At 57.4% G+C, this 46,743-nt stretch carries 39 protein-coding genes, 5 tRNA genes, 3 rRNA genes and 1 riboswitch (1 of these 48 only partly in view); of the genes, 33 read left to right on the top strand and 14 right to left on the bottom strand.

Going from position 1 to position 46,743, the window contains the following annotated elements:
- Positions 1 to 218 precede the first annotated feature (218 nt).
- From FJ404_00810 to FJ404_00730, 17 genes are all read left to right on the top strand, one after another.
- Complete coding sequence (locus tag FJ404_00810; GenBank protein ID MBM3821423.1) at positions 219 to 545, top strand: hypothetical protein; 327 nt, start codon at positions 219 to 221, stop codon at positions 543 to 545.
- A 254-nt stretch (positions 546 to 799) separates the two neighbouring features.
- Positions 800 to 1,888 (top strand): glycosyltransferase family 4 protein, encoded by a 1,089-nt coding sequence (locus FJ404_00805; GenBank protein ID MBM3821422.1) that lies wholly within the window; start codon positions 800 to 802, stop codon positions 1,886 to 1,888.
- An 848-nt stretch (positions 1,889 to 2,736) separates the two neighbouring features.
- Positions 2,737 to 3,060, top strand: a complete 324-nt coding sequence (locus FJ404_00800; GenBank protein ID MBM3821421.1) for a multidrug efflux SMR transporter — start codon at positions 2,737 to 2,739, stop codon at positions 3,058 to 3,060.
- 1,395 nt (positions 3,061 to 4,455) lie between these two features.
- Complete coding sequence (locus FJ404_00795) at positions 4,456 to 5,736, top strand: type II secretion system protein (protein ID MBM3821420.1); 1,281 nt, start codon at positions 4,456 to 4,458, stop codon at positions 5,734 to 5,736.
- 10 nt (positions 5,737 to 5,746) lie between these two features.
- Positions 5,747 to 6,343, top strand: a complete 597-nt coding sequence (locus FJ404_00790) for a prepilin-type N-terminal cleavage/methylation domain-containing protein (protein ID MBM3821419.1) — start codon at positions 5,747 to 5,749, stop codon at positions 6,341 to 6,343.
- On the top strand, positions 6,340 to 6,771 hold the full coding sequence (locus tag FJ404_00785) for a prepilin-type N-terminal cleavage/methylation domain-containing protein (GenBank protein MBM3821418.1): 432 nt from the start codon (positions 6,340 to 6,342) through the stop codon (positions 6,769 to 6,771). Before FJ404_00790 ends, FJ404_00785 begins: the two co-directional genes overlap by 4 nt.
- Positions 6,768 to 7,556: a prepilin-type N-terminal cleavage/methylation domain-containing protein gene (locus tag FJ404_00780; protein ID MBM3821417.1), complete on the top strand. Its 789-nt coding sequence runs from the start codon at positions 6,768 to 6,770 to the stop codon at positions 7,554 to 7,556. The genes FJ404_00785 and FJ404_00780 overlap by 4 nt, the downstream gene beginning before the upstream one ends.
- On the top strand, positions 7,556 to 8,773 hold the full coding sequence (locus tag FJ404_00775; protein MBM3821416.1) for a general secretion pathway protein GspK: 1,218 nt from the start codon (positions 7,556 to 7,558) through the stop codon (positions 8,771 to 8,773). Before FJ404_00780 ends, FJ404_00775 begins: the two co-directional genes overlap by 1 nt.
- On the top strand, positions 8,773 to 9,549 hold the full coding sequence (gene bioD / locus FJ404_00770) for a dethiobiotin synthase (protein ID MBM3821415.1): 777 nt from the start codon (positions 8,773 to 8,775) through the stop codon (positions 9,547 to 9,549). Before FJ404_00775 ends, bioD begins: the two co-directional genes overlap by 1 nt.
- 257 nt (positions 9,550 to 9,806) lie before the next feature.
- Positions 9,807 to 11,371 (top strand): 16S ribosomal RNA (locus FJ404_00765).
- A 150-nt stretch (positions 11,372 to 11,521) separates the two neighbouring features.
- Positions 11,522 to 11,597 (top strand) — tRNA-Ala (locus tag FJ404_00760).
- 40 nt (positions 11,598 to 11,637) lie between these two features.
- Positions 11,638 to 11,714 (top strand) — tRNA-Ile (locus FJ404_00755).
- Between the two features lie 137 nt (positions 11,715 to 11,851).
- Positions 11,852 to 14,724: ribosomal RNA gene (locus FJ404_00750) — 23S ribosomal RNA — on the top strand.
- A gap of 93 nt (positions 14,725 to 14,817) precedes the next feature.
- Positions 14,818 to 14,933, top strand: a 5S ribosomal RNA gene (gene rrf / locus FJ404_00745).
- Together the 16S, 23S and 5S rRNA genes with 2 tRNA genes alongside form the textbook arrangement of a ribosomal RNA operon.
- Positions 14,934 to 15,365: 432 nt before the next feature.
- Entirely contained in the window at positions 15,366 to 15,620 is a 255-nt protein-coding gene (locus tag FJ404_00740) for a hypothetical protein (GenBank protein MBM3821414.1), read from the top strand.
- A 124-nt stretch (positions 15,621 to 15,744) separates the two neighbouring features.
- Positions 15,745 to 15,863: riboswitch (cobalamin riboswitch) on the top strand.
- Between the two features lie 190 nt (positions 15,864 to 16,053).
- Positions 16,054 to 16,980 carry a hypothetical protein gene (locus FJ404_00735; protein MBM3821413.1) on the top strand — a complete coding sequence of 309 codons (927 nt, stop codon included), beginning with the start codon at positions 16,054 to 16,056 and terminating at the stop codon, positions 16,978 to 16,980.
- Between the two features lie 10 nt (positions 16,981 to 16,990).
- Positions 16,991 to 17,776 (top strand): hypothetical protein, encoded by a 786-nt coding sequence (locus FJ404_00730; protein ID MBM3821412.1) that lies wholly within the window; start codon positions 16,991 to 16,993, stop codon positions 17,774 to 17,776.
- On the opposite strand, the gene FJ404_00725 is transcribed toward FJ404_00730, so the two are convergent.
- The 14 genes from FJ404_00725 to FJ404_00660 all read right to left on the bottom strand — a co-directional run bounded on the left by FJ404_00725 (position 17,742) and on the right by FJ404_00660 (position 30,059).
- Positions 17,742 to 19,124 carry a phosphoglucosamine mutase gene (locus FJ404_00725; protein ID MBM3821411.1) on the bottom strand — a complete coding sequence of 461 codons (1,383 nt, stop codon included), beginning with the start codon at positions 19,122 to 19,124 and terminating at the stop codon, positions 17,742 to 17,744. The genes FJ404_00730 and FJ404_00725 overlap by 35 nt on opposite strands.
- 9 nt (positions 19,125 to 19,133) lie before the next feature.
- Positions 19,134 to 19,559 (bottom strand): hypothetical protein, encoded by a 426-nt coding sequence (locus FJ404_00720; protein ID MBM3821410.1) that lies wholly within the window; start codon positions 19,557 to 19,559, stop codon positions 19,134 to 19,136.
- Positions 19,560 to 19,571: 12 nt separating this feature from the next.
- On the bottom strand, positions 19,572 to 20,423 hold the full coding sequence (locus FJ404_00715; GenBank protein ID MBM3821409.1) for a TIGR00159 family protein: 852 nt from the start codon (positions 20,421 to 20,423) through the stop codon (positions 19,572 to 19,574).
- Positions 20,424 to 21,272: a dihydropteroate synthase gene (gene folP / locus FJ404_00710; GenBank protein MBM3821408.1), complete on the bottom strand. Its 849-nt coding sequence runs from the start codon at positions 21,270 to 21,272 to the stop codon at positions 20,424 to 20,426. It lies immediately after the preceding gene.
- A 51-nt stretch (positions 21,273 to 21,323) separates the two neighbouring features.
- The gene (locus FJ404_00705; protein ID MBM3821407.1) at positions 21,324 to 21,728 is read right to left on the bottom strand and encodes a VOC family protein; all 405 of its coding nucleotides are present in this window, start codon (positions 21,726 to 21,728) and stop codon (positions 21,324 to 21,326) included.
- Between the two features lie 870 nt (positions 21,729 to 22,598).
- Complete coding sequence (locus tag FJ404_00700) at positions 22,599 to 23,117, bottom strand: iron-sulfur cluster assembly scaffold protein (protein MBM3821406.1); 519 nt, start codon at positions 23,115 to 23,117, stop codon at positions 22,599 to 22,601.
- Positions 23,114 to 23,635, bottom strand: coding sequence for a rhodanese-like domain-containing protein (locus FJ404_00695; protein ID MBM3821405.1), 522 nt, complete (start codon positions 23,633 to 23,635; stop codon positions 23,114 to 23,116). The genes FJ404_00700 and FJ404_00695 overlap by 4 nt, the downstream gene beginning before the upstream one ends.
- 56 nt (positions 23,636 to 23,691) lie before the next feature.
- Positions 23,692 to 24,909 (bottom strand): SufS family cysteine desulfurase, encoded by a 1,218-nt coding sequence (gene sufS / locus FJ404_00690; GenBank protein ID MBM3821404.1) that lies wholly within the window; start codon positions 24,907 to 24,909, stop codon positions 23,692 to 23,694.
- A 31-nt stretch (positions 24,910 to 24,940) separates the two neighbouring features.
- Positions 24,941 to 25,501 (bottom strand): putative Fe-S cluster assembly protein SufT, encoded by a 561-nt coding sequence (gene sufT, locus FJ404_00685; GenBank protein ID MBM3821403.1) that lies wholly within the window; start codon positions 25,499 to 25,501, stop codon positions 24,941 to 24,943.
- Positions 25,498 to 25,938 (bottom strand): SufE family protein, encoded by a 441-nt coding sequence (locus FJ404_00680; protein ID MBM3821402.1) that lies wholly within the window; start codon positions 25,936 to 25,938, stop codon positions 25,498 to 25,500. The genes sufT and FJ404_00680 overlap by 4 nt, the downstream gene beginning before the upstream one ends.
- Positions 25,939 to 25,949: 11 nt before the next feature.
- A complete protein-coding gene (gene sufD / locus FJ404_00675; protein ID MBM3821401.1) occupies positions 25,950 to 27,311 on the bottom strand; it encodes a Fe-S cluster assembly protein SufD in 1,362 nt (453 codons plus the stop codon).
- 27 nt (positions 27,312 to 27,338) lie between these two features.
- Positions 27,339 to 28,103, bottom strand: a complete 765-nt coding sequence (sufC, locus tag FJ404_00670) for a Fe-S cluster assembly ATPase SufC (protein ID MBM3821400.1) — start codon at positions 28,101 to 28,103, stop codon at positions 27,339 to 27,341.
- A gap of 45 nt (positions 28,104 to 28,148) precedes the next feature.
- On the bottom strand, positions 28,149 to 29,594 hold the full coding sequence (gene sufB, locus FJ404_00665) for a Fe-S cluster assembly protein SufB (protein ID MBM3821399.1): 1,446 nt from the start codon (positions 29,592 to 29,594) through the stop codon (positions 28,149 to 28,151).
- A 12-nt stretch (positions 29,595 to 29,606) separates the two neighbouring features.
- Entirely contained in the window at positions 29,607 to 30,059 is a 453-nt protein-coding gene (locus tag FJ404_00660) for a transcriptional repressor (GenBank protein MBM3821398.1), read from the bottom strand.
- 107 nt (positions 30,060 to 30,166) lie between these two features.
- Here FJ404_00660 and FJ404_00655 point away from each other — a divergent pair, with 107 nt between their 5' ends.
- The 16 genes from FJ404_00655 to fusA all read left to right on the top strand — a co-directional run.
- The gene (locus tag FJ404_00655) at positions 30,167 to 31,465 is read left to right on the top strand and encodes an alcohol dehydrogenase (protein MBM3821397.1); all 1,299 of its coding nucleotides are present in this window, start codon (positions 30,167 to 30,169) and stop codon (positions 31,463 to 31,465) included.
- Positions 31,466 to 31,699: 234 nt separating this feature from the next.
- A tRNA-Thr gene (locus tag FJ404_00650) sits at positions 31,700 to 31,775 on the top strand.
- A gap of 54 nt (positions 31,776 to 31,829) precedes the next feature.
- Complete coding sequence (tuf, locus tag FJ404_00645; protein MBM3821396.1) at positions 31,830 to 33,020, top strand: elongation factor Tu; 1,191 nt, start codon at positions 31,830 to 31,832, stop codon at positions 33,018 to 33,020.
- A gap of 81 nt (positions 33,021 to 33,101) precedes the next feature.
- Positions 33,102 to 33,177 (top strand) — tRNA-Trp (locus tag FJ404_00640).
- Positions 33,178 to 33,185: 8 nt separating this feature from the next.
- Positions 33,186 to 33,273: transfer RNA gene (locus FJ404_00635), tRNA-Ser, on the top strand.
- A 111-nt stretch (positions 33,274 to 33,384) separates the two neighbouring features.
- Positions 33,385 to 33,561 carry a preprotein translocase subunit SecE gene (secE, locus tag FJ404_00630; protein MBM3821395.1) on the top strand — a complete coding sequence of 59 codons (177 nt, stop codon included), beginning with the start codon at positions 33,385 to 33,387 and terminating at the stop codon, positions 33,559 to 33,561.
- 22 nt (positions 33,562 to 33,583) lie between these two features.
- The gene (gene nusG, locus FJ404_00625) at positions 33,584 to 34,132 is read left to right on the top strand and encodes a transcription termination/antitermination factor NusG (protein ID MBM3821394.1); all 549 of its coding nucleotides are present in this window, start codon (positions 33,584 to 33,586) and stop codon (positions 34,130 to 34,132) included.
- A 33-nt stretch (positions 34,133 to 34,165) separates the two neighbouring features.
- The gene (gene rplK, locus FJ404_00620) at positions 34,166 to 34,591 is read left to right on the top strand and encodes a 50S ribosomal protein L11 (protein ID MBM3821393.1); all 426 of its coding nucleotides are present in this window, start codon (positions 34,166 to 34,168) and stop codon (positions 34,589 to 34,591) included.
- Positions 34,592 to 34,676: 85 nt separating this feature from the next.
- A complete protein-coding gene (locus FJ404_00615; GenBank protein ID MBM3821392.1) occupies positions 34,677 to 35,381 on the top strand; it encodes a 50S ribosomal protein L1 in 705 nt (234 codons plus the stop codon).
- 19 nt (positions 35,382 to 35,400) lie between these two features.
- The gene (locus tag FJ404_00610) at positions 35,401 to 35,913 is read left to right on the top strand and encodes a 50S ribosomal protein L10 (protein ID MBM3821391.1); all 513 of its coding nucleotides are present in this window, start codon (positions 35,401 to 35,403) and stop codon (positions 35,911 to 35,913) included.
- 161 nt (positions 35,914 to 36,074) lie between these two features.
- Complete coding sequence (locus FJ404_00605; GenBank protein MBM3821390.1) at positions 36,075 to 36,467, top strand: 50S ribosomal protein L7/L12; 393 nt, start codon at positions 36,075 to 36,077, stop codon at positions 36,465 to 36,467.
- A gap of 230 nt (positions 36,468 to 36,697) precedes the next feature.
- Entirely contained in the window at positions 36,698 to 40,519 is a 3,822-nt protein-coding gene (gene rpoB, locus FJ404_00600) for a DNA-directed RNA polymerase subunit beta (protein MBM3821389.1), read from the top strand.
- A 33-nt stretch (positions 40,520 to 40,552) separates the two neighbouring features.
- A complete protein-coding gene (gene rpoC, locus FJ404_00595) occupies positions 40,553 to 44,686 on the top strand; it encodes a DNA-directed RNA polymerase subunit beta' (GenBank protein MBM3821388.1) in 4,134 nt (1,377 codons plus the stop codon).
- Between the two features lie 104 nt (positions 44,687 to 44,790).
- A complete protein-coding gene (locus FJ404_00590; protein ID MBM3821387.1) occupies positions 44,791 to 45,186 on the top strand; it encodes a 30S ribosomal protein S12 in 396 nt (131 codons plus the stop codon).
- A 15-nt stretch (positions 45,187 to 45,201) separates the two neighbouring features.
- Positions 45,202 to 45,675, top strand: a complete 474-nt coding sequence (gene rpsG / locus FJ404_00585) for a 30S ribosomal protein S7 (protein ID MBM3821386.1) — start codon at positions 45,202 to 45,204, stop codon at positions 45,673 to 45,675.
- A gap of 67 nt (positions 45,676 to 45,742) precedes the next feature.
- On the top strand, positions 45,743 to 46,743 hold the start of the coding sequence (fusA, locus tag FJ404_00580) for an elongation factor G (protein ID MBM3821385.1). Its footprint extends 1,186 nt past the window's final position; the window shows 1,001 of its 2,187 coding nt (coding positions 1–1,001); it begins with the start codon at positions 45,743 to 45,745; its stop codon lies beyond the right edge, outside the window.

Raw genomic sequence — 46,743 nt, 5'->3', positions numbered from 1 at the left:
TAGACCACTTTGTCTCCTTCCGTTCGACACGCCAGATCGCGGTTGAGCTCCACAGACCCGGCAGGAAACATCGGTCATTGAACTTGCGGCATTCACCTATTCACCGCCACCACCCCCATCCTTGAAAGTCGAAAATGTCCCTCTTGGTCTCAATTCCATTCCACTCCACCCAATCTTTCCCCGCATGAGGTCAGGATGTCTGAGGCTGCTACGGCACCTTGATCGAAGTGGCGTTGCGCTTTGAGCCGTTTCTCATCTTCCTGAATCCTGGGCTTCAGAGCTGCATCGAAAACTGCCTGAACCGTCCCTGGGAACCGCACAAGTACCCCTCCAAGCCAATGCAGGACGCCAACCTCCAGTTTCTCCTGGCCTGGGCGACCGAGTACTACACGCGAGACGGGCCCATGTCGCTGAACGCTCATCAGGCGGTCTGCGCCCTGTATGCTGGTCGCAAAGTCGAATTCCAGCGTGTGCCTCAGCTCAATCCGCCCGAAGCCGAGGTGTTAGCGTGGTTGCGCTCAGGTCTAATCCCTCGTTCAACCTGAAGCGCCACGGCATCCGTGGTAACCTCGAGTTGCGGCACTTTGTAAAATGTCCCGATGAGGATGCTATTGGAACACGGCGGCGATAAGCTTTACCAGTTTTCGATTGTGAATCCCGGCGTTAACAGTTACCATGCCAGCCGCTTTCCTTCACGTTATACAATAGATCGGCAATCTATAGACAGGTATCAACGGATCAAAATGAAAATCGCTTAAAGAACCTTTGCTCTCTTCGGTCCGCAACAGAATGGTAGCGCATGTCCATGCATATTTTACACACTGAGAGCTCAAATGGCTGGGGCGGTCAGGAAATCCGCATTCTCAAGGAGTGTTTAGGGCTTAGAAAAGAAGGCTTCCAAATCACACTCGCTGTCGTGCAGGGCGGCAAACTCGTAGAGTATGCCCGCAAAGAAGGGTTCGAAGTGTTTGAAATCGATTTCAAACGATCCCAAGCGCTCAAGGCACTGTGGCAGCTATGCACTATCATCAAAAAGGGGAGGATCGATGTGGTTAACACGCATAGCTCGTTCGATGCCTGGTTGGGAGGCATCGCTGCAAGAATCATGGGACGATCCGTTGTGCGAACAAGGCATCTATCGACACCCATTCGAGGGGGGCTCAACGCTCGACTGCTTTATAATGGTTTGGCAGATTATGTTGTAACCACCTCATCGTGTATCATCCCGGAGATCGAGCAAAAAGCCCACCTTCCGCTCAGCCGAATCCAGTGCATTCCAACAGGGGTTGAACCTTTTGAAGTCCCTCAAGAAGAGGCGCGAGAATTCCGTAGTTCGATCCATGTAAAGCCAGATGAAATACTGATTGGGTCTGTCTGTGTCGTTCGATCCTGGAAAGGGATACAAGACCTCATCGCCGCGGCCAAAAGTCTTCGTCATGACCCCAGATTGAAGTGGGTTGTCGTGGGTGGCGGTTACATCGAACAGTATAGGCCTTTGGTTGACCCTGATCTTCCCTTCATCTTCACGGGGCATTTGGACAATCCAAGGGCCGCCCTCGCCGCCATCGACATGTTTGCACTTCTGAGCACGGCGCACGAAGGGATCTCTCAAGCCTCTCTTCAAGCCGCTTTCCTCAAGAAGCCGCTTATTACAACGAGCATCGGAGGCCTTCCGGAAGTGTGCCTGGATGGAAAAACCGGACTCGTTGTTCCTCCGTCATCCCCGGACAAAGTGGCTCAAGCAGTCCTGCGGCTGGCTGGCGACAGTACGCTGAGAGAGCAAATGGGGCAGGCAGCTCATCTACTTGTCATCGAAAGTTATACTTTGAGTCACACTTTGAGAAATATGGCTCGTGTCTTTAAGGGACTCTCCTCGATACGACCATAAACTCTGAATAGAAGCAGGACTCTTGTGATGTAATACCCTCAGTGCCAGCGGTCGAATCAAATTGACCCGTCCGGGGTCGAAATGATTGACCCGTCGCTCATTCTCGCAAAAAGAGACATGTTTTCTTTAAATCATTCCGCAACAACGTGATAAGGGAGTGATTTAAAGGAAACATGTCGGCCAGGGTGGGTCAGCCATTTCGACCAAAGGCGGGTCAATCAATTCGACCGCTGACACCCTCAGTTCCTCCGGGACAGAGGTTTCGAATTATTTCCAGGTGTGCCGATTGGAAAGTGCCTTGATTTCCTTTGCACACGTCGGGGACTTGGGGAGAGGCATCTTGCTTTCCCTCACGGAAAGGCCGCGAAGGACGCAGAAGGCGGAGGGGCGAGTTGCGTGGGCGCAGAGATCTCAGGCTTTGGGTGCCAAGACTCTGTGCTTGAAGCAGTCTCCGGCTTGGCCTAGCGTCCGTACATGGGCGTCGAGGGAATTCGTCAAGCATTGCAGACGCTACTGTTTGATCGCGGTTGGATTCGTCTGGCAGAGGGTCGGGCACTGCCAGTGCTGCATTCCGATTTTGTCGCGGTGTTGCCGCGTCGCATCATTTTCGTTGGAGAGGATGGTTCCTGGTCCGTTGGTCGAGCCCATCCTCATCATCTCCTTATCTGACCATGGCAATCGTTCTGGCCCGCCACGGGTTCGGCGGATCTCCCCGAACCAGGCACTCCAAGGGAACCGCCACGCCCGCCGCGATTTCGGAGTCGTTGGAGGCTTCGGACGTTGGATTTGCTGCAGTGGCCCGATTCCGGCGTCTGTCGGTGACCTGATGCTTTAGGCGGCTTTACGACATGCACTGGCTTTACCTCACACTCGCTATTCTCGCCGAAGTGGCAGGCACGACCTGCATGAAACTCTCGGCTGGTTTTACCAAGTTCACCCCTTCGGTGCTGATGTGGCTGTTCTACGGGGTTTGCTTTTATTTCCTCACTTTGACTCTCAAAAAGGTGGATGTCAGCGTTGCCTACGCCATCTGGAGCGGCGTTGGCACGGCGTTGATAGCGACGTTGGGAGTCCTCTACTTTCGAGAGCCGATCAGCGTCCTCAAGGTCGTAGGGCTGCTTGCCATCATCGGAGGAGTGGTTGCGTTAAACATCTCCGGAGGGACTCATTGAATGCGACCGCGGCTCAACCATGAAGGGTAAGCGGTTGCGGCGCAAAGCGGAGCCATTCACGATGCCGGCGAGTGAACGAGCTCGGAGTTCTTCAAGTGGGATCTCTCCCTTCCGCCACTTTAGGGCCAACGCCTGTAAGAATGGGATCGAGTTGCCGGGCTGATTTCGTTTTCGGTGGGGCCTGTTTGATAGGAATGATGGGCGAGTCGAGTCCTACTGCTCACCGGTTGGGGCCTCGCGCGCGGACAGGATCGTTGCCGATGCTCCGGGATCACCCCACCGCTCTTGCAGTTCGTTCGCCTCATCATCTCCTGGATCTCTGCCTGGCTCAGCATGCCTCGGCGGCACGAGGGAGCCATGAAGGCAGGCGTCTTGGCAAAACTGATCCTCAGCCGTGCCACCTGGTCTACCCGCGCCGCCTTCATCCTCGCCCGCACTGACCTCGCATCTCGTGACCATCTCCAGCGCCAGAGAAAGCGTGCCGCGGCCGTAGTGTACAGGTTCGGGACCACCATCGCCTGGACCACGTGGCGTGAGGTTACCAGAAGAGGCCACCGCTTGGCCGGAGCGCGAGCTTCTAAGATGGTTTCGTTCACTTCCTTGGGAATGACCTCGTCGAAAACAGTCTCGAATGAAACTTCGATTGGATACCCTTTTATCATCAATTCCCATCTTATTGATTCAGAGCAACTTATGGTGAAAGTCAAATTCTTCCGGATCCACCGACGTTCTCAGCGTGGAAATTCTTAAGAGCGTGTTTGGAAATTGGGTGGGGTCCTGTTTTCGCGGAAAAGGCCCGATGGCGAGGCACGAGGAGGGAGCATGGCCGCCAGCGCCCGGTGACCGACGAGCAACGAAGCCAGCGGGCCTTTTCCGCGAAAACCCTTCGGGCGGCGGATCTTTTGCCGGCGGCCTGCGTTGGCTTGGCCGTTACAGCCCGCTTTGCGGATGCTCCGGCCTCGCCGCCTTGGCCGCCGCCAAAATCTCTCGCCGCAGGACCCGCCCAATTTCCAAACAGGCTCTAAAGGCATTGGGGCCAGGCAAGGTGCAACACTTCACGCGGGGAGAGGAATTCTGGGGATGGCAAATAAAAAGGCCGCCTCCAGGGCCTCCTTTGAACCCCCCTGAAGACGGCGGTATCCCGTTAACAGCTTGGATGCGGAGCGTCACCTCCTTGGTCTGCTCATTGCGCACCCCGCGCTTCGCAAGCACTCATAACTGGGACGAACGCATTATCCTCGATCGAATGACTTTCGCAATCATCCCAGTTATTGATTTATTATGGAGACGGTTCATGGAAAATCGTGAGACACAATGTCTCGGATGGGGCGCTTCCGCTGTTGGGTTTTTCGCAACTTTTTGTCTAGGAAGGCGTTTAACAATGAGGATTTAGCCATGCCCGCCTTTTCTTACCGCGCCCGCAAACGAAATGGAGAAATTGTGACCGGAGTCCTCGATGTTCCGGATCGTGCTCTGGCATTGAGCCAGATCGAACGTTTGGGACTCTTTCCTGTTGCAGTTGAAGCTTCTAAGTCTGCCGCCTCGAAGTCGGATAAACCCAAGGAACGGGGGTCTCGAGGTTCTGGATCCGAGCTTCTTCCCCCGACTTTGAGGGCGTGGGTGAACAAGCCTCGGCGACCCAAGCTTCAGGAATTGGCCACCTTCACTCGTCAACTCGCCAATTTGCTTCACTCGGGCATGCCGTTGACGGTTGCCCTGAACAGCATGACGCATCTCGAGTCCAAGGGTATCCCCTCCGACGTGAGCAAGCAGTTGAAGCAGGATGTGATGGAAGGGCGGGGCTTGTCCGATGCCATGGCCAAGCAGCCCGTGATTTTCTCGGATATTTACGTCAACATGGTGCGGGCAGGGGAACAGAGCGGGGCACTTCAAGACGTGCTGCGTCGATTGGCTTCCCATTTCGAACGATTTGCGGAAGTTCAATCCAAATTTTCCTCCGCCATGATTTATCCAGCCGTCGTGGCCTGCGTCGGTCTGGCCATTGTCATCTTCTTCATGAGCTTCATGCTGCCTCGATTCCTTTCGATTTTCGAAGGCATGAAGGTGCCGTTGCCGGCATCGACTCAGGTGCTCATCTCCATCAGCCATGTCTTTGGCAACTACTGGTGGTTAATGCTGCTGGTCGGGATTTGCCTGTGGGTTCTCTTTATGCGCTTTCGTGGCACCGTGCGCGGTCGTCGAGCCCTTGATGCGTGGAAGCTGCAAGCTCCTGTAGTTGGCAAAGTGTTTCGGCTCAATCTCTTTGGGCAATTCGCCCGCACTCTTTCCACCCTCTTGCACAATGGCGTTCCCGTCCTCACGGCGCTTCGCATCACCGAGCAAATCATGCCCAACGTCCTCTTGAGAGAGGCCATCGCAAAGACACGCGAGCAGGTCACCGACGGCAAGACCATCGCCCAGCCCCTGGCCCAGAGTCGCTTGTTCCCCCAGCTCATGATCGACTTGTTGAAAATTGGCGAGGAGACAGGGGACGTCCCGGGTGCCCTTCAAAATGTGGCCGAAACGTACGAGAGCGAGCTGGATCGTGCCCTCGGCGTGATGACCAACCTGATTGAACCCGCCCTCATCATCGTCATGGCTTTGGGGGTGGGTGGATTGCTCTTGAGCGTCCTTTCGGCCATGTTTGCCATCACCTCCAGCATCCAATCGAAATAGGCAGAACCCCGTGAATGCCGGCGCTCATCAACCGTTCCTTTGGACCCGATCCCACGGTCGTGGCTTCGACAAGGAATGGGGGCGGAGCGCATTCACGCTCATCGAGATCATGGTGGCCATCGGGATTATGGCTGTCGTACTCGCCATGGGGATGCCGGCCATCTACAAATCCTTGCGCCAGGAGGGCATCCGGAAGGCCTGTGCCGACCTCTTGGAAGGGTGTGTCCAAGCGCGCGCCCAAGCCATTCTGCAAGGCGTCGCCGCCGACTTTGTCATCCGCGCGGAAGACGGAACCTTGAGCATCCAAATGGTTCCCGATTCCCGGCCCCGATCCATGAATGAACTGACCGTCAATCTTCGCGACAATACGGAGGCTCGCGGACCGGCTGCCCCCTCATTCTCCGCCCGATTGCCCGAGAACGTCGCGGTGGAATTGCTGGATATCAATTTTGTGGATCACATGGACGCGGGCGAGGCGCGTGTGCGTTTCCACCCGAATGGAACCAGCGACGAGTTCACGATCGTGTTGAGATCCGAGGATGGAGAGGTTCGCAAAATCTCCCTCGAAGTCGTGACCGGCATTGCCACCATGGACGTCATGCAATGAGACTTCTCCGCCAAGGACCACCCGCGCGCAGGTCGCACTTGCGCGGGCAGGAGGCGTTCACCCTGATCGAGGTGATGATCGCCATCGCGATTTTCTTCATTGCCGTGTTTTCAATCCTCGAACTGACCTCGCGTTGCTTGCGCCAGGCGCGAGCGCTCCAGCAGGAAAACGTGGATATCGGGAGTTTGGCCTCCGAACTCGTGCTCACCAATCGTTTGGAGGAGGGCATGGAAAGCGGTAACTTCGGCGACATGCATCGCGACTACACCTGGTCTCGAACCACCCGCATGATTGCGACCAACGGTTTGTTCCAGGTGGATTTGAGCGTGTTCTGGGTGCAGGAGAAAAAGCCGGTCGAAACACGCATGAGTTTCTGGCTCTATCGTCCAGAATCCACGCCGAGAGGATTGGGGGTAGGCAGACGATGAAGTTGTTTCCTCCGAACCGTATCGGGCGCCGAGGTTCCGCCTTCACGCTGGTGGAGATCATGATGGCCATCGGAATCTTCGGCATGATCATGGTGGCGATCTACGCCAGTTGGTCCTCAATCCTCCGGGGCACGCGCATCGCCCAGGATGCCGCCATCGAAGCCCAGCGGGCGCGGATCGCCATGCGCTGCGTGGAGGACGCGTTCGTTTCAGCCCAGCTTTATGTGGAGAACGCGAAGCATTACGCGTTCTTCGCGGATACCACGAAGGACTTCGCGTTCGTGAGCCTGGCGGCGCGGTTGCCTGAATCTTTTCCGGGGAGCGGCTATTTCGGGGGGCAAAATGTCCGGCGTGTCGAATTCTCGATCGAAGCCAGTTCGGATGGCGTCAATCAGTTGATGATGCGCCAGCGTCCTGTCCTGATCGCGACGAACTCCGCTCAGGACCTTTCCTACTCGCTTCCCCTGGCTCCTGACGTGAACCTGTTCACGCTTGAATTCTGGGAAGCCAACCGCGGCGAATGGGTCAAAGATTGGTTCCTGACCAATCAACTGCCTAAAATGGTGCGGGTGACACTCGGATTCGGACGTGCCAATCAGCACTTCTCCCGGCCGCGCGAAATCTTCACGCGGGACGTGGCGCTGGCCGCGATGGCGATCCCGGTGGAGTTTCAAATGGGAACGGCAGTGGGTGGACCGCTGAATACGCGGTCCAACATCTTGAATCAGCCTCCCGGACGCAACCCCCAGCTGCCCCCTCCATCCGGGGGGGCTCCATTGCGCTAATGGAACTCCGTGTGGACTTGCTGCAACCAATGCCTCGAATGGGCCGACGGAAATCCATGAATCAACAAGGCTTGCATGGTTCGAGACAGGAAGCGGGGATCGCCCTCTTGATCGTGATGATCATGGTGCTGGTCCTCAGTGTCCTGGCGGGAGGATTTGCCTTCTCCATGAAGGTTGAAACGAAACTGGCCAAGAATACCGCCCTGGACACGGATTTGCAGTGGCTCGGACGTTCGGGCGTGGAGTTGGCTCGTTACGTTCTCTCCCAGCAGTCAAGCATACCGGAACCGTTCGATTCGTTGAAGCAAAAGTGGGCCGGTGGTCCCGGCAATACCAACGATCTCCTGGCGGAAATATCCTTGGAGAATAACGTGGTGGGCGACGGCACTTTCTCCATCAAGATCATCGATGCCGAACGCAAGCTCAACATCAATTCCGCCAATGACGCCGTCATCCAACAGGCTTTAACGTTGATCGGTGTCGATGCGTCGACCTTCTCCATGATCGTGGACTCCATCAAGGACTGGAGAGACAGGGATGATAGCCAATCCATGGCGGGCGCGGAATCCGATTACTATCTTAGCTTGAGTCCTCCTTACGTTGCGAAGAACGGGCCCATCGGGGATTTGACGGAACTCCTGTTGGTCAAAGGGGTGACTCCTGAGATTTTTTGGGGGCCGCAAGCGACGAACCGTTTGGCGGGCGGGCTGGGGGCACTCGCGGCCGCGGCCCCGTTCCAGCAAGCCCTTCCACCTCCGACCGGCGGACGCTCGGCGCGAACGGGTGTGACGTCGCGAAATCCAGGTTTTGGACTTCAGGGGTACGGGGTGGCGGCCATGCCGGTGGGCCTGGTCGATTTGTTCAGCGCGGTCGGCGCCCGGCAGATCAATTTGAACACAGCCTCGGCGGCGGTGCTGCAATTGATTCCCGGAGTGGACGCGCACATGGCGGGCGCCATCGTGCAGGCGCGCTCCGGCTACGACGGTGCGGAGGGGACGCTGGACGACACACCGTTTGCCAGTCCGTCCGAAGTTGCGGGCGTGCCGGGATTCTCGCCTCAGTTGGCGGGAGTCTTCGGGCAGTTCTGCACGGTTCGAAGCTTCACCTTTGAAGTCCATGTGGACGCCGAGATCAATGGCTATCATCGCCGGTTTATCGCGTTGCTACGGCGCATGAACGCTCGGGATATTCAAACATTATACATGCATTGGGAGTGATGATGAAGGACGCGGGGAACGGACCGGGTGTCTTATTCGTGACGGGGACAGGGACGGGAGTCGGGAAAACGGTCCTTGTTCTGATGCTGGGTGCGTATTTGAAGTCGATGGGGGCCCGTTACCGGTTATTGAAGCCCGTAAGCACCGGGGGACGATCCGACCCCAACCGGTTGATGCGGCAGCAAGGGAGGCAGGTCTCGATTGACGACATCAATCCCTTGTTCTTTTCATTGCCGGCAGCACCTTGGGTGGCGGCATGCGTGGAAGGGAGAACGCTGGCGGTGACGGAAATCCTGGATGCGGTGAAAAGGAGTGGGGCGGGGGTCGATTATCTAGTTGTGGAAGGTGTTGGTGGTGTGATGGTTCCGTTCAACAAGAATGAGTGTGTCTTGGATCTGGCCCAACGCCTGGACGGTACATGTGTTGTGGTTGCCCAGAACAAACTGGGTGTGATGAACGAGGTGCTGTTGTCCGTTAGAGCGATGCGGTCCAAGGGGTTGCATCGGATAGTGGTGGTGCTTTTCGACCCGACCCGGCGGGATGAGTCTTATCGGGGGAACGCGTCCTATTTACGAATCCTCTTGCCGAAAGTTGAGATATTGACCCTTAAAAGAGTAAACGTAAACGAATTGTACAGAGATACTTGCAATTCATTGGACGTAATTTCAAAAAAAACTCTTGCCCGTCTGACGGGCTTTGCTAGTTTTTCGCCGCTCTTTAACAGGACGGAAGTTGGCGGACTAAACTCGGCGAAAAAAAGATTAAAAAGCCGTTGACAGTGCGGAATTAGTCGATAATTTTGGCGCGGTTAAATAAACTGACGTTGGCGCTGATTGATCATTGTTGGCGCCACGAACTTTTATCCCCTAAACGGGAAAATTTTTGGGTCGAAAGACCCCCAGTTCATTGAAAATCGAATAGTGCGATAAGTTAGAGCCCCTTTGGTTGATGTTGTTAGCAATCAATCAACCAAAGAGTTTTAGTAATTGCAGTTGCTTGGCGAAAGCCAGGCATGAATCAAGCTAACGTTTTAATTACGGAGAGTTTGATTCTGGCTCAGAACGAACGCTGGCGGCGTGGATAAGACATGCAAGTCGAACGCTGATTGCGGAGTAGCAATATTTCGTAGTCGGCGTGGCGCAAGGGTGCGTAACACGTGGGTAATTTGCCGTGAAGTCCGGGACAACTCGCTGAAAGGCGAGCTAATACCGGATGTGGCTGCGGGGGGGCATCCTCCTGCAGCTGAAGTTGGGGACCGCAAGGCCTGACGCTTCTCGATAAGCCCGCGGCCTATCAGCTAGTTGGTGAGGTAACGGCTCACCAAGGCTAAGACGGGTAGCTGGTCTGAGAGGACGACCAGCCACACTGGAACTGAGACACGGTCCAGACACCTACGGGTGGCAGCAGTCGAGAATTTTTCTCAATGGGCGAAAGCCTGAAGGAGCGACGCCGCGTGGGGGATGAATGGCTTCGGCCCGTAAACCCCTGTCATTCGTGACCAAACCTTCTTATTTAAAAGATGAGAAGCTGATCGTAGCGAAAGAGGAAGGGACGGCTAACTCTGTGCCAGCAGCCGCGGTAATACAGAGGTCCCAAGCGTTGTTCGGATTCACTGGGCGTAAAGGGTGCGTAGGTGGCCGGGTAAGTCCGATGTGAAATCTCCGAGCTCAACTCGGAAATGGCATTGGATACTATCAGGCTAGAGGGTCGGAGGGGAGACTGGAATTCTCGGTGTAGCAGTGAAATGCGTAGATATCGAGAGGAACACCAGTGGCGAAGGCGGGTCTCTGGACGACTCCTGACACTGAGGCACGAAAGCTAGGGGAGCAAACAGGATTAGATACCCTGGTAGTCCTAGCCGTAAACGGTGCGCATTTGCTGTGAGCGGAATCGACCCCGTTCGTGGCGAAGCTAACGCGTTAAATGCGCCGCCTGGGAAGTACGGTCGCAAGATTAAAACTCAAAGAAATTGACGGGGGCCTGCACAAGCGGTGGAGTATGTGGCTTAATTCGATGCAACGCGAAGAACCTTACCTGGCCTTGACATGCAAGTAGTAGAACCGTGAAAGCGGGACGAGGTAGCAATACCAGCTTGCACAGGTGCTGCATGGCTGTCGTCAGCTCGTGTCGTGAGATGTTGGGTTAAGTCCCGCAACGAGCGCAACCCTTGTGTCCTGTTGCCACCCGAACGAGAGTTCGGAGCACTCTGGACAGACTGCCTCGCTTAAACGAGGAGGAAGGTGGGGATGACGTCAAGTCAGTATGGCCCTTACGGCCAGGGCTGCACACGTACTACAATGCCCGGCACAAAGGGAAGCAAGACCGTGAGGTGGAGCAAATCCCCAAAAACCGGGCTCAGTTCAGATTGTTGGCTGCAACTCGCCAACATGAAGCTGGAATCGCTAGTAATGGCGCATCAGCTACGGCGCCGTGAATACGTTCCCAGGCCTTGTACACACCGCCCGTCACATCATGAAAGCCGGTTGTACCCGAAGTCGCCCCTCAAAAGGTGCCGAAGGTATGGCTGGTGATTGGGATGAAGTCGTAACAAGGTAGCCGTAGGGGAACCTGCGGCTGGATCACCTCCTTTCTAAGGAGACACAGAACCGGATGAAAGTCCGGTTCAAGGTCGGACAACCGCAAGGTTGTTGGGCTCGCTTGTCGCACTACTCGGTTTTCAATGCGTTCTTTGAACAAATCAAAATCGCGCTTCGGGGCTGCCGTCCACCGAGGAAACCCATCGAATTTGGGGCTGTAGCTCAGTTGGTAGAGCGGTAGCTTTGCAAGCTATAGGTCAGGAGTTCGAATCTCCTCAGCTCCACCATCTCCGATCAGATCAAAGTCTGGCGGCAATAGATTCGTGGGGGCCTGTAGCTCAGTTGGTTAGAGCATGCGCTTGATAAGCGCAGGGTCACTGGTTCAAGTCCAGTCAGGCCCACCATGCACGCGATTCAGCAGGATTTAGGGCCCGGTTCAGGCCGGGCCTTGACGTTCTTTGACAACTATACATAGGGAAAGAATAGATAGAGGCATAAAATCTACAGTTCGCTGAGTTCCATTGGAAACAATGGTTAACTTTGTGATCAAGCTACTAAGTGCAAACGGTGGATGCCTTGGTGCCAAGAGGCGATGAAGGACGTAGCAAGTTGCGATAAGCCACGGGAAGCCGCAAGCAGGCGTTGATCCGTGGATCTCCGAATGGGACAACCCAGCCGTCGTAACGGGCGGTTATCGACCGGATGAATTCATAGTCCGGCGAGGCGAAACGGGGTGAAGTGAAACATCTCAGTAACCCCAGGAAAAGAAAACGAAGCGATTCCGTCAGTAGTGGCGAGCGAAAGCGGAACAGCCTAAACCGGAGGGACTTGTCCTTCCGGGGTTGCGGGACCTTGACGTGGGAGGTCAGACGTGAGCTTAACGGCCTGGAAAGGCCGGCCATAGACCGTGACAGCCGGGTGAGCGAAGCGCGAGGCCCCCTAGAGGTATCCCAAGTAATGCGGTGCACGTGAAACTCCGCATGAATCCGTCCGGACCACCGGATAAGGCTAAATACTCCTTGGCAACCGATAGTGAACTAGTACCGCGAGGGAAAGGTGAAAAGAACCCCGGCTAGGGGAGTGAAATAGTTACTGAAACCGATTGCATACAATGTGTAGGAGCCCGCAAGGGTGACTGCTTGCCTTTTGCATAATGAGTCTGCGAGTTATTGTCAGTGGCCAGCTTAAGCCCCTCTGGGGTGAAGGCGAAGGGAAACCGAGTACGAATGGTGCGCCAAGTCGCTGGCAATAGACCCGAAGCGGAGGTGATCTACTCTTGAGCAGGTTGAAGCCTGGGTAACACCAGGTGAAGGACCGAACTCGTGGATGTTGAAAAATCCTGAGATGACTTGAGAGTAGGAGCGAAAGACTAATCAAACCCCGTGATAGCTGGTTCTCTCCGAAATAGCTTGAGGGCTAGCGTCGGGAAAGTACTCCAGGGAGGTAGAGCACTGGATGGCTTAGGGTCCCCACCAGGATGCCAAAACCAATCAAACTCCGAATGCCCTGGAAAACATTACCCCGGCAGTCAGGCTGCGAGGGATAAGCTTCGTAGCCGAGAGGGCAACAGCCCTGACCATCAGCTAAGGTGCCTAAATGTGGTTAAGTGGAAAGGATGTGACGTTGCTTAGACAGTGAGGATGTTGGCTTAGAGGCAGCCACCATTTAAACAGTGCGTAATAGCTGACTCATCGAGCGATGTCGCGCCGAAAATGATTGGCGATCAAACCGCATACCGAAGCTATGGATGCTGGAGCTCTTTGGAGCGCCAGCGTGGTAGGAGAGCGTAATCAGTGCAGCGAAGCCCGACGGAAACGGACGGTGGAGCGCTGATTAGTGAGAATGCAGACATGAGTAGCGATAAACCAGATGAGAATTCTGGTCGCCGTAAACCTAAGGTTTCCTGGGGCAGGTTCGTCCTCCCAGGGTTAGCCGGGAGCTAAGGTGAGGCCGTAAGGCGTAGCCGATGCACAGCGGGTTAATATTCCCGCGCCGGCTTGGGTTAAGGCCGTGGCTGACGCAGAGAGAAAAGTGGCCAAGTCATTGAAAGACAGAGCTTAGGGGCGACCCGAAGCGTACCACCGGACAATCTGCCTAGAAAAGGCCGCGGTTGTTCCCCAGGCCGCCCGTACCGTAAACCGACACAGGTGGGTGAGTCGAATAGACTAAGGCGCGCGAGAGAAACCTCTCTAAGGAACTCGGCAAATTAGCCCCGTAACTTCGGGAAAAGGGGTGCTCCACGCAAGTGGAGCCGCAGTAAATTGCGTTTAGCGACTGTTTAACAAAAACACAGCACTCTGCAAAGTCGTCAAGACGACGTATAGGGTGTGACACGTGACCAATGCGGAAAGATCAAGGCAAGAGGTTAGCCGCAAGGCGAAGCTTCGAACCTAAGTCCCCGTGAATGTCGGCCGTAACTATAACGGTCCTAAGGTAGCGAAATTCCTTGTCGGGTAAGTTCCGACCTGCACGAATCGTGTAACGACTGAACGACTGTCTCGGAGAGGATCTCGGCGAAATTGTAGCTGCGGTGAAGATGCCGCATGCCCGCAGTAGGACGGAAAGACCCTATGCACCTTTACTGTAAGCTCGTATTGTGTTCTGATTAAGGATGCTTAGCGTAGGTGGGAGGCTTTGAAGGCATGGCTTCGGTCGTGCTGGAGCCGCAATGTGAAACACCACTCTTTTTTAATTAGGATTCTAACCCCGATTCCTGTTAGCCAGGCGGGGGACAGTGCGTGCGGGTCAGTTTGACTGGGGCGGTTTCCTCCAAAAGTGTAACGGAGGAGCGCTAAGCTTGGCTCAGCACGGTTGGCAACTGTGCGTCGAGCGTATGGGTAGAAGCCAGGTTGACTGCAAGACCAACAAGTCGAGCAGATGCGAAAGCAGGCCCAAGTGATCCGATGGTTGAATGTGGAATTGCCATCGCTCAACGGACAAAAGGTACGCTAGGGATAACAGGCTGATCGATTCCAAGAGTTCACATCGACGAATCGGTTTGGCACCTCGATGTCGGCTCATCGCATCCTGGGGCTGGAGAAGGTCCCAAGGGTCCGGCTGTTCGCCGGTTAAAGCGGTACGCGAGCTGGGTTCAGAACGTCGTGAGACAGTTCGGTCCTTATCCACTGTGGGCGAAGGAAACTTGAGGGGTTCATTCTTTAGTACGAGAGGACCGAGAATGACGCACTTCTGGTGTGGCAGTTGTTCCGTCAGGGGCATCGCTGCGTAGCCATGTGCGGAAGGGATAAGCGCTGAAAGCATCTAAGTGCCAAGCCCATCCCAAGATATGGTTTCCCGGCCGCAAGGCCCTAAAGACCCCAGGTAGACCACCTGGTTGATAGGTCAGGCGTGCAAGCGCTGCGAAGCGTTTAGCGGACTGATACTAATCGGTCGTGAGGCTTGATCGCTTTTTTTCAAAGGCGATTTTACTCGGCGAAATTGTGGATAGCCTCTGTCGGTTCGCCCTATGTATAGTTTTCAGAGAACGAAATTGTTCTTATTCAATTTTTTGGTGACCATAAAGCTGCGGTCCGACCCGATCCCATTCCGAACTCGGCCGTCAAACGCAGCATTGCCGATGGTAGTGGTTGTATAGCTTCTGCGAGAGTAGGTAGTCGCCAAATCTTTCAGTGAAAGCGGCCGGCCCGACAGGGTTCCGGCCGTTTTTCTTTCCCCGCAGATCCTGAACTCTGCGAGCTTCTGGCGATGACGACATTCCGAATGACGCACCGGATCCATCAACGGTGCATCCGCAGGTTGTCGGGGCGGGCCGTTCCAGGCGCTTCCGCTCGCGCCCATCGGCCGCCGCGATCTCCTCCCGGGGGATCGTCTTCCCTGACCCAATCCGCGCGGAGTCTCCATTCTGGCCGACGCCACTTCAGACGCATGTCCAATGCGCAGATCGTGACCTCAGCCCATTGATCTCAAATTCCGCTTGGCGGGCGCATGTGTGCTGCATGTCTTTCCCTGAGTGGTTTGTGGCCAGGACGAATCGGCCACGGAACGGGCGAGGGCCACGGCTGTGGAGAGAAGGTCGATACCTTTTACGGACCAATTTGACGGAGGCCGATTCGGGCAAGTTCTGGGAGCCGTATCGGGTGCTGACGGAGATTGAAGCGGTGTTCAAGATCCTCAACGACGATCTGCGCCTTCGTCCGGTGGATCATCGGATGCTCTTGGCGCGATGGAGGTGGGAATTGCTGGAGACGGCGCCACCATCCATTACAAGCGCCAAGGAACGCGTCTCGCTGCCGACCGCCCTCTGGAGGCCGGGTTGGATTCGGGGAATGATGGTCGGAATCCACAAATAACTTTGCTTTCCGATCAGGTTGCGGTAGTCCTCTGATGTTCTTTGACAGCGGCCCGCGTTTCCCGGGGGATGTTCTTCCCGGTCCGGAGCCGCATGGGTGCTGATTGTTATCAGGCTGGAGGCCTGGGAACCCCGTGAGAATCGGGGACGGTTGCGCCACTGTGAGCGGTTACAAGTTCCTACATGCCACTGGATCTATTCCGGGAAGGCGGGAATGAGGCTCGAAACCGCGAGTCAGGATATCCCCTCCCGCCTGCTCGTCAGGATTTTCCAAGAATCCACTTCTCCGCCAAGAGAAGGATGAGGCCAGGGCTTCAGGCCTGTCGCCTGAGGCGTTCGATGCCTTCATTCGCCATCTACCCGGGGATGAAGGCTTTTTTATTGCCCTCATTCCGGACTGGTCTCGCTTACCGCAACCTTGTTTGTGTCCGACCATGAAAGAGACTAGTTCCACGACAAACCGTTCTGTTCGCCTTCGACTCCTCCGGAAGTTTCGTTTTTTTGCCTGGGGGGTGCTCGGGTGCTGCGCCGTGCTTCGTGCGCAGCCTGTGGTTTCGCCTCCCGCCAATTCCGTCGGGTCGAGTGAGCCCTGGGCAACTCATGTGACAGCCTACGTTCCCGGAAGCGGATTCGCCGTCGAGTTCGGATCTGGACTGGGCTACACAAACTCGTCTTCCATTCTCGGTCTGCCTTCGCGGGTCACTTCCGGCGCCTTCGGCGGCCCAGTCGACCCATTCGCACCGCCTTTCCTGGTTTCACAGCTCTTATCCGTCGGTGCCACTGGCTCGATCACGGTTGAATTGGGAAGGCCTGCCTTCAATAACCCCGCTCATCCCCACGGCGTCGATTTCCTGGTTTTCGGCAACACGGGGTTCACCATTACGAACGGGAACTTTACGGGCGGAGGCATTACCGATGGTTCTCTTTTTTCCGCAGGACAGGGTGTGGGAAGAGTTTCAGTCAGCCCCGACGGCCTGAACTTCTTCACCCTTGATCCCGCCAAAGCGCCTGCATTGGATTCGTTGTTTCCCACGGACGGATCAGGCGAATTTCATCAAGCGGTTGACCCCCGATTGAGCGCGGCGGATTTCGCGGGATTGAGCCTCGCTGGCATTCGCGATCGGTACGCTGGATCAGGCGGGGGCACGGGATTCGATCTTGCGTGGGCTGTGGACGCGCAGGGCCGGCCCGCCCTGGTCGATTACGCCACCCACGTTCGTATCGAAACATTGTCCGGCCAGCTGGAGCTTGACGCCATCACGGTCATTCCCGAACCGGGAGTGTCGAGCCTGCTTGCGATCGGCCTGGTAGCCGGTGCGTTGATGCGGTGGCGGCGACTGGCGAATCAGGCTCGCTCATGAGAAGGTTTGCATGAGGATTCGGATTGAACGGGTCTGGGGATGGGTGCGGGCCGCAGGGCGAGGATACAGCATCATGGAGTTGATGGTGACCGTCGCGGTCATTTCGGCGCTGGGTTCCTTGTTGCTTCCAGCGCTGAGCCGTGCCCGTGCCCAGACTCGTCAGGCGCAATGCCTATCCTCGCTCCGTCAGCTGGGCTTGGCCTGCGCTTTGTATTGGGACGACTACCAGCAAAGAGCCTTTCGCTACCGGACGGGCAAGCATCGCGACGGGGTGATTTACTGGTTCGGCTGGCTGCAAGATGGACGGGAAGGTGAAAGGGCTTTCGATCCGGCGGCGGGTGCGTTGCAAGCCTATTTGACCCCCTCAACGGTAGGCCTTTGTCCTTCGTTGCGCTATGCCTCGAGCGCTTTCAAATTGAAGGCTTCAGGACCGGCCTGGGGGTTTGGATACAACTTGAATCTTTCGGCGCCGCCCGCTTCTCCTGCCATCGATTTGAGTCTGGTGGCGGACCCCTCCCGGCTCGGGGTATTTGCGGATAGCGCCCAGATCAATACGTTCCAGCTTCCTGCCACTCCTGAGCGTCCATTGCTGGAGGAGTTCTACTACGTCCATCAGGACGAGCCGACCGTACACTTCCGGCACGAGGAGAAGGCGCAATTGGTCTTTGCCGATGGCCATGCGTCTGGCGAACGTTTGCGTCTGGAAGCTCAGGATCTGCGTTTGCCTGCCGCGAGGGTGGGGCGATTGCCTGCGGAGAAACTCATCCTCCAACCTGGGCGCGGATCTTCTCGATGATACCGCGGCTGATCCTTTCGAGTTCCGGCTTATCCGGACCTTCGGCGAGCAACCGCGCCTTCGGTTCGGTTCCGGAGTAACGAAGCAGCACTCGCCCGCCCAGAGGTTTCAAAGTTTTTTCGGCTTGAGTCACGAGGTCGAGAACGCCGTCCAACTCCGCGAAGGGGGTTTTCTCGCGCACCTTGACGTTGGTGACGACTTGAGGGAAGCGACGCCAGCACTTGCCGAGCACCGAGAGCGGTTTGTCGGCGGACTTCATGATGCGCAGAATCTGGAGGGCGGCGACGAGGCCATCTCCGGTGGAGGCGTGATCGCTGAAAATGATATGGCCGCTTTGCTCTCCGCCGAAATTGTAGCCGTGACGGAGCATTTCATCGATGACGTTTTTGTCGCCCACGGCGGTGCGCACGACTTTGCCCCCTGCCTGTTTGAGGGCTTGGTCCAGGCCTGAATTGCTCATGACGGTGGCCACCAGTGTCTTTTCGCGCAAGGCGCCGCTGGCGAGCAGGTCGAGGGCGGCGATGGCCATGATGTCGTCGCCGTCGACGAGGTGGCCGGTTTCGTCGCAGAGCAGCACGCGATCGGCGTCACCGTCGTGCGCGATGCCGATATGGGCGCGGTGTTCCCAGACCTTCTGGCACATGGCTTCCGGGTGCATCGATCCGCAATCGCGATTGATGTTCAAGCCATCCGGCTGAATGCCGTAGGCGAACACCTCGGCCCCGAGTTCCCGCAGCACGCAGGGGGTGGCCTTATAAGCCGCGCCATGGGCGCAATCCACGACGATGCGCATGCCCTCGAGGTTCAGGCCGCGGGGCAGGGAGGCTTTGGCGTATTCGATATAACGGCCCAGGGCATCGTCGATGCGCACCGCCTTGCCGATTTGACCGGCGGTGGGCCGGATGTTTTCGATTTCGCCGCTGAAGACCAGTTCCTCCACTTCCGCTTCGACTTTGTCGTCGAGCTTGAAACCGTCGCCTTGGAAAAACTTGATGCCGTTGTCGTCGTAGGGATTGTGCGAAGCCGAGATGACGATGCCGGCGTCGGCGCGCAGGCTGCGCGTCACATAGGCGACTCCCGGCGTGGGGAGGGGGCCGATGAAAAGCACGTCCACCCCCATGGAGAGAATGCCCGAGGACACCGCATTCTCGAGCATGTAGCCCGACAGGCGGGTGTCTTTGCCGATGACGATCCTGTGTTTGCCGCGGCCGCGCGATTCGGTGTGGAGGTTTTTGAACACGTGAGCGGCCGCCCTTCCAAGTTTGAGGGCTGTTTCTGCGGTGACCGGCTCGATGTTGGCTGTGCCGCGGACGCCGTCCGTGCCGAAGATTTTCTTGGTCTGACTCATGATCGGAGATTAACGCGAACCGTTGGCCCCTCGTTCAAGGGTGACGACCTGAGGGGTAATTTGAATGACCGTGACGCCCGGCGGGACGAAGACTTGGACGGGAACTTTGCTGGAAGACGCGGCGTGGTCCTTGCCGGGTTGGACAAAGACACGGATTTCGCGCGTTTGCAGTTGCTCAAGCACTTCAACAGGGCCTTCCACCACTACATCGACCTGAGCCGGGGAGAGCTTTACGGGTAAAGCGGCACCTTGGGGATGCAGGATCTCGATCGGAACCTTCGAGAAGCGTTCCGCTGCGGAATGGCCCAAGGGTCCTCGACGGGGGATGACTTCGCCATCGATGTCCGTATGGATGTTGTACCAAATCATGCTCGCCAGCAGGACGCTGAAGGCCTTCCACCCAAAATTGCGCGTGATGAGGTCTTGCCAGGGCATGATGCAGCAAGGTCAGGGTTCGCTCGTTTTCGCCGGCGGTTCCGGGTTGCGGGCACTTCCTGCGAATCTGGCTTTGAGGGATTCAACCAGGCTGCGCGAACCGCTCTTGCGAACCAGAACGGAGGTGAGGAAGGATCGAAGTTCCTCGCTGCTGACTCCGCGTGTGAGTTGGCCTTTGTAGGCGTAGGAGATGGCGCCGACCTCCTCGGAGACCACCACCACGACCGCGTCGGTTTCCTCCGACAGCCCGATGGCGGCGCGATGGCGTGTGCCGAGGGACTTGTTCAGATCCTGCCTTTGAGTGAGGGGAAAAATGCAGGCGGCAAACGCGATGCGGTCGCCTTTGAGGATGGCCCCGCCGTCGTGGATGGCGTTGTTGGGGAAGAAAATGGTCTCGAACATTTCAGGGGTTGCCTCGCAATCGATGCGAATGCCCGACTCCACGGCCTCGTGGAGTTGGATGGAACGTTCGATGGCGATCAGCGCTCCGATGTGAACCTCCGCGAGACGTTCGACGGTGCGAATGACGACTTCGATGTTTTCCCGCTGCTCGCGCACGGCTTGCAGGAAGTTTTGGCTGCCCAATTCGGCCAGCATGCGTCTGAGTTCGGGCTGGAAGATCACGAGTACCGCCAGGATCAGGACCGTCGAAAAGCTGCCCAGGAGCCATTGCAGAACTTTGAGATCGAGCAGTTTCGAGGTCGCCGCGAGTCCCACCAGGACGAGCACAAATCCGCTCACGATGGGTGCTCCACGTGTTCCTCTCACGAAGGTGAACGCATAGTAGATCCCCACGGCGAGAAAGAGAATTTCGACCACGGGACGCCAGGTGGCCTGAAATAGACTTTGCAGTGTTTCGAGCATTCAATTCGCGGTCCGAGCTTGGATAAGCCGCAGCAAATGCAACGCTTGCGCGGTTTCCGCCGCGTCGTGCACCCGGAGAATATTCGCACCGTTCAAAGCGCCCCAGACCGCGCAGGCGAGGGAAGTAGGCATCCGATCCGCTTCCTTCAGGCCAAGCAGCCTGCCCATGAACGACTTCCGCGATACCCCCAGCAGCAAGGGCCGCTGCCAGTTTGTAAAAGCAGGCATGTTTGCGAGCAACTGCAAATTATGATCATCGGTCTTGCCGAAGCCAATGCCTGGATCAAAAACAACGGCTTCCGCCGAGATGCCATGCCGCACGAGACTGGCCAACCGTTCACCAAAAAAAGCGCTTATGTCACGGACGATATCCGAGTAAACCGGATGCTGCTGCATGGTGCGCGGATCCCCCCTCATGTGCATGCACACATAGCCCGCCTCCGTCTCCTTCAGCACGTCCCACATGGAGGGACCTTGCTGTGCCGCCGCCACGTCGTTGACCACCACCGCTCCAGCGTGGATCGCCGCTCTGGCCACCCCGGCCTTCATGGTGTCCACCGAAATCGCCGCCGGCACTTCCTTCGCCAATCTCTCAATCACGGGCAGAATGCGCCCCTTCTCCTCCTCCTCGGAGACGGGCTCCGCGCCCGGACGGGTGGATTCCCCTCCGATATCGAGGACATCAGCGCCCGCTGCTGCCAGAGCCTTGCCGTGTTCAATCGCCTTCGCGGGGGACAAGTAACGGCCCCCGTCTGAGAAGGAATCGGGCGTGACATTTACGATTCCCATGACCAGCGTGCGTCCGGGGAATTCCCAGCGTCGATCCCGGGCTTTCCAGACCATGTTCATGGCAGCGGCCCAAGGCTCTTAAGATTGGCGGGCATGGAATGGAGCCAAGTTCTACACGGACGGAGTGGGGGTGGTTTTTGGTCGTTGGATGAGTTCGACTTCATAACCCTCCGGCGCGTCAATGAAGGCGAATCCGCCGCCGTTGTCTTTGAAATGAGGTCCGTCCGAAAACTTGAGCCCCAATCCGACGAGATGGCGTCCGAAATCCTCCAGACTCTCCACCTCGAAAGCCAGATGAGTCAGGTCGGGCTGGACTTGAACCGGACCGCTGGAAGGAAAGCAGCAGAGCTCGAGCAAGGTTTCGCTGCCGGGCAATTTGAGAAAAACCAGCTCGGAACCGCGCGGCGACCGGTTGCGGCGCACCTCTTCCAGTCCCAACACCGATTGGTAGAACTGGACGGTTTTCTCAAGGTCGTTGAGTCGGAAGCGCACGTGATGAAAGGTTTTGACAATCATGGGCGGCAGCTTACCTCGGAGGTTTCATGAAGCAAAGCCGTTACGGACAGCCCACCGTCGTTCTCCTTTTGCCCCGGAGCGAGGTTGAATCGTCCTGCGACCCGCCGCCGTCGTTGAAAAATCTGGAGTCTTCCGACCTGTGCGCGCTCCGACAAATGGGAATGCCTGACGAAACGAAAGGGGCACTCGAAAATCCGACAGAGTCTGGGACAGGTTCCGACCGGGTGTACCGGTGCGTCGGCCCGGCGCGAGAGCGCCCGCAAATCTCCCGGCGGAGAAACTCGAGGTGTGGGAAAGCGAGTGTGGTTTTTTGCGTGGAGGAGCGGAGAAGAGGGGCGGTGGATCCACAGATGAAGGTGGATTTACACAGACCGATTGGGGAAGGAGAGGGTGGTGATGGTTCCGCCAGGTTTTGGAGTGCGGCAGCCCTCTGGCGCTTTCGGACGCGATGATATTGACCCCATGCTAGAAAGCGGCAGAGGGCTGCCGCACTCCAAGCCGCTCGCGCGAATATCAGAGCCTCAGTCGGATTTCCGACCTCTGCGTCTCCGCGACGGAATCCTGTTGGGACTCTTGGCGGGACGAGTTTGAGTTGCGTTATGTCGGTTGCGACGGGTTGAACCTTAAAATCGCAATTGTCCTTCCAGAATCTTCGCGAGGTCCTGGCGAGGAAACCATTCTGAATCACTCACCAGATCCATAGGGGATAGGCTTCGTGCTTGGTCCTGTCTTTCTCATCCAGGCCTTCGCAAATCTTCACGAGGATCCACTGCCGCTTTAAGGATGATGGATGTGGTGTTTCCGACGAAGAGAGACGGCAAGTGAGTGCGCGCGCGGAGGGTCGGTGACCGTCAAGGCCGGACGAGGAACCTAAGACGCTGTTTCACCGGGCTTCAGGAAAACCACTTTGACGCCTCCGGTCCCCGTTTCGTTGCGGGCCAGCGCATCGGAAAGTCCAGGCATGGGTGGATCGGGTTCCGCTCTTGCCGGCGCGGTCGCCCCTGCAGGTGCCACTTGCCCTTCGGAAAGGGCGGAACGGAGGGCGCCTTCGACGAGTTGGGTGCAATGAATGCGGGTCGGCGGAAGCGGTCCCAACTCCGCTGCGAACTCTTCTCCCTGCAGGGCCAGGGCTTCGGCGGGAGACTTTCCCTTGATCAGTGCCATGGCCAGATGGGCGGCGGCGATGGCGGTTTCGCAGCCGAACGATTGAAAACTGGCCCGGTCGATGACTTTGCGCCCGTTCTCTTCTTTGAATTTGATCCAAACCCGCAGCATGTCGCCACAGTCGGCGTTACCCACGGTGCCGACGGCGTCGGCATCGCTCATTTCGCCCATGTTTTCCAGGCGCCCCAGGGTCGAGGCGATTTTCGATTCAAGCTCTGAACTCATGATGAAGCCTCGAGACGGTAGCGCGGAATGGAGGGATCCACCTGCAAAGCCCAGGCGTCAATGCCGCCTCGCAGGGAACGCGCGTTTTCATGACCGTGCCCCCAAAAGTACGCCGCGGCATCCAGGCTCGATTTGCCCAGGTGATCGTAGAACACGAGCAGTCCTTGGCGACCTTCCGCTCCCATCAACGACTGCACCAAGGCTTGGTTGACAAATTCCGCGCCCGGGATCCGGGTTGCTTCCCATTCCTCCCGAGTGCGAATGTCCAGCAATCGTACCTTTTCGCCCTGTTTCATGCGGCTGGCGGCCTCTGGCGGATCCATCTCCATGGCGACGTCTTGTTCCTGGCTCGCCACCAAGTGCGCGAGAACCTCGGCTAGGGGAGGATTCTGGTGCCGGGCCAAAACAGCGGCCAAGGTTTCGTCCGGGAGGAATCCGCAACTGCTGCATCCGCCGATATGATATCGTTTGAACAAAGCCCGCCGGGCGCCGGGATAGATTTCCTGGAGCCTTCCCATTGTGATTCCGGCGGCCTCTGGACCGGACAGCTCGGTTTGAATGGAGCGGGTCGGGTTCATGCCAGTTTTCGTTTCAATTCATGGAGGATTTCCAGGAATCGAGTCAATTCTGACTCCGTGTTGTAAAAGTAAAAACTGGCCCGCAAGGTGGCGGCCACACCCAGCTTCTCCATCAGCGGCTGATTGCAATGATGCCCTGCTCGCAACGCGACCCCGCGCTGGTCCGCCATCGTGGCGAAGTCCAGTGCGTGGATCCCCGGCAGCGTGAAGCAGACCAAGCCCGCCCTGGACCCGGAAGGGCCGAAGACACGCACTCCGGGCATTGAACGCAACTCGGAGGCCAGCGTGGTTGCCAGCGCTTGGTCGTGATGAAAGATAGCCTTGCGACCGACGCGATCCAGATAATCGAACGCCGCCAGGAGTCCCGCCGCGCCGGCGATGTCCGGCGTTCCGGCTTCGAACCGATGCGGGGGCACGTTGTAGGTGGTCGAATGATACTCCACCCGCGAGATCATCTCTCCACCACCTTGATAAGGCGTCATCCCGGCCAGGATCTCCTTGCGCCCGTAGAGCACACCGATGCCCGTCGGCCCGCAGATCTTGTGACTCGAAAAGGCCAGAAAATCGCATCCCATTTCCTGGACATCCAAGGGGAGGTGTCCGGCACTCTGCGCCGCGTCGATGACACTGACCGCGCCTGCTCGCCGGGCGGCCTCACAGATCCGGCGCACGGGATTCACCACCGCCATCGTGTTGGAAATGTGAGTCAGAGCCACAAGACGCACGCCCTCGGAGAGCTGCCGTTCCAGGTCCTCCAAGTCCAGCACTGCCTCATCCCCATGCACCGGCACGAAGCGCAACTTGGCGCCGGTTTTTCGAGCCGCCATCTGCCAGGGAACCAGATTGGAGTGATGCTCCATTTCCGACAGCAGGATGACTTCGCCCGCTTTGATGTTTTCACAAGCCCAAGCCGCTGCGACGAGGTTGATTCCTTCCGTGGTGCCGCGCGTGAAAATAATCTCCGAAGGATCGCGGGCATGGAGGAAGCGGGCGGCCCGCTGACGGGCGGATTCGTAGATCCCGGTGGCCCGATCGCTTAATTCGTGAATGCCCCGATGCACATTGGCATTCGAGTGCGCGTAAAAATGGGAGATGGCTTCGATGACCTGCCTCGGCTTCTGGCTGCTGGCGGCGTTGTCAAAGTAGATGAGGGGATGCCCATGCACCACTTCCTCCAGGATGGGGAAGTCGCGTCGAAATGCCGCCCAGTCCATACGAAAAACTACCTCTCGTGCAGTGAAGGGCTCAGAGCAGTCCCAACTGCAATTTTGCCGCTTCGGTCATCATGCCTTGATTCCAGGGCGGATCCCACACCAATTCCACGTTGGCTTCCTCGATCTCCTCGATGGAAACGAGCTTGTTTTGCACGTCCTGTGCCAGCGTGGGACCCATGCCGCATCCGGGCGCCGTCAACGTCATCTTGACCTCGGCTTTGACTCGGTCGGGCGTTCCCAATTCCGTCAATTCACAACCGTAAATGAGTCCCAAATCGACGATGTTCACGGGAATTTCGGGGTCATAGCAGGTTCGCATTTGATTCCATACTTCCTGCTCCAGCTCTTCCCGAGTGCGGACCCGGCCGGTGCGATGCGCGGGGCCCTTCGACGCTTCAAATCCCAGCGCGTCGGCGTCTCTTCCCGCAATGCGGAACATGTTGCCGTTCACCACGACGGTATAACTGCCGCCAAGAGACTGCGTGATCAGAGCCGTCTCCCCTTTCATCAAGGTCACCTCGGTGCCGACCGGAACCACGGCGGCTTGGACGTCTCTGGATAAAACCACACTGGATGGGTTTGATGAATTCATGAGGGGATGGGGGAAGTTTGCGCTCGCGAGTTCGCCGCCGAGGCCAGGGTCCAGATTCTCTCCACCATGGCAAAAAGGCCGTTCTTGCGCGTCGGGCTCAGGTGGCGGTCCAGTCCGAGCTGTGAAAAGGCCGCACGAGCGTCCACGCGGGCAATTTCCTCGGCGGTGCGACCGTCGAACAACATCAGCAGCACCGAGATCAAGCCGCGCACCACGAAAGCGTCACTGTCCGCATTGATCCGAAAGCGTCCCGCACCCGCCGCGTCGGTCTTCAGGGTCAGCCAAACCATCGCCTGGCATCCATGGACGCGGTTCGCCTCCACTTTCTCCTCGGCGGAAAGTCCGGGCAGCTTTTTCCCCAAGTCCATCAAATAGGCATAACGCTCCTCCCATTCTCCCAGGAGTTGAAAATTCTCAATCAGCGTTTCGATCGTCATAAACGTGGGCCTCACGCTGCCGACGGAGCGGCGGCGATGTGGGGATTAGACTCCAGGTGGTCCCAGATAATTCGGTCCACCGCCTCGCGCGTGGCGTCGTGGCTAATGCGTCCGATAATCTCACCGGCGAACGCGTGAATCAACATTTGCCGCGCCGTTTCCAAGCCAATGCCTCTCGCTCGAAGGTAGAAAATCGAATCCTCGTTCAATTGGCCCACGGTGGCACCATGGGTGCAGCGAACGTCGTCGGCGTAGATTTCCAATTGCGGCTTGGTGTTCGCGGTCGCGTCATCTGAAAGCAGCAGATTCTTGTTGGTCTGTTTCGCGTCCGTCTTTTGCGCGGTCGGGTGCACCAGGATGCGGCCGTGGAAGACCCCGCGGGATCGTTCGTCCAAGATGCCGTTGAAGTACTCGTGGCTCGCGCAGCGCGGTTCAAGATGCTCCACGATCATGTGGTGATCGGCCAACTGCTCTCCTCGCGTCAGGTACAACCCGTTGAGAACGCACTCCAATTCCGGCCCGGCCAATTCCACCCGCAGCGTGTTTCGGGCGAGTTTGGCACCGAGGCTGATGGAATGAATCCGGACCTGGCTTTCCCGATCGAAGCGCCCCAGCAGCGTGGAGAGATGCACCGCTTCGGACGATTCGTCCTGGTACTTCACAAGTTCCACCCTGGCGGATGGACCCACCGTCAGTTCCGACACGACGTTCGTGTGATGATTTCCCTCCCGGATCGAAAGATACTGCTCGACGATCCTGAGTTCCGCCCCCTCGCCGACGTCGATCAGATTGCGGGTGTGACTCGACGCCCCCGCCTTCGGACAGGTGGAGACATGCACGAGGCGGACAGGATCAGCCAGCACCGCGCCTGGCGCCACGCGGATCCACGCCCCGTCCTGGAAAAACGCCCCGTTCAGATCGGCAAAGGGATTTTCCTCCGGACGAAGCCTGGCATTCAATTGCTCCCGAACGGCGTCTGGATTCCGCTCGCAGATCGAACGAAGCCCGCAGACGTCCACACCTTCGGGCAGCCCTTGGAAGGAAGAGATGTCCGGATTCAGGCATCCATCGACGAACACCAGGGTTGGTCCGGAAAGCGACGAGAGCGCCTCTTGGGCCAGAAAACCCGCGTCCAATCCCCCCCTTGCGCCCGCGGGGTTGGCGGAGAAAGGAAGTTTGAGCCAGGGAGCCAGCGGCGTGAACCTCCAATCCTCGTGATTCGGGGGCGGCACACCCTTTGCTTTGAATCGATCCAGTCCTTCCTCCCGGAAAGCTTTCAGCCAAGCTGCTTCTCGCGTGACTTCGGACGATTGGCTCCAGCGGCGGAACTCTTGAAGGTACGGACCCGAATCGATGGGCGTCTTGGCGGACATCTCAGGTGAAAGGGGCTGAAGTGAATGCTAGGGTCGAGCGGAAGCGGCGGATTCCTTGAGAATCCAATCATAGCCGCGATTCTCCAGCTCCAGTGCCAGATCTTTGCCGCCGGATTTCGCAATGCGGCCCTTGGAGAGGACGTGCACTTGATCGGGGACGATGTAATTGAGCAGCCGCTGGTAATGAGTGATGACCAACTGGGTGTTGTCACCCCGCTTGAGTTTGTTCACGCCTTCGGAAACCACTTTCAGCGCGTCGATGTCGAGGCCGGAGTCCGTCTCGTCGAGGATGGCGAGGGTGGGTTCCAGCACGGCCATTTGAAAAATCTCGTTTCGCTTCTTCTCACCCCCGGAAAACCCCTCGTTGACGGGGCGGCGCAGGAGGTCCTCGGACAAATCGAGGACTTTGAGCTTCTCCTTGACCACTTTCAAAAATTCCATGGCGTCAAGTTCCGGGAGTCCACGATGTTTGCGGATCTCATTCAAGGCCGCCTTCAAGAAGTAGGTGCTGTTGACGCCGGGGATTTCCACGGGGTACTGGAATGCGAGGAAGACGCCTTCGCGAGCCCGTTCCTCGGGGTCGAGTTCCAACAGGTCCTGGCCGCGGTAAAGCACCTGGCCTGCGGTGACTTCGAATTCTTCCTTGCCGGCCAGCACGGAGGAAAGGGTGCTCTTTCCGCTCCCGTTGGGTCCCATGATGGCGTGCACTTCCCCCGCGCGGAGGGTGAGGTTGACGCCTTGCAGGATTTTCTTTCCTTCCACTCCCGCATGCAAATCCCTGATTTCCAGAATGACTTCGCTCATGACTTGTGTTTTGGAGAAGGCCGCGTTTGCGGCTCAGCCCACGCTTCCTTCAAGACTTACTCCCAGCAGTTTTTGAGCTTCCACGGCAAACTCCATCGGCAGCTCCTTGAACACCTCTTTGCAGAAACCGTTGACGATCATGTTCACCGCGTCCTGCGTCGAGATGCCCCGTTGATTGCAGTAGAAAATTTGATCCTCGCCGATTTTGGAGGTCGTGGCCTCGTGCTCCACGCTCGAAGAAGTGTTCTTCACTTCGATGTAGGGGAACGTGTGCGCTCCGCACTGGTTCCCGATCAGCAAGGAATCGCATTGTGAGAAGTTTCGCGCCCCCTGTGCCGATTTCTGAATCTTGACGAGGCCGCGATATGCGTTCTGGCCACGGCCCGCCGAGATTCCCTTCGAAATGATGGTGCTGCGCGTGTTTTTTCCCAGATGGACCATTTTGGTGCCGGTATCCGCCTGCTGTCGATGGTTGGTGACCGCCACGGAATAAAATTCTCCGACGCTGTTGTCCCCCTGCAGAATCACGCTGGGGTACTTCCATGTGATGGCCGATCCGGTTTCGACCTGGGTCCAGGAAATTTTTGCGTCCCGGCGGCAAAGCCCGCGTTTGGTGACAAAATTGTAGATGCCTCCGCGGCCCTCGGCATCGCCCGGATACCAGTTCTGGACGGTGGAATACTTGATGTCGCTTCGATCCAGCGCGACGAGCTCCACGACCGCAGCATGGAGTTGGTTTTCATCGCGCATCGGCGCCGTGCAACCTTCCAGATAGCTGACCTGCGCCCCTTCGTCCGCCACGATCAGAGTACGCTCAAACTGGCCTGTCTTGGCGGCGTTGATGCGGAAATAGGTGCTTAGCTCCATCGGACACCGCACGCCTTTCGGGATGTAGACGAAGGAGCCGTCACTGAAAACCGCCGAATTCAAAGTCGCGTAAAAATTGTCCGTGTAGGGCACCACGCTGCCGAGATACTTCCGCACCAGATCAGGATGTTGTCGCGCTGCCTCGCTGAAAGAGCAAAAAATGATTCCCTTTTCGGCCAGCGTTTCTTTGTAAGTGGTGGCTACGGAAACGCTGTCAAACACGGCATCCACGGCCACACCCGCCAGACGCTCGCGCTCCCGCAAGGAAATCCCGAGCTTTTCGTAAGTCTCCAGAAGTTTGGGATCGACTTCGTCCAGGCTCTTCGGAGCCGAGGCATTCTGCTTCGGTGCGGCGTAGTAGGAGATGGCCTGAAAATCCACCCTCTCATAGGTGACTTTGGGCCAGGCAGGCTCTGTCATCCCCCGCCAATGCCGATAGGCTTTGAGGCGAAAATCGAGGAGAAAATCGGGTTCGTTCTTCTTGGTTGAGAGGAAACGGATGACATCCTCGTCCAAACCGGGAGGCAGTGAATCCATCTCCAGGTCCGTGATGAATCCATATTTGTAATCCTGCTGGACCAATCCTTCGATGGTTTCGGTTGCGGTGCTCATGGCTGGGAAAAATCAAGCGGAGGTTCCGGGTTCCTGGCAATCCGGGCAGCGGCCTCGGACCACGACTTCGTAGCGTCCCGCTTGGAATCCTTTGGGGATCGACACGCTGGGAAGCGCCGCCCCCTTCTGGAACTCCAAGTCATACGTGCCACCGCAGGTGTCGCAATGAAAGTGGTGATGATCCTGCATATTCGAACAGTAGCGGGTAGGGGATCGATCCAAATGGACCACTCGAAGCAGGCCACACTGAACCAGTGTTTCGAGGCAATTGTAAACCGTGGCGAGGGAGATTTCGGCCATGCCTGGCTTGGAACGGATGAAGACTTCTTCGGCTGTTGGATGATCGCGTTTGCTCAGCAACACATGATAAACATGCTGCCGCTGAGGGGTCATCCGCAGTCCGCATTTCTCCAACCGCTCGGAGAGCGTTAAGTCAGCAGCCGTGAATGATGGGGTTTGATCCATTCCAGATGCAGTGAGTTTGGTTAGGGTAGGAATAGGTGTCAATATTTAGAATTATTCTAAATAGTTGAACGGGTCTTGATTCGACTGCGGTTTGAGGTTATCCGTTGATGGTGAACTTGATTCGACTTGCGACCTGCTGCTGTACCGGCCTGTTCACGCTTTGGAACCAAGGCCTCGCCGCCGACTGGAATGAGTATCGAGGTCCAGCCAACAACGGAATCTCTGAAGAAAAGGTGTCCTATCAATGGCCTGTCCAAGGACCGAAGATTCTGTGGAAATCCCAGGCTTCCAATGGTTTTAGCTCTTTCAGCATTGCTCAGGGCAAAGCCTTCACTTTGATTTCCGCGATGCGCGAAGGGGCTCTTCAAGAAGTCTGCGTGGCTTATGATGCGGCGTCTGGAAAAGAAGTGTGGTCCGCTCCCTTGGGCGTGGCCAAGTATCAGGGAGGGGGAGACGATGGGAGGAAGGACAACAATGGAGGGGATGGCCCGCGTTCGACCCCTGTGGTCGAATCGGGAAGGGTTTATGTGTATTCTTCGGACATGGTCTTGAGTTGCCTGGATGCGAGCACTGGCAAGGTTCAATGGACTCAGGACATCCTGAAGGCATTCCAGGGTCAGAATATCTCCTGGAAGAATGCCACTTCTCCGGTGATCGATGGGAATCTTGTGTTTGTGGGTGGGGGAGGCGCTGGTCAGAGTTTGCTGGCGTTTGCGAAGGCGACCGGAAAATTGGTGTGGCAAACGGGGGAAGAGAAAATGACGCATGCTACCCCTGTGCCGGCGACCATTGAAGGGGTTCGGCAGATCGTTTTCTTCATGCAGAGCGGCTTGGTTTCAGTCTCGCGAGAGGACGGGAAGGTACTTTGGAAGTTTCCTTTTCGCTTTAATGTTTCGACGGCGGCTTCGCCGGTCGTTGCCGGGAATATGGTTTATTGCAGTGCGGGGTATGGAGTGGGGGCGGCACTGGCCAAAATCACGAAGTCAGGCTCGAGTTTTTCGGCCGAGGAGGTTTGGAGGCTGACGGGTAACAAGCCAGTTGCAAACCATTGGAGTACACCCATTTATCACAATGGACATCTCTATGGTATGTTTAGCTTTAAAGAATACGGAGAGGGGCCATTGAAATGTGTGGAATTGGCGACGGGCAAAGTGAAGTGGGAACAACCTGGCTTTGGGTCGGGCAATGTGATTGCAGCCTCGGGAAAGATTATTGCTCTGAGCGATGATGGAAGGCTTGTCATTGTCGAAGCGACACCGGCGGGATACAAGGAACTAGCCCAGGCCAAAGTTGTGGGCGGAAAATGTTGGTCAACCCCCTCTCTGAGCGGTGGTAAGTTGTTCGTGCGCAGCACAAAAGAAGCGGTTTGTTTGGATCTTACCTCCTCTTTGAGCCAGGTCCGGTGAGCCTTCAGGATGCATGGGGCTGGCTCGACTCCTGAGTGGTCGCTGAGTGTTCGAATTTTTTCGAGAAAGCATTTGACACTCAATGCTCCTTTTTATAGTTCTTAGAAACAATCGCTGGTTTTGAACAACATTGAAGTCGGTCGGCCCGCGAACTGCGAGTTTGACGCTAAGGGCTGGCGGGCTTTTTTGTCGTCTTCAGGCTGGAATAATGATCAATGTTTTCAAGCCTCGATGGCCCATGTAGCTCAGTTGGCAGAGCACGTCCTTGGTAAGGACGAGGTCATCAGTTCAAACCTGATCATGGGCTCCATGATTTTGATCGCGAAAAAGTAAAGAAAAATATCAACCCATAACTGTAATTAGCATGGCAAAGGAAGCGTTTCAAAGGACAAAGCCGCACGTTAACGTCGGCACCATCGGACACGTCGATCATGGCAAGTCCACTTTAACGGCGGCCATCGTCGCGGTTCAGTCGCGGAGGAGTCTGGCCAAGGCGATCAGCTACGCGGACATCACCAAGGGTGGAACTGTGCGCGACGCCACGAAGACCGTGACGATTGCCGTTTCGCATGTGGAGTATGAAACGGCGACGCGCCACTATGCTCACGTGGATTGCCCGGGCCACGCGGACTACGTCAAGAACATGATCACAGGTGCCGCGCAGATGGACGGCGCGATCTTGGTGGTCAGCGCCGCGGATGGTCCCATGCCTCAGACCCGCGAGCACATTTTGCTGGCCCGCCAAGTCGGGGTGCCTGCGATCGTGGTCTTTTTGAACAAAGTGGACCTCGTGGATGACAAGGAGTTGCTGGATCTCGTTGAGATGGAGATTCGCGACTTGTTGTCGAAGTATAATTTCCCGGGCGACACGACTCCCATTGTGCGTGGATCGGCCACCGCTGCGTTGGAGGCCAAGCCGGAAGGCGAGGCGGCGATTCAAGGTCTGATGGACGCGATTGATTCGTTCATTCCGCTGCCGACGCGTGAAGTGGACAAGCCCTTCCTCATGTGCATTGAGGACGTTTTCAACATTGAGGGACGCGGCACGGTGGTGACGGGTCGTGTGGAGCGCGGAGAGTTGAATAAGATGTCGGAAGTCGAAATCGTGGGTCTGCGGGATACCCGCAAGACGACGGCGACGGACATCGAGATGTTCCGCAAGTTGCTCGACAAAGCCAGCGCGGGCGACAATGTGGGCATTCTCTTGCGGGGCACCAAGAAGGAGGAGGTTGAGCGCGGCATGGTGTTGGCGAAGCCCGGCACCATCACCCCGCATACGAAGTTCAAGGCCGAAGTGTATGTCCTTTCGAAGGAGGAAGGAGGGCGTCACACGCCGTTTTTCAACAAATATCGTCCTCAGTTTTATTTCCGCACGAGCGATGTGACCGGAAACATCACCTTGCCCCAAGGCGTCGAAATGGTGGTGCCTGGAGACAATGTTTCGGTCGAGGTCGAACTGATCGCGCCAGTCGCCATGGAAAGAGGACAGCGTTTCGCGATCCGCGAAGGCGGTCGAACCATCGGTGCTGGTCGTATCAGCGAGGTCATGGCTTGAACCCCATGGATCGAATGACGTTCGCGGTGGATGTCATCCGGTCTACGCCCGTGTGAAGCGGGAACGCGAGTTTTCGTCAGTAGGGCGGTAGCTCAATTGGTAGAGTAGCGGTCTCCAAAACCGTTGGTTGGGGGTTCGAGTCCCTCCCGCCCTGCCAGTCTTGTGGGAGGGGTGGCAGAGTGGTCGAATGCGGCGGTCTTGAAAACCGTTATGGTGCAAACCATCGGGGGTTCGAATCCCTCCCCCTCCGCCAGGCGAAGCGTGTTGGCAGGGTTCTCTAGAGATTGTGAAAGATATTACTTGGATCATAACGCTGGTTGTCGCGGGGATCCTTTTCGCCATTGCGTGGCGCAAGGGATACCTGATGCGGCTTTCCGGCTACGTGGGCGAAACTCGTGAGGAGTTGAAGAAATGCAACTGGCCTTCGACCGAGGAACTGAAAGAATCGACTCTTGTTGTGATGGTCGTCATCGCCATGCTCGGTTTCTTCACCATGGCGGTGGATGTCGTCTTCCGTAACGTCGTCCAAGCCCTGCTCTAGTTTTGGCCGCACCCCAGCCCCCATGAATAGCCAGTGGTTTGTCATCCATACGCTCTCCGGACAGGAACAGAAAGTGAAAGAGAGCATTGAGAAGCGCCTCAAAGCGGAGGAGATGACGGAGTATATCCATGAGGTGCTCGTGCCCATGGAGAAGGTTGCCGAGGTGCGCAGTGGCAAGAAGACGGTCACCACACGGAAGCTCTATCCTGGCTACGTTTTCATTGACATGGTGCTCCTTGACGAAAACAAGCGCTTGCTGCCCAAGCCCTGGCAGTTTGTTCATGAAACCCAGGGGATCATCGGTTTTGTCGGGGGCGAACGTCCCAGCCCGGCTTCCGCTGAGGAAATTGATTCGATCAAGGCTCAGATCTCCGAATCGGAAGATCATGAAAGGCCGAAGGTTAGTTTTGAAGTTGGCGAAACCGTGAAGATCAACGACGGACCGTTCCTCAATTTCAGCGGTGTGATCGAGGAGATCGAGCCGGATCGCGGCAAGTTGAAGGTTACCGTGAACATCTTTGGGCGGAATACCCCTGTGGAGTTGGAGTACTGGCAGGTCGAAAAGGCCTGATTATCGAATTTTCATCGAGCATCTCTCATCGTTATGGCGAAAAAAGTCACCGGCCAAATCAAACTGCAAATTCCTGCAGGCCAAGCTAATCCCGCACCTCCGATCGGCCCCGCATTGGGTCAGCATGGGGTGAACATCATGGCCTTTTGCAAGGATTTCAACGCGGCGACCAAGGACCAGGCGGGCTTGGTCATTCCCGTGGTCATCACCGTTTATCAGGATAAGTCCTTCACCTATATCACCAAGTCTCCGCCCGCCGCCGTGCTCCTCAAGAAGGCGGCCGGGATCGCTTCCGGATCGAAGACTCCCAATAAGGACAAGGTCGGCAAAGTGACGCGCAAGCAAGTCATGGATATCGTCAAATTGAAGTTCAAAGACATGAACTCCAACACGGAGGAATCGGCTTTCCGCGTCATCTCCGGCACCGCCCGGAGTATGGGGATCGAAGTCATTTCGTAGTCCAACAATCCAAATTTTCGAGTCGAGATAGAACCTTAAACCCGCGGGAGGACGACAACCAAGTCCGCCAGCACCGCTCCAGAAAATGCCCAGCAAACGATACAAAAAAGCCCTTGCCCTGATCGACCAGGCTAAACCCTACAACCTCAAGTCTGCCGTCGACGTGCTTGTCAAATTTCCGAAAGCGAAGTTTAACGAGACCGTCGAAATTGCTTTCCGTCTTGGAGTGGATCCCAAGCAGTCGGATCAGATGGTTCGCGGAACGGTTCCTCTGCCCCACGGCAGCGGCAAGACGGTCCGGGTGCTGGTCTTTGCCAAGAGCGGACCTGCGGCGGATGCGGCCAAGGCGGCGGGAGCCGAGTTCGTCGGGTTCGACGAAATGATTAAACAATGCAACGAGGGTTGGACTGATTTTGACGTTGCCATTGCGACCCCCGAAGCGATGGTGGAAGTTCGCAAGTTGGGCAAGGTTCTTGGTCCGCGTGGCCTCATGCCCAATCCCAAGACCGGCACGGTCACGGAAGACACGGCGAAGGCGGTGCGCGAAGTCAAAGCAGGGAGGGTCGAATTCAAGACGGACAAGGCTGGCAACGTGCATGTTCCGGTTGGGAAGGCTTCATTTTCCGCGGAGCAAATTGCCGAGAACACGAGAGCTGTGATTGATGCGGTGGTGCGGGCGCGACCTTCCAGCGTGCGGGGGGTCTACGTGCAATCCTGCACTCTGAGCGCCACGATGAGTCCGCCGATTTCGATCGATTTGCGGGACGTCAACGCTTCCGCCGCCGCCTAAAACCTGAAAGGAGCATTCGATGAGACAGGAAAAGCAATACATTCGCGACGAGTATTTGGCGCGCCTCAAGTCGTCCCCGTTTTTTATCGTGGTCGATTATCGCAGCCTCAAGGTTCACCAGTTTACGGAGCTTCGAAAGCGGTTGCGCCAGGTCGGCAGCGAACTTCGCGTCGTCAAGAACTCCATCTTCCGTATTGCCGCTCATGAGGCGCAACTGGCAGACCTGAAAGGGAGTTTGTCGGGCCAAGTGGCCGTCGTGACGGGGCAGCAGGACGTCTCGGCGGCCGCCAAGGTCGTCAAGACTTTTCAAACGGAGTTTGAAAAACCCAAGCTGCAATTTGGTTACTTGAAGGATCAGCGTCTGGAAGCAGCCGATGTTCTGGCCCTGGCCGATTTGCCGTCGATCGAAGTGTTGAGGGGGAAATTGGTTGGGCTGATTCAAGCCCCCGCCACGCGTTTGGCTGCGGTGCTGAGCGCTCCCGGTTCCCAGCTTGCGCGCGTGATCAAGGCCCGTTCCGATCAGGCCGCGTGAGCTTGAATCCGAGGGGAATCTCCCATCGACAATCCAATTTGTTCCATCGTCGCCACGGCGGAACGAGACAACAGCAACAAACAACAAAGTAAATCGCCGGTTCGCGGGCCGCGAACTTGATCGATCTCTGGCCGGGGATCGCGACGAGACTGAAAGGAAAAATGGCAGACATTGCAAATATCGTGGAAGAACTGAGCAAGCTTACGGTCCTTGAGGCCGCCGAGCTCGTCAAACAACTCGAAACCAAGTGGGGTGTCAGCGCGGCCGCGCCCGTGGCCGTGGCAGCTGCACCTGCCGGAGGCGCTGCCGGCGCCGCCGCCCCCGCGGCGGAAGCCAAGACGGCCTTCGATGTGATTCTGGCTTCGGTCCCCGCCGACAAGAAGATCGCAGTCATCAAAGTGGTCCGCGAAGTCAAAGCGGGACTGGGTTTGGCGGAAGCGAAGAAACTGGTTGAGGAAGCGCCCAAGCCGGTTCTGGAAGGCGCCAACAAGGCCGACGCCGATGCGGCCAAGAAGAAGCTTGAGGAAGCCGGCGCGAAAGTCGAAGTCAAGTGATTTTGGGGTCTTGCAAGGCGGCGGGGTTGGCGCCCCGCCGCCTGGGCGGACCGGAAAAGAATTGGAACGATGGTATTTACACCCGTGTTCTCCCGGATGCTGAGCGGGAGAATCTGTTCCCAGCGGGGTATTCAGCTTCAAGCGGCCACCGGCAACGCCGGCAGGTCGCCCTTTGCACATTCAGCCGTCGAACCGGCCGCAGCAGTGCGGCCATAGCTTAGTCAGAAATCATGCCAACGCGAGTGCCTGAGCGCATCAATTTCGGGAAGATCAAAGAGATCATCAACCCTCCCAATCTGATTGAAGTTCAGATCAACTCCTATCGGGAGTTTCTCCAAGCCGAGATCTCGCCCTCGAAACGGGCGAATCTCGGATTGCAGGCTGTCTTCGCGGAAGTCTTTCCGATTGAAAGCTATGACGGCAAGACCGTCCTCGATTACAAGGACTACGAGATTGGCGATCCGAAGCAGGATTGGCTGGAGTGCTTGCGGGAGGGACTGACCTACGGGTCGCCGCTTCATGTAACCTTTATCCTCAAGGAGGAAAAAGGGGCCAAGGAGGAAAAGGTGTTCATGGGGGAACTGCCCCTGATGACGCCCCAAGGCACGTTCGTCATCAATGGCGCAGAGCGTGTGATCGTAAGCCAGTTGCATCGCTCGCCCGGCCTCGCCTTTGAAGCCACGCAGCATCCCAACGGCAAACTGCTCCACTCGTTCCGCATCATTCCTGATCGCGGTTCGTGGTACGAAGCCCAGTTCGACACCAGCGATCTCCTCTACGTCTACCTGGACCGCAAGAAGAGGCGGAGAAAGTTTCTGACCACGACTTTTTTCCGAGCCTTGGGCTACGGCACCGATGCCGATATTCTGACGCTTTTTTACGACATTCAGGAGCTGAGCGTGAAAGCCGCCGACGGCCTGGATGACATCCAGAACAAGGTCTTGATTGAGGACGTCACCGACGAGAAAAAGGATATCGTTGTCGCGCGCGCCTTCGAACCCCTTTCCAAGGCGGTGATCAAGCAGATTGCCGAGCTGGGCCAAAGCAGGATCCGGGTGGTGGACACCGCGGTGGACGATGGCATCATTATCAAATGCCTGAAGAAGGATCCCACCAAGAACGAAGAGGAGGCCCTCAAAGACATCTATCGCCGGCTGCGTCCGGGCGATCCGCCCACGGCGGCGAATGCCCGCGCCTTGATCAAGCGCCTTTTCTTCGATCCCAAACGCTACGATTTGGGCCGTGTCGGTCGCTACAAGATCAACCAGAAGCTGGGTCTGAAAGAAGACAACGAGTCGCGCATTTTGACCAAGGAGGACCTGGTTGCCGCCACCAAGTACCTGCTCAAGCTGAAGAAGGGAGAAGGCACGCTGGATGACATTGATCATTTGGGCAGCCGCCGGATCCGGACCGTGGGCGAGTTGCTTGCCAATCAATGCCGGGTCGGACTTGCCCGGACGGAGCGTCTCGTGAAGGAGCGCATGACTCTGTTTGATCAGGGCATGGACACCATGACGCCGCAGAAGCTGATCAATCCGAAGGCCCTTTCGGCGGTGGTGCGCGACTTCTTTGGGCGAAGCCAATTGTCCCAGTTCATGGACCAAATCAACCCGCTGGCCGAATTGACCCACAAGCGCCGGCTTTCGGCGCTGGGGCCCGGAGGTCTGTCGCGTGACCGGGCCGGATTCGAAGTCCGTGACGTGCATCCCTCGCATTATGGCCGCATTTGTCCGATTGAGACGCCGGAAGGTCCGAACATCGGTCTGATCGCGTCCCTCGCGACCTTCGCCCGGGTCAATGATTTTGGTTTTATCGAAACTCCTTATCGCCGGGTCGAGAAAGGCCGTGTGACCCATCACATCGAGTACCTCACCGCCGACCGCGAGGAGCAGTACATCGTGGCGCAAGCCAACGCCACCATCGACCACAAGGGGCACTTCCTGACCGACCGGGTCACGTGCCGGTGCAAAGGGGACTTCATCGATGTGGAGCCGACCCGGGTGGATTACATGGATGTCTCGCCCAAGCAACTGGTCTCGGTGGCAGCGGGGTTGATTCCTTTTCTTGAGCACGACGACGCGAATCGCGCGTTGATGGGCTCGAACATGCAGCGGCAGGCGGTGCCCTTGCTCGTGACCGAAGCGCCCCTCGTGGCGACGGGACTGGAGGATCGGGTGGCCAAGGATTCGCGGGCCGTGATCGTCGCCGAGGACGCGGGCAAAGTCGCCTCGGTGACCGGCAGCCAAATCATTGTGTCCCGTGACGGCAAGTTGCCTGAGGGCAAGAAGAAGATCAAAACGGATGTCGGCGAGGGGTTGCACGTCTATCAAGTGCGGAAGTTCATGCGTTCGAACGCCGCGACGTGCATCAACCAAAAGATTCTCGTGGCCCGTGGTGATACCCTGAAGAAGGGGCAGGTCGTCGCGGATGGCCCCTGCACCAGCGGGGGCGAGCTGGCTCTGGGGCGAAACGTGCTTTGCGCCTTCATGCCGTGGAACGGCTATAACTTCGAAGATGCGATCCTGATCAGCGAGCGCATCGTGAAGGACGACGTGTTCACGTCCATCCACATCGAGGAGTTCGAGGTAGGCGCTCGCGACACCAAGCTTGGACCGGAAGAAATCACCCGGGATATTCCAAACCTGGGCGAGGAAGCTCTCAAGAATCTGGGCGCCGACGGCGTGATTCGCGTGGGCGCGGAAGTCAAACCGGGAGACATTCTGGTGGGCAAGATCACGCCCAAGAGCGAAACGGAACTGGCGCCGGAGGAGCGCTTGCTCCGGGCGATTTTCGGCGAAAAAGCCGCCGATGTGAAGGACACTTCCCTCAAGGTTCCCTCGGGAACCTACGGCATTGTCATGGATGTGAAGGTCTCCTCGAAGAAGGAGAATGAAAAGCCCGGGACCCGGATGAATCCGAGCGAGGCCAAGAAGCACGCCAAGGAGGTCGAGGAGAGCTACAAGAGCAAGCTCGACGATCTGCGGGAACAATTGACCGAAGGGCTGAGCAACATCCTCCTCGGCGAAAAGATTCCGCTCGACGTGGTGAACTCCGAAACCGGGGAAATCATTATTCCGGCCAACCGGAAAATCACCAAGACGCTGCTGCGGAAACTGGCAGCGGTGTACGACCGCATCGAAATCGATCCTTCACCGATTCGCAACAAGATCAACGAAATCATCGGCAGCTTCAAAAAGAAGTTCGAAGAGCTGCAAATGCAGCATGACGAGGATGTGGAGCGGGTCGAGTCCGGGGACGAGGTGGACACCGGCATCATCAAGTCCGTGAAAGTCTATATCGCCTCGAAACGCAAGCTGTCCGTCGGCGACAAGATGGCCGGACGGCACGGCAACAAGGGGGTGGTGGCCAAGATTGTGCCCGAGGAAGACATGCCGTTCCTTGCGGATGGCACTCCGGTGGACATCGTCTTGAATCCCCTGGGGGTTCCGTCCCGCATGAATGTGGGGCAAGTGTTGGAAACGCACCTGGGCTGGGCGGCGCGGCTCTTGGGGCTGCGTTTCGCGACGCCGGTGTTCGATGGCATTCGAGAGAAGGACATTCGTCATTACCTGAAAGAGGCGAAGCTTCCGGAGCATGGCAAGACCATGCTTTACGACGGACGAACGGGGGAGGCCTTCGACCAGGAAATCGTCGTGGGCTACATTTACATGATGAAGCTGGGGCATTTGGTGGCGGACAAGATTCACGCCCGCGCCGTGGGGCCCTACTCGCTCGTCACTCAGCAACCCCTGGGTGGGAAGGCACAATATGGCGGCCAGCGGTTCGGCGAAATGGAAGTTTGGGCCATGGAAGCCTATGGAGCGGCTTATACGCTGCAGGAATTGCTGACGGTCAAGTCCGATGATGTGCAAGGGCGCACGCGGATCTACGAAAGCATCGTCAAGGGCGACAACGCCCTTGAGGCGGGCGTGCCCGAGTCGTTCAACGTGCTGGTGAAAGAAATGCAGTCCCTGGGCCTCGATGTGAAAATCGGATATTCCAATCCGGTTGATCAGGTGCAACAACAGCCCAGTTTGGCCACTCTGGCCTGATCCGGCCATCCACCCGAAAACCAACGGAATCCTATGATGACCAGCAAAGAATCCGCCCGCGAGCTGCTCGGCTTGGACAAAGTGAACTTGGTGGAGCATATCGCCATTTCAGTTGCCTCGCCGGAATCCATCAAATCGTGGTCGAAAGGGGAGGTCAAGAATCCCGAGACCATCAATTATCGAACCTTCAAGCCGGAAAAAGGAGGCTTGTTCTGCGAGCGCATTTTCGGCCCCGTGAAGGATTGGGAATGCTCCTGCGGCAAATACAAGCGGATCAAGCACCGGGGCGTTGTTTGCGACCGTTGCGGAGTTGAGGTGACCCTCTCGAGGGTGCGCCGTGAACGCATGGGGCACATCGAACTGGCGGTGCCGGCCTCGCATATTTGGTTTTTCAAGTGCATGCCGTCCCGCATCGGGTTGATGCTCGACATGACCGCTCGGAACCTGGAGCGCGTGATTTATTATGAGGATTACCTCGTCATCGACCCCGGCTCCACGCCACTCAAGCAGCACCAACTGCTGAGTGAAATCGAATACCGGGAGGCGCGTGAAACTTACGGTCCCGACACCTTTCTGGCCAAGATGGGGGCCGAGGCTGTCCGGGAGGCGCTGGGGAAGGTCGAACTCGAAGAGCAGATCACCCAGTTGCAGCAGGCGATGACCGAAACCAAGAGCAAGCAGATCCGCAAGAAGATCGCCAAGCGCATCAAGCTCTTTCAAGGATTCCTGTCGTCGCACATGCGTCCGGAGTGGATGATTCTGACGGTTCTGCCGGTGATCCCTCCCGACTTGCGTCCCTTGGTCCCCTTGGAGGGCGGTCGTTTTGCGACGTCGGACCTGAACGATCTTTACCGCCGGGTCATCAACCGCAACAACCGGTTGAAGAACCTGCTTCAGTTGAAGACGCCGGAGGTCATTATCCGGAACGAGAAGCGCATGCTTCAGGAGGCGATCGACGCGCTGTTCGACAACGGCCGTCACGGCCGCGCGGTGACGGGAGCGGGCAATCGTCCGCTCAAGTCTCTTTCCGACATGCTCAAGGGGAAGAGCGGCCGTTTCCGCCAGAACCTGCTCGGCAAGCGTGTGGATTACTCGGGCCGGTCGGTGATCGTGATCGGCCCCGAGCTGCATCTTCACCAATGCGGACTGCCCAAGAAGATGGCCTTGGTTCTCTTCGAACCGTTCATCATTCGGCGGCTGAAGGAACTTGGCTATGTGCACACGGTTCGATCGGCCAAGAAGATGATCGAACGCCAGTCTCCGGAAGTGTGGGACATTCTGGAAGAGGTGACGAAGGGTCACTCCGTTTTGCTCAATCGCGCTCCGACGCTGCACCGTCTTTCCGTGCAGGCCTTCGAGCCCGTGCTCATCGAGGGGGAAGCCATCCGCATTCACCCGCTTGTCTGCACCGCCTACAACGCGGATTTCGACGGGGATCAGATGGCGGTGCACGTTCCGCTGAGTGTCGAGGCCCAGCTCGAGGCGCGCCTCCTCATGATGGCTCCGAACAATATTTTCAGTCCGTCGAGCGGCAAGCCCATCATGACGCCGACCCAGGACATCACGCTGGGCTGCTATTACCTGACGGCGAATCCCCGTGAAATCGGCAAGTCGTCCGGCGAGAAGAGACTCAAGCTTTTTGGCGGCAAGAGCGAAGTCGTGTTCGCCCTGGCCGACGGCGCAGTGCGGACGCACGAGAAGATCCGCATCGCGAATCCCGATTATGGCGTCAAGACCGTCTACGGGGACGCCGAGAAGAAAATCATTGAGACCACGGTCGGGCGCGTGATCTTCAGCGAGATCTGGCCGCCGGAACTCGGGTTTCCAAACCGGGTGGTGGGCAAATCCCAGTTGGGCGAGTTGATTTGGAATTGTTACAAGCATTGCGGGCACGACAAGACGGTCACCACGCTGGACCGCTTGAAGGAGCTTGGTTTCCAGGAGGCCACTCGCGCGGGTGTCTCCATCGGCATCGATGATATGATCATCCCGAAGGAGAAGCTGCAGGAGATCGAAGCCGCGCAGAAGCAGATCGCCGACGTGGAGAAGCAGTATCGCAAAGGCGTCATCACTCCCGGCGAACGCTACAACAAGGTGGTCGATATCTGGACCCACTGCACCGACCAGATCGCCAACGTCATGTTGCGCACCCTGGAATACAACCAGGGCAAGCGGGAGTACAATCCGGTGTGGCTGATGGTGGATTCAGGCGCCCGCGGCAATCGCCAGCAAGTGCGGCAGCTCGCCGGCGTCCGCGGGCTGATGGCCAAGCCCTCCGGCGACATCATTGAGAAGCCGATTCTCTCCAACTTCCGCGAAGGTTTGACGGTGCTGGAGTACTTCATCTCCACGCACGGCGCCCGCAAAGGCCTGGCTGACACGGCTCTGAAGACGGCCGATTCCGGCTACATGACGCGGAAACTGGTGGATGTGGCGCAGGACGTCATTATCCGCGAGCACGATTGCGGCACCTCGAATGGAATCTGGGTGCAGGCCATTTACGAGGGCGAGGACGAGGTTGTGAAGCTGAGCGAGCGGATCGTGGGGCGGTTCTGCTGCGACGACATTTCCGATCCGAGCGAACCCAAGGTCAAATTGATCCGGGCCAACGATGAGATCGACGAAGTTCGGGCCAAGCAGATCGAACGTTCCGGAGTGGAGCGCGTCCGGATTCGCTCGGTGCTGACGTGCGACAGCAAGCATGGCATTTGCGTTGCGTGTTACGGACGGAATCTCGCCACCGGCGGATTGGTCAAGATGGGCGAGGCGGTGGGCATTATTGCGGCCCAGTCGATCGGCGAACCGGGCACGCAGTTGACGATGCGCACGTTCCACATCGGCGGCACGGCCTCACAGGTCTTCAAGCAACCGCAGATCAAGTCCAAGCATGACTGCGTGATTCGCTACAATGACTTGCGCCTGGTGAAGCTTGAGGACGGCAACAACATCGTGTTGAACAAGAACGGCTCGGTGTCGCTGCTGACGGAGGACGGGCGCGAAATCGAAACTCACAATGTCGTCATTGGCTCCGTGATTTCCGTGCCGAATGGGGGCAAGGTCAAGAAGGGGGATACGTTCGTCCAGTGGGATCCTTACAACGTCCCCATTCTTTCGGAGAAAGCGGGCCGGGTGAAGTTCCACGACATCATCGAAGGCGTCACGATGAAGCAGGAGGTGGACGAGACCACGGGCCAGGAGGCCATGGTGATCATCGACCACAAGGAGGATTTGCATCCGCAGATCATCATCCAGAACGACAAGCGCGAAACCCTGGCCAGTTACGCGATTCCCTCCGGCGCTCATATCGTGGTGAACGAGGGCGACAAGATCGTCGCCGGCACCTTGATGGCCAAGACACCGCGAAAAACCTCCAAGACCAAAGACATCACGGGCGGTCTGCCGCGCGTGGCCGAGTTGTTCGAGGCGCGCCGTCCCAAGGATGCCGCGGAAATTTCGCGGATCGATGGGGTGGTGGATTTCGGACAAAGCGTGCGCGGGAAGCGCTGCATTTTGATCAAGGATCCGCAAACAGGCGTGGAGGAGGAGCATTTGATCCCGATCGGACGCCACGTCATCGTGTTCAAGGGCGACTTCGTGAAGAAGGGCCAGCAACTGACGGAGGGTCCGGTGGTCCCGCACGAGATTCTTGATGTCTGCGGGCCTCAGGAGTTGCAGGAGCATTTGGTCAACGAGGTGCAGGAAGTTTACCGTCTCCAAGGCGTGACCATCAACGACAAGCACATTGAGATCATTGTGCGCCAGATGCTGCGCAAGGTCCGCATCACGGAGCCGGGGGACACGCTCTTCCTGTGGGGCGAGCAAATCGACAAGCTGGCCTTCGAGGATGAGAATCAGCGGGTTGAAAAAATGGGCGGCAAGCCCGCCGAAGCGCAGCCCGTCCTGCTGGGTATCACCAAGGCATCGCTGGAGACGGAAAGCTTCCTGAGTGCGGCCTCGTTCCAGGACACGACGCGCGTGCTGACGGAGGCGGCGACCATGGGCAAGCTGGATTACCTCCGCGGCTTCAAGGAAAATGTGATCATGGGTCACATTATTCCTGCCGGAACCGGTTTTGACATGCACCGGAAAGTCAACCTCAAACCTCTGGTGGAGGTGTTGCCCGAGGAAACAGGGCCGACCATGACGGAAGAGCCGACTGCGAGTTAAAAATATTTCAAAATACAGTTGCAACGAAGACTTCCTTTGCTAGAGTCCGCACTCCGTTTTCCCGGAAGTTCGCGGTGACCGTGTTTTAACGATCGATTTTTGAAATGCCGACCATCAACCAGCTCGTCCGAAAAGGGCGAAACAAGTTAAGTTACAAGTCGAAGTCCCCGGCTTTGCAGCGCGCCCCTTTTCGCAGGGGGGTGTGTCTGCAGGTCATGACACGGACGCCGAAGAAGCCGAATTCGGCCATGCGCAAAGTGGCCAAAGTGAGGTTGAACAACGGTTACGAGGTGATCGCTTATATCCCCGATGAAGGCCACAATCTCCAGGAACACTCCATCGTCCTCGTCCGCGGGGGCCGTGTGAAGGACCTGCCCGGGGTGCGTTACCACATCGTGAGAGGCACGCTTGATGCGGCGGGGGTCGAGAAGCGCCGGGTGAGCCGTTCCAAATACGGAGTGAAACGGCCGAAAGCGGCCAAGCCCGCAGCGGCCAAGTAATTTTGCAAGGCTCCTATGTCCAGACGTCGTCAAGCAGTCAAACGTTCGATCACCCCCGACAGCAAGTTCGGCAGCACCCTGGTTTCGCGCCTGGTGAGCATGGTCATGCGGAGTGGCAACAAGAGTGTGGCCCAGCGCATTGTCTACGGGGCATTCGATGAGATGGTGGCCAAGAACCCCACCAGCAACCCGATGGAAGTGTTGCAGAAAGCCGTGGACAACGCGAAGCCTCGGCTCGAGGTCAAGGCCCGCCGGGTGGGCGGGGCCACTTATCAAGTTCCCCTCGAAGTGCCGACGGACCGTCAGTTTGCGCTGGCCTTGCGCTGGTTGGTTGATTTTGCCGACGCGCGCAAAGGGATCCCGATGAAGCAAGCGCTGGCCGCCGAGATTCTCGAGGCTTACCAGGGCCAGGGCAACGCGATTCGCAAACGCGATGAGGTTCACAAAATGGCCCAAGCCAACAAAGCCTTCGCCCATTTTCGCTGGTAAACTGAAATTTATTTGACCGCGCCCCGGTCGCTGGAAAGCCCGGGGCGCTTTTAGTCTCCGAATCAAAATGACCTCCGCCGTCGAAACTCAGAAGTCCCCGAATTCGCCGAACCGGGCTTACACCCTGGAGCGCACTCGGAATATTGGCATCGCCGCCCATATTGACGCCGGGAAGACGACCACGACCGAGCGGATCCTTTTCTATACGGGCTTGATTCACAAGATTGGGGACGTGGATGACGGCAACACGGTGACCGACTGGATGGAGCAGGAGCGCGAGCGCGGCATTACCATCACCTCGGCTGCGGTGACGTGCTTTTGGACCCAGAAGAAGGAAGAGGGACTTTACAAGTCCTTCGCCACCGTGGCCCATCGCATCAACATCATCGATACGCCGGGCCACGTCGATTTCACGGCTGAAGTCGAGCGATCCATGCGTGTGCTCGACGGCGCCGTCGCTGTGTTTTGCGGAGTGGCCGGAGTGCAGCCGCAGTCCGAGACCGTGTGGCGTCAGGCCACAAAATATAAAGTGCCGCGCATCGCGTTCGTCAACAAGATGGACCGGACCGGAGCGAATTTTCAAAACGCCTTGGACGACATGCGGCGCAAGCTCAATGCTTACGCCTACCCGATTTGTCTGCCCATCGGGGCGGAGGACCGGTTCGAAGGCGTCATTGACCTCGTCAATCAAAAGGCCATTGTGTGGGGACCGGGGGATGTTCAGAATGAGGGACTTCGGTATGAGATTCGTGAGATTCCCGAGGCCATGAAGGGGGAGGCGGCGGCGGCGTTGACGGAATTGATCAACGCGGTGGCCAACAAGGACGATGAGGTGGCGGAGTTGGTGTTGGAAGAGAAGCCCGTGGATGCTCCGACCTTGAAGGCCGCGATCCGGCGGCTTACCTGCAAGATCGAGCTGGTTCCTGTTCTGTGCGGGTCTGCCTTCAAGAAGAAGGGCGTGCAATTTCTGATTGATTCGGTGATCGATTATCTGCCTTCTCCGCTGGATATTCCGGCGGCCCAGGGATTCGAGCAGGGCACGGAAAACCGGATCGACGTGGCGTCGAA

This window comes from Verrucomicrobiota bacterium (assembly GCA_016871495.1).
GTDB lineage: Bacteria > Verrucomicrobiota > Verrucomicrobiia > Limisphaerales > VHDF01 > VHDF01.
Note: the sequence above shows the minus strand (reverse complement) of the source record. Positions and strands in the feature narration are given on the sequence as shown.

Excerpts from the sequence above, each read along its gene's own strand:
- nusG (MBM3821394.1), top strand. The coding sequence starts at position 33,584 with ATGAATAGCCAGTGGTTTGTCATCCATACGCTCTCCGGACAGGAACAG.
- FJ404_00805 (MBM3821422.1), top strand. The coding sequence starts at position 800 with ATGTCCATGCATATTTTACACACTGAGAGCTCAAATGGCTGGGGCGGT.
- FJ404_00800 (MBM3821421.1), top strand. The coding sequence starts at position 2,737 with ATGCACTGGCTTTACCTCACACTCGCTATTCTCGCCGAAGTGGCAGGC.
- FJ404_00610 (MBM3821391.1), top strand. The coding sequence starts at position 35,401 with ATGAGACAGGAAAAGCAATACATTCGCGACGAGTATTTGGCGCGCCTC.
- sufD (MBM3821401.1), bottom strand. The coding sequence starts at position 27,311 with ATGTCCGCCAAGACGCCCATCGATTCGGGTCCGTACCTTCAAGAGTTC.
- FJ404_00785 (MBM3821418.1), top strand. The coding sequence starts at position 6,340 with ATGAGACTTCTCCGCCAAGGACCACCCGCGCGCAGGTCGCACTTGCGC.
- FJ404_00705 (MBM3821407.1), bottom strand. The coding sequence starts at position 21,728 with ATGATTGTCAAAACCTTTCATCACGTGCGCTTCCGACTCAACGACCTT.
- FJ404_00780 (MBM3821417.1), top strand. The coding sequence starts at position 6,768 with ATGAAGTTGTTTCCTCCGAACCGTATCGGGCGCCGAGGTTCCGCCTTC.
- FJ404_00695 (MBM3821405.1), bottom strand. The coding sequence starts at position 23,635 with ATGGGAAGGCTCCAGGAAATCTATCCCGGCGCCCGGCGGGCTTTGTTC.
- rpsG (MBM3821386.1), top strand. The coding sequence starts at position 45,202 with ATGTCCAGACGTCGTCAAGCAGTCAAACGTTCGATCACCCCCGACAGC.
- bioD (MBM3821415.1), top strand. The coding sequence starts at position 8,773 with ATGATGAAGGACGCGGGGAACGGACCGGGTGTCTTATTCGTGACGGGG.
- FJ404_00615 (MBM3821392.1), top strand. The coding sequence starts at position 34,677 with ATGCCCAGCAAACGATACAAAAAAGCCCTTGCCCTGATCGACCAGGCT.
- FJ404_00720 (MBM3821410.1), bottom strand. The coding sequence starts at position 19,559 with ATGCCCTGGCAAGACCTCATCACGCGCAATTTTGGGTGGAAGGCCTTC.
- FJ404_00795 (MBM3821420.1), top strand. The coding sequence starts at position 4,456 with ATGCCCGCCTTTTCTTACCGCGCCCGCAAACGAAATGGAGAAATTGTG.
- sufB (MBM3821399.1), bottom strand. The coding sequence starts at position 29,594 with ATGAGCACCGCAACCGAAACCATCGAAGGATTGGTCCAGCAGGATTAC.
- folP (MBM3821408.1), bottom strand. The coding sequence starts at position 21,272 with ATGAACATGGTCTGGAAAGCCCGGGATCGACGCTGGGAATTCCCCGGA.
- FJ404_00605 (MBM3821390.1), top strand. The coding sequence starts at position 36,075 with ATGGCAGACATTGCAAATATCGTGGAAGAACTGAGCAAGCTTACGGTC.
- sufS (MBM3821404.1), bottom strand. The coding sequence starts at position 24,909 with ATGGACTGGGCGGCATTTCGACGCGACTTCCCCATCCTGGAGGAAGTG.
- tuf (MBM3821396.1), top strand. The coding sequence starts at position 31,830 with ATGGCAAAGGAAGCGTTTCAAAGGACAAAGCCGCACGTTAACGTCGGC.
- rplK (MBM3821393.1), top strand. The coding sequence starts at position 34,166 with ATGGCGAAAAAAGTCACCGGCCAAATCAAACTGCAAATTCCTGCAGGC.
- rpoC (MBM3821388.1), top strand. The coding sequence starts at position 40,553 with ATGATGACCAGCAAAGAATCCGCCCGCGAGCTGCTCGGCTTGGACAAA.
- FJ404_00590 (MBM3821387.1), top strand. The coding sequence starts at position 44,791 with ATGCCGACCATCAACCAGCTCGTCCGAAAAGGGCGAAACAAGTTAAGT.
- FJ404_00660 (MBM3821398.1), bottom strand. The coding sequence starts at position 30,059 with ATGGATCAAACCCCATCATTCACGGCTGCTGACTTAACGCTCTCCGAG.
- FJ404_00775 (MBM3821416.1), top strand. The coding sequence starts at position 7,556 with ATGGAACTCCGTGTGGACTTGCTGCAACCAATGCCTCGAATGGGCCGA.
- FJ404_00730 (MBM3821412.1), top strand. The coding sequence starts at position 16,991 with ATGAGGATTCGGATTGAACGGGTCTGGGGATGGGTGCGGGCCGCAGGG.
- FJ404_00715 (MBM3821409.1), bottom strand. The coding sequence starts at position 20,423 with ATGCTCGAAACACTGCAAAGTCTATTTCAGGCCACCTGGCGTCCCGTG.
- sufT (MBM3821403.1), bottom strand. The coding sequence starts at position 25,501 with ATGAATTCATCAAACCCATCCAGTGTGGTTTTATCCAGAGACGTCCAA.
- rpoB (MBM3821389.1), top strand. The coding sequence starts at position 36,698 with ATGCCAACGCGAGTGCCTGAGCGCATCAATTTCGGGAAGATCAAAGAG.
- secE (MBM3821395.1), top strand. The coding sequence starts at position 33,385 with ATGCGGCTTTCCGGCTACGTGGGCGAAACTCGTGAGGAGTTGAAGAAA.
- FJ404_00655 (MBM3821397.1), top strand. The coding sequence starts at position 30,167 with ATGGTGAACTTGATTCGACTTGCGACCTGCTGCTGTACCGGCCTGTTC.
- FJ404_00680 (MBM3821402.1), bottom strand. The coding sequence starts at position 25,938 with ATGACGATCGAAACGCTGATTGAGAATTTTCAACTCCTGGGAGAATGG.
- FJ404_00700 (MBM3821406.1), bottom strand. The coding sequence starts at position 23,117 with ATGAGTTCAGAGCTTGAATCGAAAATCGCCTCGACCCTGGGGCGCCTG.
- FJ404_00735 (MBM3821413.1), top strand. The coding sequence starts at position 16,054 with ATGAAAGAGACTAGTTCCACGACAAACCGTTCTGTTCGCCTTCGACTC.
- FJ404_00725 (MBM3821411.1), bottom strand. The coding sequence starts at position 19,124 with ATGAGTCAGACCAAGAAAATCTTCGGCACGGACGGCGTCCGCGGCACA.